Here is a 57671-nt window from a genome sequence, read left to right on the forward strand (position 1 = left end):
CTGTAGCTATTAGTTTTGATAGTGTTTTCAGTTAATAGTGAGTTTAGTAAACAATGAATACTACTATTACTACCACACTCACCAATAGGTTGCCTCGCCTATAATGTTTTCTTTTATTATGTTATTTACAAGCGTATCAAAACCAAAAACATCTGTTAACCCAACACATTTAAACCTAAAATTTTAATTTAAAAATAGCACTAAGGATTTATTAATTTGATAGAACCATCAGCATTATGATACAATTCTGTTACCTTGATATTCCGTAAATGGGTTTTGCCTGACAGCTCGGTGTCATGATAAAATATGTACCACTTGCCCTTGATCTCCACTATAGAATGATGAGTGGTCCAGCCCTGAACCGGCGTCATAAATATGCCTTTATAGGTAAAAGGCCCCAACGGACTGCTGCCTGTGGCATAGCAAAGAAAATGAGTATCGCCGGTTGAATAGGTGAAGTAATATTTGCCATCATACTTATGCATCCATGAACCTTCAAAAAACCGGCGGTTATGGTCTTTTGTTAATAAAGGTTTACCAACACTGTCAACAATAACCACATCTTTTACCTTACCGTCAAAATTTTTCATATCGGGGTTAAGCAAGACTACCTTACAATTAATGGCCGGTGCGTCTTCCTGCTTAGAGTCGGTCTTTGAGCCTGTGGCATCATATTTCCCGGTGATCCAGCGCTGAAGCTGTCCACCCCAAATACCGCCAAAATACATATAGGTTTTGCCATCAGTATCAGTAAACACCGCGGGATCAATACTATAACTCCCTGCTATTGGTTCAGGCTCTGCCTTGAAAGGGCCTTCCGGGTTGCTTGAGGTGGCAACCCCTATCCTGAATACATCTTTTTTATCCTTCACCGGGAAATACAGGTAATAGGTGCCATTTTTATACGCGGCGTCAGGCGCCCACAATTGCCGGCCAGCCCAGGGAATATCCTTTATATCAAAACCCACACCATGATCTGTTACCTTGCCTCCAATGCTATCCATCGAGAGGATATGATAATCTTTCATCGCGAAATGATCGCCGTTATCGTTTTCAGGTATACCGGCATCAATGTCATGAGATGGATAGATGTATATTTTACCGGCAAACACATGTGCCGATGGATCGGCTGTATAAATAGAGCTTATAAGCGGCTCCGAGAGATATTTCACCTTACTGGTTTCCTCTTTTTTACTGCTATCCGCATTACCAGGTTTTTTACCGGTTGAGGTACACGCATTTAAAATACAAACCGGTACAAGGAGAGTTAAAAGTAGTTTGCCTGTTTTTGATTGATTGCTCATTGACATTTGATTTATAGTGATGATTAATTGGTCATATAATTATTGCCGCCTATCCCCGGTACATAATAAAATTTCATATCCTTATAATACGATAGCGGGTGATCTGGCTTTGGATAAATACTTTCTATCGGCATTTTTGAAAAAGTTTGAAAATACAAAACGCAGGCATCCCGCCATCTTAAAGATTCAGATAGTTGAATACCCATCAGTTGATTTACTTCGGCAAAACGTTCAGGATCAACCTTGCCCGACATTTTATCCCAGGTGAGCTGCATTTGTTTTACCGACTCGGCACCGCTATAATAATGGTGCACCAACTCGTTCCATAATGAATTTCCTGAGCGCATTTTATAAGTCCATTTTACATGATGAAACCATAACAGATATTCGTCAGGGCAGGTAGCTAAATTTTCCCAGTGCTCTTTTACCTGCGGCATGTATTGTGCCAGTGCATCGCTTCCGCTGCTTGTTCTGTCAAAACCAATTCCTGCAGAATCAGCCTTATGATAATAAGTAGCGTTCCAGTCAGGTCTGCCTGCATTATCAACCCAGGGGCCTGGTCCGTAATGTGTTGATACGCCCATAATATGATGAAGACCTAATGGGGTCATATAATCAACCGTGTTTTCCCGCGATTGCAGCATGATCTTTTTCACAGGGCTTACAAAGCCGTTATCATTGGTAAATGTCATCCTGAGCCAATCATTGGCAATAATGGACGATGAAAGATCAGGGTTCCATGCAAGGCGACCAAAAGCGTACCAGTTTGCCTGTGCAAAAGGATGCCCGCACCAGTCAACATCCGTACCTATATTGGCTACCCCGGCCATACCCGTAATAAGCTTTTTATTAAAACTGCCTGTTATAACCCGTGATACCGTTGAACCTTTTCCTTGCGTATATGTATCAGACTGAAGACATTCGGTAAACAGGGGCGCTTCATAAACCAAATGTGTTGAAAAGCCCAGGTATTCCTGTGTCAACTGAAACTCCATCATTAACGGCGTGTTGGGCATGGCTCCAAACAAGGGATGAAATGGTTCCCTCGGCTGAAAATCAATCGGACCGTTCTTAACCTGGATGATCACGTTATCTCTGAACTTACCATCAAAAGGTTTAAATTCGTTGTAAGCCTGTTTCGACCGGTCATCCGGCACCTTATTATCATACACAAAAGCGCGCCACATCACTATTCCATGATGCGGGGCTAAAGCATCGGCCAGCATATTGGCGCCATCAACATGGCTGCGGCCATAGGTTTGTGGCCCCGGCTGTCCCTCGGAATTTGCCTTCACCAAAAAACCGCCAAAGTCTGGTATGTAACTGTAAATTTCGTTTACCTTATCTGCCCACCACTTTTTTACAGCAGGATCAAGCGGGTCTGCGGTTTTTAGTCCGCCCAACTCAACAGGGCTGCTAAATTTTACGGAAACGTATATTTTGATACCATAAAGCCTGAAAACATTGGCAAGCGCCTGTATCTTCAGCAGGTATGCAGGCGATAATATCAATGCATCGGCATTTACATTATTGACCACTGATCCATTGATGCCAACCGAAGCATTCGCTCGTGCATAGTCAATATATCGCTGATCAATAAAGCCAGGCAGCTTATGCCAGTTCCAGATGGATGAACCGGCATACCCCCGTTCAACACTCCGGTTAAGATTATCCCAATGATCAAGTATGCGGTAAGTGATACGCGGATGATCTGAAATATTTAAGTCATTTACAGATTGCCGGGTTTGCAACAATTTTAAAAAATTAAAAACACCGTACATAACGCCGATATCTGTTTTTGCAGTTATCAGTATACAACTCCTTTTATTGACCAGCGTTGTTTTTATGAGATAACCTTCATCACCAATACTGTCAGGAACAGTGATTGCCAATGATTTTAATGATTGCGGCGTACCAATTACAAGCGTTTGGTTATTAGTTATCTCTGCACTGTTTTCAGTCTTTAACGACAGCATATCGCTGAGGCCGGTTTGCAGTTCTGTACGGGCTGCGCTGAGCGTAGCCGATGTTGCAGGAAATATCAAATAACGAAGTTTTTGCTGATAAAACACCACCTCCTTTTGATTGGTCAGCCTGCTATATTCCAGCCATAGTTTGTACCCGTTGTCTGCGCGGACATTTGATACCGTTACTAATAAAAGTAAAGCGAGGACATTTGTATTTTTTCGGAGTTTTCTTTTCATTAGTTACCTGTTTATTAAACTTCATTAATTGGTTAAACCACCATGTTGATTATGTTTAATGTATGTTGCCACCTCAACCATTGGCGCTACCCAAATGGTATTCTCGTTCTTTTTAAGATAATGCAAGAGCTTGCTGTGTGCTTCCAGGCTAACGTTTATGTTATGCCCCCCGCCAACACCGTGAAATAAAAAAACCAGCAGTGTGTGTGATTGCTTCGCCTTTTCAACCAATTCAATCATATATTCGGTCGACTGACCATTAATCATAAAACAATCAATATTATCAAGATTAACCTGGTTTGCAGTTTGCAATCCTGCATTTACCCCTCTTGCACCTGCAAACTCATCCTTTAAACCGGTATAAAAATATTTGCCGCCAATTTTAAGATCACCACAGGGATAGGCAAAGGTCCTTGTGCTTTTGCCATCAATGGCCCTGAGCAGCGTATTATTGGTCTTAATTTCTTTAACAGCACGTGCAACAGTATATTTACTTAGATCAGTTTCGGGCGTAACAAAACCACGACCGGGCAAACTACCATCACATGGATGGTATAATGAGTGATTGCCAAGCTCATGACCATGAGCGGCCGCTTTGCGCCACTCTTCCATTCTTCTGGTTACCACCGGCGAAGAACCTATTATATAAAATGTGCCTTTCAGCTTCAGGGAATCCAAAGCGGGCAGCACATTGTCAAGGTCGGCATCAATGGCATCATCGTACGTTAGTACAACGGCGCACTCCTTATGGTTCCACAATGCGGCTTCCTGAGCGTTTACCACAGCTATGTTCATTAAAAAAGTAATGAACATCCAGAATTTAACAATACCCATACTATCTTTTGTTTATATATAATTATTTACCCGCGGCAGTCCGGTCTTTATCATAATGCATCATCTTATTTGCCCAGGCTATAAAGTATTTAACATTGGGCGCATCAGTATGCCCGCCGTCATGCTGACGCCAGGCCAGTTTACCATTAAGCATATCTGTATTTACTGGGGGCATTTTTTCAGTTTTATAATTGTTTGAAACACCAAGATCGCCAGCGCCCAATAATTTAAACACAGTGCCCGCTGCTACGGTAGCCATATAACTCCCCTGCTGGTCCAGCCACCTGGCATCGCCCTGCTCAGGTATGCCATAACTTATAAAAGTGAGGCGGGGAGCGCATAAGGCTATCAGTTCATGCGCATCTACCGGAAGGTCATTAGCTGTTTTAGGGCCGAAGGTTGCGTCAGAAGCGCCATATTTCATAAAATTACCGGCCATCCAGTAGTATTCGCCGCCGGTAAGGCTTTCTACCGCTTCGCCAAAATTGCGCCGGTGCAGCTTAGCTCCGCCCTCGCCCGACGAACCAATTAATCCCATAGCAAAACGCTGCTCAAAGGCCAGTGTCACCAATGCCGCTTTACCATAACGGGATACCCCCTCAATACCAACGTGTTTCGCATCCACCGCCGGTTCGGTTTCAAGATAATCCAATGCCCGCGCTGCACCCCATGACCATGCACGCAAAGCGCCCCAGTCTTCGGGCTTGCGGGGCTGGCCTTTGTTCACTAATCCTATTATACCTTTTGTTAAGCCCTCTGCATTATCTGCCTGTATTGATGAGGGATCAATAAGCACATATCCCCAACCACTGGCTATGAGTTGAGAGGCTGTTGGTGGATCGCCTTTTATCATCGGAAAACCACCTGGGCCAAAAGGCGATTGCTCCGGGATAGGCTTATAGGCAGGATACTGCTCAAATATATTTTTCAACTCTGGATGCTCCTTTACAAGCAGCTCCTTTAAAGCGCTGTTTATTTTCTCCAGATCGGCCGGTGCGGGTTGGACAGGCGCGGGCAACGCGCTCCGGCCAAACATCATCAGCACTGGCACAGGGCCCCTGGCATTGGCCGGTAATACCAATGTCATTTCAATATTTACATTAATAAGCGGATAGGCGGTATTGTCAACATGGCCTATGATCTGTTTGGCAATTACCGGCACAAAACCCACACGCTCCTTGTCCGTAACTTTTACCGTCCAGGTTACTTTAGGAACGTTTGACGGAATCCGGCCATAAACCTCGCGCTCCATGTCCTCCACAATTTCCGGGCGCCGCTGCTTCCACCAGCTATCCGGGGCAGTCACTTTCCTGCCATTTTTAAGGATAAGCGCATCAGGCAGCTCGGGATAAGGATTGGCCAGCGCTTCATCATAATTAGCGTGGTTTGGAGCTGTGGCATCACCGCTTGGCCCTGGTCTCAACGCTTTGATCCCTAATTGTTTCATCATTTGCTGATGATCCTGGTCGGCGGTGAAATTAACCGGTGCTGCGTTTTGAGCGCTGGCCGCTACCGGAAGCGTAAGTAAACTCAGGAAAATGGCGATCTTCATTTTTATCGGGTTAAATATCAGTTACGGATTTGATTATGGATTATCAGTACGGAAAGGCGATGCCGGTAACCCTTCTTTATTATAAAGATTGGCTCCCTCCGGATTATCGGCCCAGGCATACCTTACATAAAGTGGGTTTATCACCTTCTCGTTCCACACAATTACTTTATCACCCTCAATTATAGCTGTTGCCCACACAAACTTTTTATCGGCACCAGCTATCGCGAACTGTTCCAGCTCAGTGCCATCATGAATGACAAGGCCGCTGCCTGTATTTTTAAAGCTGACCGCTATCCGGCTGCCCTTAACAAGAGCGGATTGATAAATTGGGCCCGAAGCAACGATGTTTTTTTCACCATACGCCACATTTTCTGCCGCGATTGCCAAACGCTCGCCTACGTCTTTTTTATTAAGGGGATGAATATCATTCCATTCTCCGGCATCAATAGTAACAGCCATGCCAGTATTGGGTACCGAAAGCGCTTTCAGCTGACCTTCTCTTATCCGGGCCCAATCACTTTGGGCAGGTGAATATTCCACTTCATTAAAATTAGGCAGCTGTGCATAAATAAATGGCACATCACCCCGGTTCCAGCGGCTGCGCCAGTCGGCAATAAGGGCTACCAGTAACCGCCCGTATTCAGAGGCCTTGTCCGCGTTACTTTCCCCCTGATACCAAAGCAGGCCCTTTATAGTGTAATTAATAACCGGTGCAACCATCGTATTATAAAGCCCGGTCGATTCGTTTTGGGCGGTAAAGACCGGCGGCGTATAGGTATCCGCCGGCGAAAAGACCTGGCCTACCTGGTATAACCATTCGCCCCTTAAATCAATAACCTCATTACCGATATTTAAATGATATGGCTTATCAGGCACAAAACCTCCCTTTCCTGATGTATTTAATACCCTTACGACGATGACGTTTTTACCCGGTTTTAGCAAACCAGCAGGCACATTGTATCTGCGTGGCGGATATTTATAGGTGATATTGCCCACAAACTGTCCGTTCACATAGGTTTGGTCGGCATCAACAATTCTGCCTAAAAACAGTTTAGCAGGTTGTCCCTGAACCGATGCCGGCAATATGATCTCCTTACGAAACCATACTACGCCATTTAAGTTTTTTACGCCCTGATCGTCCCAGTAGCCGGGAAGCCAGAAATGGTGCCAATTGCGCGGAACGTAAGCAGTATCATACCATGTTTTTGCACCGTTTAAACCTTTATCATTTTTAACCGGAGATGAGTTATGCTGATTGTTAGCAAGCGCATTCATTTTAGTAACACTATCCATAAAGCTTGTGTTATGAAACTGGGATAACCGGCTATTATATGGAGCAATTTCTTTTAAACCGCCCTCACTTATCCATGCCTGTACGGGGGTGCCTCCCACGCTGGAGTTGATGATACCGATAGGTACGTGGTATTTTTGGTAAAGTTTTTTAGCAAAGAACCAGGATGCAGCACCAAAGCTAAGTATGTTTTCAGAATCGGCTTTTATCCATTTACCGGGTAACAGATCGTCATGTAACCGGGTAACATCCGATTCCGTTTTTACAAAGAAGTTCCTGATCTCGGGATAATTGGCTGACGCAATTTCTTCAGGGTACCTTTCTTTGACCCGCTCCATGGGCAAAACCATATTTGACTGTCCCGAACAAAACCAAACATCCCCAATTAAAATATCATTCAATACAATATGATTGCTTGCCCTGATATCCATTATATAAGGGCCTCCGGGTTTCATTGCAGGTAAAACAATTTTCCACCCGCCATTTTTATCGGCCACCGTATGATAATTACCGCGAAAGGAGATACTGACTTTTTCGCCGGCAGCTGCCCATCCCCATATGTTGATCCGGGCATTGCGCTGAAGCACCATGCCGTTTCCAACTAATTGAGGCAAACGTACAGCTCCATACAATGGAAGACACAAAAAAGCACAGCAAATGACAGGGAACAGCCGTTTAAGTAATTTCATAAATATCATTTAAAATGATGTGGGTTTATATTTACTAAATAACAAAATAAATGACATTTATGCAATCGATTGCATAAATATATTTGTAACAATATAGTTTTAAAATATCAGGCAAGAAAGTAATCAGACATAATATCAACAGCTTGTAAGTATCACCCGGATAAAAACCCTTAAATCACTGTGCAATTGGGCATTTAAGCCTTTATCATGCTGTCAGTGTTCTTTTTATCCCAAGTTCCAGGCCACGTAGTTCAGCCAATCCTTTTAAACGGCCAATTACTGAATATCCGGGATAGGTGTTATAATTAAAGTCATCCAATATTTTATGTCCATGATCGGGCCGCATCGGTATAGCTATATCCGTTCGTCCGGCTTTTTCCCTTTTCAACTGCTCATTAATGACGCTTTTCATTACAGCATACATATCGGTGCTGCCTGTTAAGTGCTCAGCTTCATAAAAACTACCATCAGCTTCACGGCTTACGTTACGCAGATGCAGGAAATGTATATGGCTTCCTAAACGCGATATGATACCGGGGATATCATTTGCCCCGTTGGCGCCCAGTGAACCCGTGCAAAGTGTTAATCCGTTAGCCGGCGACTTGTACATATTTACAATATCATTCAGGTCTTCTTCATTTTTGGCAACCCTTGGCAAACCTAAAATTGGAATCGGCGGATCATCGGGATGGATACACATTTTTATACCCAGCTTTTCTGCGTAGGGAATAATAGCATTTAAAAAATAGCTCAGGTTTTCTTTTAGCTTTAGCTCATCAACCGCACTATATTTTTCAAGGTATACTTTAAATCCTTCAACCGTAAATACCTCATCTGTACCGGGTAAGCCAGCTAAAACAGTATTAGTAAGCAGTTTCTTTTCATCAGCGTTTAAACTATCAAGGTAGATCCTGGCCGCCAGTTGCTGCGCAGCATTAAACTCCAAAAAAGCCCCCTCACGCTGCAGAATATAAAGATCAAATGCCGCCAATGCAGGTGCATGATACCTTAATGCTGAGGCGTTATTGGGTAACCTGTAATCAAGATGTGTACGTGTCCAGTCTAATACCGGCATAAAATTATAACATACCAGGTTGATACCGGCCTGGGCAAGATTCTTCAACGTTTCTGCATAGTTGGAGATGTAATGGTCGCGCTCACCGGTACCAATTTTTATGCTTTCATGAATGTTTACACTCTCGACCACTGACCATCGAAAACCAGCAGCGTTAATGACCGCTTTACGTTTCCGGATCTCTTCTAAACTCCAGATATCCCCGCATGGGATATGATGTAACGCGGTTACAATCCCGGTTGCGCCGGTTTGCTTTATTGCTTGAAGTGTGACAGGATCTGCAGGCCCGAACCATCTGAAAGTTTGTTCTAAATTTGGAATCATAAAAAAGATACTTAACTGTTTATAAGGCATTTAAAATAAGACCCATGATGGGAAATGTCAATGGAAAAACAAATATAAAAAATGTGCAATCGATTGCTCAAATAATCCCCGATTATTTTTATATTTATCACTTCATATATTCAATACATCCTATGGCTGATGGCAAAAAAGAAATAACAATTTATGATATAGCGGCCCGGCTCAAGGTTTCCGCGGCCACGGTGAGCCGGGGCCTGAAAGACCATCCCAGAGTTAGCAAGGCAACAAAAAAACTTATACTTAAAGCTGCCGAAGAAATGGGCTATCGTTCCAATTCTTTTGCCAGTAATTTACGAAAGAAACAAAGTAATGTCATCGGTGTTATTGTTCCCCGGCTCAACAGCAATTTCATGTCTGATGTACTTGCAGGCATTGAGAAGGTGGTTAATGAAAATAATTACACCCTTTTCATCAGCCAGTCTTTAGAAACAATGAAAAAAGAGGTCAGCAATGCGAAAGCTATGTTAAATAACCGTGTGGACGGCTTACTGGTTTCACTGGCGTATGATACTACAAATCTCGATCATTTTGAACCTTTTATAACACGTAAGATCCCGGTTATATTTTTTGACAGGGTATTGGACCATGAATCCTGCCCACAGATCTATATTGATAATTATAAAGCGGGTCAGGATATAACCAATCACCTGATAACCCAGGGATGCAAGCGTATTGTACATATAACCGGCAATCAGTTGCGTAATGTTTACAGCGACCGCTTTCATGGTTACAAGAGGGCTCTCGAAGATAATAACCTGGAGTTTGACAGGGAACTGGTGATTGTAACCGACCTTAGCGCGCAGGCGGGAACCGCTGCCGCTCATCAGATCCTGAAAATGTCGCCGCTGCCGGATGGTGTGTTTGTTGCCAATGATATATGCGCGATAAGCTGTATGCAGACACTTAAAAAAGAAGGTATAAAAATACCTGGCGATATGGCCATTGCCGGATTTAACAATGACCCCACCTCCTGTGTGATAGAACCAAACCTGACAACCGTAAACTATAAAGGCTATGAAATGGGCGAAGTTGCCGCCAGGCTGATGATCAATCATCTGCTTGATAAACCCGGCATTCAGGATTCGCATAGCCTGATATTAAGATCTGAATTAATTATCCGTGAATCATCGCTGCGAAAGGGCTAATTCATTTTCAAACACAACCTGTAATACATTTTAAATGACTTCCAAAACAAAGCTTGCAATAATTACCGGCGGCGCATCCGGCCTGGGGCTGGCAACAACAAAAAAATTTATTGAAAACAATATCCAAACCATTATCATTGGCCGCGACGAGAACAAGCTACAAAAAGCTGCTAACGCATTTGGTAAACTTTGCCATTATAAGGCATTCGACCTGAGTAATATTAAGGGGATACCTGCCCTTATTGACGATATCATCCAGGAATACGGAACGCCTGATATCCTGGTTAATAACGCGGGAATCAATCAAAAAAAGTTTTTCACCGAAGTTACCGATGAGGATTTTCAGCAAATTATACAAACCAATTTGACCGCTGTATTTGTGATAAGCAGGGAAGTGGTAAAACGTATGATCACCGCTGGCAGCGGCAGTATTATTAATATCAGTTCTATGGCTTCCCAATATGGTATCCCCTATGTGATATCGTATACGGCTACTAAAGCTGCTATTGAGGGGATGACCAGAGCCATGGCAACAGAGCTTTCGCCATTGGGTATAAGGGTTAACTGTATAGCTCCTGGATTTATCGCGACAGACATGTCGGCAAAAGCGCTTAATAATGATGCGGAAAGGAAACAAAAAGTAATGTCAAGAACACCTATGGGCAAGTTAGGTGAACCCGAAGATATAGCAGACGCGGTATTTTATTTATCATCAGATGCCGCCAAATATGTTACCGGTGTGATATTACCTGTTGACGGTGGTAACTCAATTGGTTTTTAAAATTACTTATCAATATAAAAGGGGCGGTGGATTAATCCATCGCCCCTTTTTATTTCCTCCATATTAGCTGTTACTCCGGCGGTCCTAAGTAGCTGGGTTTTAACCCGCCGGTGTTAACCACAATTTTCTGCAAAACAACTCCCGGGTCCACCATCCAGTATTTTACGGTGTGAATACCACTTTGTGTGACATAGTGCCTGGTGATCAGTTTTCTGATGTTATCACTTACAGCCTCACCCCAGGCTTTACTATCTGCCGCGGTGCTGATGTTGACCAGTTGCGGCTCCTCATTGTCTATGGAAATTGCATAAAACAAACCTTGCTGATTCTTGAAATCAAGCGTTGGCGACACATAAGTTTCCAGCGCTACAGAACCGGTATCTGACAGGTTGATACGATATTCCAGATGCGGACTGTTCCCTTTGGGTTGCAGCTTATTAGCAGTCACTGGCCAGGGTGTAACACCGGATAATGTCCGGCCATATCCGGGAATAACCTTCCATGATACCAGAGCGCTGTTTATTGCCTTATGATAATGCTGGGCTTCCATCGCGATATAGCCATTGGTTTCATGGAATGTACCATCTTTTAAATTAGTTTTATTGTTGATAGTAAGCTCAACGGTTACTTTGTGACTAAGACCGGAAACGGTTACGGGTACATGGACCGTTTTATGTGGTGCTTTAGCCCAATCAATACTAATCCATATTCGCTCCTGTTCATCGACTTTACCACTTGCGGGTTTGATGATCACATAAGGCTCGGGCGATTGAACCGAATAATTAAACGCTGCTTTACCTTTATTAAAAATTTCGATATAATGTCCATTCTTTTCCCATGGATAAAATCCCGGCAGGCCTGCAGTATCTGATCCATCCGCCAGGGCCTGGTCAGCACCTTCAACATACACACCCATTTGTGCTGCTTCCGGTATGGTAATTTCCTTTACAGCCGGCATTGCATCAACCCGTGGTTGTTGCCAGTACGTATAACCAATATGTGTTTGATCCATCATATGGTTCCATTTGCCATGAGCAAGTACGGTATTATAATAGTGGGATATCTCTTTATCCTTCTCAAAAAGTTGTTTCACTTTTAAAGCGGAGGTATTGGTAGCTGCCCTCCCCTGTTCTGCATACCATTTGTTTTTTGCGGCCTCGAAGTACATTTCGTTTAAATTGGCACAGGCCTGTACCGGATGCAAAACAAGCTGATAATAAGCATCTTTGTATGGAGGTGATAGTTTAGCATAAAGCTTCTCCGCGTCAGCCTTTAACTGATCGTAATCAGCAACCACCGTTTCAAATTCGCGATAATTGGTCAGGCTGTACGTGTTTTGATCTAATAATTCAGGTTTACGCCTGCCATTGAACTTGGTATAGGCAGACAATATGCGGCCTATCTCTTTGGCATAAAGCGGTCCAAACTGTTGTTTTGCCCATAGATCAGTATATTCCTGTAAACTATTGGCCGGCCATTTATCAGGGTTCCAGGCATAATCAAGGAAAAAGCTGATCGGAAACTCCATGGGTTTCAGGTCACCCACATTTACTATCCATACCTGCCTGGCATGATATTCATAGGCAAGGTGCATCTGCTCCCATGTTTTAGAAATAGGGTTTGTATTTAACCATTTATAGTTACGAGGACCGCCAACGTAATCAAAGTGATAATAAATGCCATAACCACCTTTACGTGGTTTCTCAGCAAGATTGGGCAGCTTGCGTATATTGCCCCAATTGTCGTCGCATAACAACAGGGTAACATCATCGGGTACACGCATGCCTTTATCATAATAATCCTGTACTTCTTTATATAAAGCCCACATTTGTGGAGTTTCGGAGGCATCTTTATGGGTAACCTCGCTAATAATGCCGCGCTGATCTTTTACTATATTTTCCAGCAAAGCTATGTTACTCCCCTCGGTCATGGGTTTATCGCCATCACCACGCATACCAACAGTTACAATGGTTTCTTTAGATCCCATATTTTCGATACCTTTTTTCCAGAAATCTTGTAATACAGTCTTGTTGCTATCATAATTCCACTGGCCGCTCCCATAACGTTTCCACTCTTGTTGGGCCCTGTCCATAGGCTCATGATGCGATGTACCCATCACTATGCCGTATTCATCTGCCAATACCGGGTTGAGTTTATCATCATCATTAAAGGCATTACCCCACATGGCCGGCCATAAGTAATTACCCTTGAGGCGTAAAATCAGCTCAAATACCTTTTCGTACATCTGGTGATTAACCCCACCAAATTTCTCTTTTGTCCAGCCCGAAAATGCCGGCGCTTCATCATTAATAAAAATCCCCCTGTACTTTACAGCTGGCTCCCCATTTGTATAGCTGCCAGGCAAAACGTACAGGTTTTTTTGATGCTTTACCGGCACATCGGCCCACCAATACCAGGGTGAAACTCCAATTTGTGCCGACAGGTCATACACGCCAAATATGGTTCCCCGTTTATCACTGCCGGTAATGACCAGCGCGCTTTCAACTCCCGGAAATGGCTTTGGTACAACCTGGATCAGATAAGTTTCCCATTTACCGGTAATGGAAGCCACGTTCAGTTTTTTCTGTTGAATCAACTGATCTATCTTGTCATTTTTCCCTATTGTGCCTATAATTACAAGTTGTTTAGCATTCCCAATGTCCTTTGCTAATAAAACCTGTGATGATTTGGTAACCGATTGAATATCATTTAAAAGGTTTTTTACAGCTCTTTTCACCCCCAGGTATTCCTCATCACCTGTATATACAGGTGCCGATTTCCCCATAACCGAAAGCGGAAAAGAACCTGTGCTGCTCTTAGTGGCAATGTAGCTTCTTTGACCGGGGGCCTGCGCATAATCCTTTAAGGTGGCAATACATAACAGTATTAAGGAAAATATTAATGCATTTAAAAACCTTTTCATATATGCCGATTTATTGATTATCATTTAAAATTAACTACACTCCAGTAAGCCTTTTTAGGTTCGAGATTTCGGTTAAATAATAACGGGTAATTTTTTCTGCCCCGTACCGGATAGGTATCCAGCCAGGTATGCTTGTCAGATATATTCCAAAAGGTAACTCCTGAAATAACACTTTTATAGTTTCTGAAAACCTTAAAAACCATAGCATACTGATCTGCTTGCTTTTGTTCCATTTTGGGCGTAAACGTGCTCAATTCACCATCGCGCAAGCCCCGGGCTTGTTTTTCCCATGGGTATACCGACATATCCAGTTCCGTTATCTGCACTTTTATTCCCAGTGAGGCAAACTTTTCAATAGTAGCGATCAGCTCCCGTTCCTGAGGTTCATAAATTGACCAGTGAGCCTGTAAGCCAACAGCATTGACGGGAATTTTAGCATCAAGCAGTTTTTTTAATAATTTATAAACCCGTTCCCTTTTTTCGGGACGCTCGGTATTATAATCGTTATAGAACAGAACGGCTTTTGGGTCGGCCGCATGCGCGTATTCAAACGCTTTAAAAATAAAGTCTTCGCCGCAGATCCTGTACCATAAAGAGTTTCGCAAAAACCGGGTACTATCATCATCAATGGCTTCGTTCACTACATCCCAGGCATATATTTTACCCTTATACCTGCCAACCACATGATCTATATGGTCTTTTAAGCTTTTAAGTAATACATCTTTGGTAACAAGCTTACCGTCTTTATCATAAAACAGCCACTTTGGGGTTTGCTCATGCCAGCAAAGATTATGACCGCGAACTTTTAAACCATGTGCCTGCGCAAAAGCTACAATACTATCTGCATCTTTCCAGTAATAACGGTCCTCTTCGGGATGTATGGGTCCCATTTTCATAGCATTCTCCGGCGTCAGGCTATTAAACTGTCTCAGGATCAATGCTTCCTGTTTCGGGTCTTTTAGTGATTGCGGCGATACAGCTACGCCCATAGGAAAATACCGGGCATAATAACCCTTTAATCCCTTAGCTACCGGCGAATTAGGTTGAGCAACGGCAATACTATTTATTTTCAAAAACAATAGGATACATACAAATAGTTTTGAAGATTTTAGTTGTGGATACATCGTATTAAATTTTAATAACCTCGTAATCACTTATTCGTTATTTCATCTTGATAAAAACTATAACCCATTTACTTACAGCTAACAAAAAAGGGCTACACTTATGCATAGCCCTTTTTGTCAGGCGGTTAATGATAGCTATCAGAAACCGGGGTTTTGAGGAAATGGTGGTCCTTGCGTAACCAGGTTGATCTGTGTTTGAGGTATCGGCCTCAAAGTCATAAAATCCTGGATATTTGGTCCGGCTTCTGTGTTATATTGTTTTACACGACGTATCAGTGATTGGGTACGGGTTAAATCCCACCATCTTAATGATTCCCCGTATAATTCACGGGTACGCTCATCCAGTATAAAATCAAGTGTAACCTGTCCTGGCGAAATCTGCATTTTGGCAACAGCATCAGCAGGCATATTGGTAGTTCTGAAGGCCGCGCGGGTTCGTAAAACGTTAAGCATATTAGCTGCGGTAGTAAGATCGTTCAGCTTAAAGGCAGCCTCGGCAGCAATCAGGTATATTTCTGAAAAGCGGAACAAAACAACAGGACGGGATGATGGATCATTTACACTTGGCCTGTTAGGATCATCAAACTTTTTAACCGAAGGGAAGAACGTATTGTTACTTGCATTAGCATTGCTTCCGGTAGCGCCGGCAGCAACACTTGGCGGCAAAAAGACAACGCCCTTAAAAGAGGCTCTTTTTGCTTCACCCGGATCAGCAGGCGGCATCCATATTGCAGTATCTGCGCCTACGGTAAGCGCTCCTCTTGGCGTAGTAACATTCGCGGTATTAGCTATCCAGGCTGTCTGGAACGTATTCCAGTAGCGGTAATCATTGGTCCTATCAGCAAAGGCCACATTATTAACGTAATCATAATTAGGGCGAACACGGAAGAAAGGACGGCCGTTGGTTAAATCACGGGTCATTACGCTGGCACCGGTACTTGCCGGATAATTAGCCGTAACCGTAGGATAATTAGGTCTGAAAAAATAAGCCCAGCCATTAATTTTACCTCCGGATGCTCCAGGGGTAAAGTCGCCGTATTTGGTATCGGTACTGTGTTCAATGGCAAACAAATCCTCTTTATTGGTAACATCATTAGCCGGAGTGTAGGAATCCGCATAATTTTGATACAGATCAACCCCATAGGTTCCTTTAGTGTTGATCAATGTTTGAGCCGTTGTTAAAGCATTTTGAAAATCGGTTGGCTGAGCCGCGCTTGACCAGCCCCTGGTTAAATAAGCTTTTGATAACAAGTATAACGCAGTTGCTTTAGTAGCAGCGTGGCCGGCAAAAGGCGATCCGTTATCACCGGGTTTATTTTGCAGTTCTGCTGATGCCTCGGTCAGATCTTTAATCATCTGCGCATAAACAGCTGCAATGGGCGCACGTGAATCTGACAAGGTAGCCGTATTAATAAATGTAGTGTGCAATGGCACCGCACCAAAAGTTTGAACCAGGTGAAAATAATAGAAGGCCCTTAAAAACTTGGCCTGTGCCAAATATGCCGTACGGGTAGGCACATCGGCAAAGGCAGCCGGCCCGTATTGCAATACCCCGTTAAGGGTGTTAATATCCTGATAGGCAATATTAAAAACACCACCGAGTGCATTATATACATCAGCAACGTTGTTGGTATAATTTTTATAAGTGGCAAAAGCAACTCCACCGTTGGATGCACCGCCACCTGCCAGTGTTTCGTCTACACCCAAATTTGTATAGTAAAGGAATCCTTCGGTTCCCCACAGGTTACGCAAATCGGAGTACACACCTGTAATACCGCCTATTACACCTCCCGCAGATGCAAGCACATCTGGCGTAACATTTGATTTAGGGGTTTGATCAAGCACTTTTTTACAGCCAGACACCCCTATTACACCCAGCGCTGTAAGCAAAACAGCTATTTTTTTATATGATTTCATATCTCTATCGAACTTATGTATGTGTGACTAAAATTTTGCATTTACACCCAGTTGAAAAGTGCGGATCATTGGGTTGTTTAACCCTACGGTAACCGCGCGGCCCAAAGCATCTGCTGAAAAGCTGGAAGCACCAGGGATCTGGTTACCATAACCATTACCTTCCGGGTCAACCGCTAAACCGCTTTTAACAAGTGGCGAGTAAACGATAAATGGATTGGTACAGGTAGCGTAAATATGCAGTGACCGGAAACCGGCTTTTTTCATAGACTCACCTGTAAAAGTATATCCTAAATTGATGCTGCGCATTTTAATAAATGAGCCATCCCTGTATTGTAAAGTAGAGGCATAAGTAGCACCACTTAAGTTAGCATCAGGGCGAGGAAAATCATTGGTTGGGTTAGTAGGTGTCCAGTAGTTTACGTTTATTTGGTTCACCCTGCCCTGGTTAAAGAACGGATATCCCTGTGCACCGGAATCAGAACCAAGATAGGTAACCGCTACTTTTTGACCCATGCGGGCAAATGTCACAAACGACAGGTCAAAGCCCTTAAAAGTAAACCTGTTTGTTAAACCAGCTGTATAGTTAGGCTGGTAACTACCTAAAATTTGCAGATCACTGGCGTTGATCTTTCCGTCATTGTTTACATCCTGAACTTTTATTTGACCCGGCCTTTGACCATAGGTAGCAGCCTGGGCCGCTTCACTGGTTTGCCAGATGCCTATTTTTTTGTAATCATAAATTACATTAAAAGGCTGTCCTACAAACCAACCGTTGGTTACATCGGCCTGTAGGTTGTCATGTAATGATACAATAGAGTTTCGGGCAAAAGCAATATTGAAATCAGTGCTCCAATTGAGGCCTCCCGCACTTCTGATGTTGATACTGCTTAATGAAATTTCTAAACCTTTACCTTTGGAATTACCGGCATTAACTGTAGTAGAACCTGCACCGTTACTGGGTGGCAAAGACTGTACTTGCAAAATATCATACGTTTTTTGCTGGTATACATCAATAGCACCGGTAAGCCGGTCATTAAATAAACCAAAATCAATACCGAGGTTATAGTTATTGGTATGCTCAAATTTTAATGTACTTGACAGGTTGGTTACCAGGTAACCATTTTGTCCGTTTGTACCAAAATTGTATGCATTGCTGCTTAAATTACCCAGTATTTGATAGGGGCTCACATTTTGGTCGGCAGTTACACCATAACCCGCCCTCAATTTCAGGGAGTTCACAAAGCCTACATTCTTCATAAAATCTTCCCGGTCAATATTCCACCCCAAGGCAAATGCGGGATAGGTATAATAGCGGTGTTTTGGATCCAATACGGATGAACCATCGGTTCTTACAGTAGCGGTTAACAGGTATTTCTCATTAAAGGCATAGTTTACCCGTGCCATATAAGATATTAACCCCCTGTCGGCAAAATTGGGTTGATTGGTTGATGAAAAGTTTACCTGATTGGCCAGGAACAGGTTATAACTTTGCAGATAATCTGCCGGCATACCTACACCATATACCTGTAAGCCCTGACTGTGGTCTTTTTCTGTACTGTATAAGCCCGTAAAAGTTAAATGATGCTTTTGACCAAAGGTTTTATCGTACGTTAATATGTTTTCAAGCAGCCAGGTATAATTCTCATTATTATTAACACTTTCATTTGTTTGTGATGGTGAGGTGGCTGTGTTATAAGTTGTATTTACAGGCGAATAGTTATTACCCTGATTTTGGCCATAAGTTAAAGCAGCGTTAAACCGGTATTTTAAACCATCAATGATCTTAACTTCTCCATATAACGTATTAAAAGAATATAATTTACGATTAAGATTCTGGATACTTGGATTTCTGATAGTCAATGGATTTACCCGGTTAGGCTGATCAACCGAGCCGGTCATGGGCAGTAAATTAATAGAACCATCTGCATTATATGGGGCAGTTAAGGGGCTTATGGTTGAAGTATTATATAATGGAAACAAATTTGCGCCATTGGTGTGGGTTAACGTTTGAAAGGTAGTTAAACCAACTTTGATACGGCTACTAACGGTATGATCAATAGCTGCACGTAATGAACCACGGTCAAAGTCCTGGCCATATTGTACACCCTTTTCCTTATGATAACCCGTACTGATAGAAAATTGGGTACTTTCGTTCCCGCCAGAGATGTTTAGTTGATGGTCTGTAGCAAACCCTGTCCTGAAAATAAATTTCTGCCAGTCTGTGCTGGTGCCATTATCAATACCTGCCAGCTCGGCCTGGGTAAACGGATAAGCAGTAGAATTAGGAGATGAAGCACTGGAGTTCCCGGCAATTGACTCGCGCTTAAAAGCTGCAAACTGAGCGCCATTCATTAAAGGATATTCGTCTGTAATGCGGCTAATTCCGTAATAACCATCATAACTTATTACTGCCTTACCCGCTCTACCCCTTTTAGTAGTAATGATAATTACACCACCAGATGCCCTGGAACCATAAATAGCTGCTGCCGACGCATCCTTTAATATATCAACACTGGTTATATCATTCTGGTTAATATCATTAAGGCTACCTCCAATTAACGGAATACCGTCAACTACGAACAACGGGCCGTTCTGGTTATTGGCATTGGTATTTGAAGTAGCAAACGAACGCTCACCACGTAAACGGATCTGCCCTACAGCACCCGGCGTTGTACTGGTGCTGGTAATATCCAGCCCGGCAACACGGCCCTTAAGCTGATCAACAACGTTTGGGGCCGGTACTTCCTGAAGGCTTGCGGCACTAATGGAAGCAACAGATCCTGTTACATCCTTTTTCCGCTGCGTACCATAACCTACTACAATAACATCGTTCAGACTGCGTGCATTAGCTGATAACTTTATGGTTATATTATCGCTTAACGCGTTGATGAACACTTCCTGATCTACATAGCCCAGGTAAGTTACTATGATCGCCGTTTCGTTAGCGGGCACGTTAAATGAAAACTTACCATTGGCGTCAGTTGATGTTGCTAAACGAGCAGATTTTAATTTTACAGTTGCACCAATAAGGGCCAGGCCTTTATCATCGGTAACCGTACCTGTTAGCTTTCTGGTTTGTGCATAAAGCGACATGGAAAATGCACTCATGCATAGGAGTAGTGCCAGCATTTTCCAGTTCATAAGGAGTCGTTGTTTTTTCATATTGATTTAAGAATTGGTTTTAGTTTTAAATTTTTGATCACTTTATGCAGGGGTAATAAATTGCATACAACTGGTATATCCTGCAGGTGAGTTTCTTCATAATCTGTAACCTTGGTTCCATAATTTATATAAGCCTTTAATTAAAAAAGATCGCTGCTTAATTATTAGAAAATCAAAGCGCTAACTGGTTAAGGTAAAAATAGAATAAAATACAATCGATTGCACAAAATTTAAAGATTTAAAAAGAATTAAATATTTTAATCAGTTTATTTTCAAAAATTCAACCATTAGCTTAATAAGCTGCAACTATTTAAAAAAAATGAACCTTTTTATTTTTATGAATGATAAAAATGGAAATCATTTTAGCAGTAAAATTTCCTGTAAACACATGATGAGTGGCTATTTATTAACACAATTGCACAATCGATTGCATATAATTCATAAACTTAAACTCGCCGTTGAAGAGACGTCCAATTAAAATGGTAAAGACAGTTCAGGAATGAAGAAAACGTTTTGTGGTTGTTTGGAAGTTTTATTTTGGATGGGTCTGGGGCATGGGGAATCAACTGCCATAGTATAAACCGGCCGGAACAGGCGGTGATCTTGCCAAATGGTAAGAAATGATCCCGGGCATGTGCTTATCTCAAAAAGCGTGACAAATGTCAACGTCAAATTGTGTCATATAGCTTCGTTTCCGCTGGCCTTCCGCGCTCACTTTTGTTCAGGCACTTGATAGTATAAGTGCAGATATTTTAATCGTAAAAACAAAGAATATGAAAAATCAATTGAACAGTAAAACAGACCCCATCTATTACCAGGAGGCAACTACACTCGCCAAACTGATCCGTACTAAAGAGATATCTTCGGTTGAGGTTGTACAGGCCCACCTTGACCGTATTGCCGAAATAAATCCTAAAATAAACGGAATTGTTACCCTAATGGGCGAACAGGCGCTTCAAGCAGCAGCCATTGCAGACAAGGCGGTAAGCAACGGAGATAAATTAGGTGCGCTGCACGGTGTACCATTTTCTATCAAGGATGCGATTGATACAGCCGGTATACCCACAAAGCGCGGCTCTAAAATCTTTGAAAATTTTATTCCCGAAAAAGATGCAACCGTGGTTACCCGCATGAAAAACGCAGGGGCCATCCCATTGATGAAAACTAATCTTCCTGAGTTTTCGGCCCATTGGGAATCGGATAACCTGGTTACTGGCCGCTCCAACAATCCGTGGAACCCGGATCGCACCCCTGGCGGCTCAAGCGGCGGTGAATCAGCAGTAATTGCTGCCGGCCTTTCTCCGATTGGTCTGGGCAGCGATGTGGCCATATCCGTTCGCGGTCCGGCGGCATTCACAGGTATTGCCGCTTTAAAAGCTACTCATGGTCGTGTACCTTATACCGGCCACTTCCCGCAGGCTTTAAGCAGATTCTGGCATATTGGGGCAATGGCCCGTACTGTTCGCGACGTTGCATTGGGGTACTCGATCATTAACGGAGCGGATGGATTTGACGGCTATAGCATCTTCGCCAAAGACGCGGCGCCAGCCACTTTCAGGATACCAGGTCAAAAGATCCGTGTAGGCTGGGTATCAGATACCGCCTTCGGACCAGTAGATCCCGAGATTACAGCCGCTATTGCTGCAACTGCCAAACTACTTCATGAAACCGGTTATGATGTGGAGGAGGTACGCCTTCCTTTCATGGAAAACACCGACTGGCTGACGCCATACTTCAATGTGCTTTATGGAGAACTGGTTCCTTATATGCAGCAGTTCACCAAAGGACGCGAATCGGAGCTGCATTTTATTGGGAAGGCTACGATGGATTACCCGCTGCTTGCAGCAAATGATTATGTGAAAGCCGAAGCGAAGATAGAAGAGCTTAGAAGTCATTTTGCGGGTTACTTTTTAAAATACGATGTATTATTGTGCCCTGTTAACCCGATGACCGCGACGGGGCATAACCTGCAGGAATATATGGTTAACGGAATAGCCGTTTCTCCATACCATGTGATGGCCGCCACAGCTCCTTTTAATATGACCGGTTTGCCTGCTCTTTCTGTGCCAGTTCGCATCAGTTCTGAGCGATTGCCAATCAACGTGCAACTTGTTTCGAGGTGGTTTGATGAAGCAACGATACTTGCACTTGGCGAGCAGATACAGACCGGTAGCGAAGCTTATGGTATGCATCCTATCGATTAAATCAAAAAGTCCTGATTAAATAATACAGCCTCCCGGAATTGCTCCGAGAGGCTGTATTTTAATGATGCTTCGTGAAATCTTTCCTTATCCGGCTCAATGTTTCCCGCGATATACCCAGGTAGGAAGCTACCATATGCAAAGGGACTTTGTTAAAAACGCTTGGATAGGTTTTCTGAAAATCCAGGTACTTCTCTTCCGCAGAGTAACTGATCAGGGAAAAGATCCTTCGCTGGCTGGTTTCATACCCCCTGGCCAACAGCTGTTCATTAAACAGCTTCAGTGCGGGGATCGTTTTCATCAATTCTTCCCATTTATCCTTCGTCCAGATGAGTACCGTACTTGCGGCTAATGCTTCAATATTATATTCAGAAGGTTTTTCGTGATTATAGCTTTCCTGGTCACTGATCCACCAGTTTTCTACTCCAAATCGCAGCGTATGGTCAGTACCATCCTCTCCAAACCGGTACAGCCTGAAACAGCCACTCGCAATAAAACAAGTGATACGCCACACCTCCCCTTCATGCAGTATTGACTGCCATTTGCGCAATTTCCTTTCCACGCTTACTGCACGGATCAACTCCAGCTCTTCATCTGAAATTGTTACTTTTTGACGCAAATACGCTTCGAATACCTTAAACATATATAAACAAAGCTAAAGAAATGCAACAGATATAGCTAACGGCTCTAACACCTAATATGAATAGTCTATCAATCTGGCAGGTATTCCTTACTTGCCCGGGATCCCCGGTCCGTCATACGGATGCTCCAGCGCATTGATGATCTGCAATAACCGGTGCCTTGCCCCGGTATTCTTAGGATTGCTCAGTATCAGTTCGATATTTCTGGGAACATATTCTTTAACATCATGCTGTGTACTCGCCCTGTCTAACCGAAGTATATCTGGTAATATTGCTGTCTTAAAATACTCGACAATCTCCTCATCTGTCATGCCGCAAAGATAGAAAAGCCTGCTACAAAATATTCCCGATTCACAAAATACCTCCAGACAAATTTGAACGACGGCAGGAGTTCCGGTTTGTTAATAGGCGTTCCGCTGTGGGTCAATTGCCAGTACAGGTTTATTACTTTTCATTAATTGCCTTATTGTAGTTAGATGCGCAAACAATACGATAGGAACCACATACCCGGGAAGCCATACAAAAGGAAAATAGAGTAATGCGAAATCTGACTGATTAAAAGCAAACTTTTGAAAGGCAAAAGGTCCTGATAACACGGCCGTAACCACAATATTTGCCAGCAGTAATAAACAGATGACATTCCACGCTATCAATATTTTGGGGCTCAGTATATTTTTGATGTAGCCAAAGTAATAAACAAACGGAGCGCTTAATCCACAAAGTATATCAAAGTTCCTTCCCTCAAATGTCATTACTTCGGGTATCACTTTGTGAAGGTATAAGCCAAATAAGGTGAGTTCCACCGGTATTCTAACAATATGGAGCGGCGTTAAGGTTTTAGCATCGAAACTATCTATTGCAACCCTTCCCCTTTTTATTAAAAAAACCAATACGATAAAAATAGTTGACGGCATTAACAACAGCATAAATCTTGGTGGCACTCCGGTAGTTACAGTATAAAACCCCGTTAAACTGATTGCAGCCTGTGCGGCCAGCCATAATAAACTGATGACAATTACAGTTTTTGAATAGTGGGCGGCTCTGAATAGCAGCCCCAAGGTAATAATCGTAGTTATAATAAATACGATGCTAATATAATGTGGTAAATGTTCCATTACTTATTTATTTATAAAGCAAAGGAAATCAGAAAAAGGTGACCAACTCTTGCCAAATGACAAGAAATGAGCAGCTTATTATTTTTTAGAGAACTCCTTACGTATCCGGCTGAGCGATGTATCTGTGACCCCCAGGTAAGAAGCGATAGTTTTTAAAGGTGCATGCTGAAAAATCTCCGGGTTCGACCGCAGCAAATGTGCATAGCGCTCCTCTGCTGTTTCCGTGATTGTGGCCAGCATCCGGCTTTTCAGTTCCGTAAACCCTCTGACCAGCATGGCCCTGCCAAACTCCCTGAATTCAGGCAAAGCATGAAAAAGTTCATTTAACTGCGCATAAGTGATCAGCAAGCCATCACAATCTGTCAGCGCCTCTATATTTTCCTTTGACCGTACACGGCTGAAAAACGAAGAGACCTCGAACACTACCCGTCCCGGATAATAAAACCCTGATGTCACCTCATTGCCTTCTGTATCGTGTGCGAACGCTCGCATATAACCCTTTTCCAGGAAAAAGTATTAATCCGCGATCCTTCCCTCTGAAAGCAAAAACTGTTTTTTAGTAATCGTCTTAGCGGTAAACTGTTCAGCTATCTCCCTGGCAATGGATAAAGATACCAGGTTGGTACTATGAAAAAAATGGATAAGCGTTTCTTTACTCATCAAATAACCGGCTTTGTTCCTGTCTCCGGGAAACAAGATAGGTATTCTAAAATCATTCTTCTTCCGGTTATCTGAAGCAGTATCTTTTTTTGGATTCGACATCATCACCCTTTCAATCGCATCCGATGCATTGCTCCTTAATAAGGTCACATAAACGATCATTGCAGGGCGGCAGAAATCAAATGATTCAGCCGCTCCGCAATGTTAACAATTGTTACGAATGACGCTTTTATTTGACGACCACCGTTTTACTGACAAATATGTTGTCTGCCGAATTTCCGATTTGAACCTCGAATTCCCCAGGCTCTACGACATATTGCATGCGTTCATTGTAAAGACCAAGTTCCGATACAGGAACCTTTAGCGTAATTTTCACTTGATCATTCGTTTTGATCAACACCTTTTTGAATGCTTTGAGCTGTTGCACAGGTGTTGCCACCGAACTTACTTTATCTTTAATGTAAAGTTGAATTACCTCTTTTCCATCCCGGTTCCCGGTATTTGCTATATTGACATCAACAGAAATCGTGTCCTTTGCAGAAAGAACGCTGTCAGCCACATGGCAGTTGATATATTTAAAAGTAGAATAACTTAATCCAAACCCAAAATCCCATAATGGATCAGGTCTGTCAAAAATATAATGCCCGCCCGGTTCCTCCGGAGTGCCTGGCCGGTCGAACGGCTCATTTCTATCTGTAGCATAGTGATTATAATAAGATGGACTGTTCCCGGTGCTTCTTGGAAAAGACACATTTAATTTTCCGGATGGATTGACAACTCCTGTTAAAATGTCTGCAATTGTCCTGCCCTGCATTTCCCCGCCATACCATTGTACAAGTACTGCATCTGCATTTTTTTTAACCCAGGGCATTGCAAGTGGCTTACCCGATATAAATACTACGATCATCGGTTTTCCTGTTGCCTTAATCGCTTTGAGGAGATCTTCCTGAACACCAGGCAATTCCAGAGAGGACAGATCAAACCCTTCGCCGGCGGTGGAATTTTTGGGACCCCGACCAAGATACGTACTACGTGTTCCGATAGCTACAATGGCTATATCACTTGATTCTGCCGCCTTTACTGCTGCTGCTATGCCAGATCTGTCCTGGCTCCACCAATCACAACCTTGTGCGTAGTTTATCTGCAGCTTATCACCAACCACCGCTTTTAATCCCTGTAAAAGCGTTATGCCTTCTTTACTATCCCTTTGTGTCCATGAATAATCGCCGAAAACCGTTTGATCGCTGTTTGGACCTACCAAAGCGATTGATTTATATTTGGATAAATTCAGGGGTAGGATGTGATTATCATTCTTCAAAAGCACCGCGCTTTCATCCGCTACCTCTTTTGAAATGCCTATATTTTTTGCGCTCCGTACTACCTTTTGCACTTTCGCAGGACTTCCAAACGGATTATCAAATAAACCCAGCCTGAACTTAACGGATAAAACCCTGCGAACTGCCTGATCAATGTATTTCAGATCCAATTTGCCGTTATTAACCATACGTTCTAACGTTTCATATGCGCCATAGACATCCAGATCTACTCCGGCGATCAAAGACTTTTTAGCGGCATCTTCCTGGCTACCAACTTCATGATGAAAGGTTTCCAGGCGTTCAACCGATCCCCAGTCTGAATAAACATATCCTTTAAAACCCAACTCCCCCCTTAACATATCAGTCATATAATAAGTTGAGCCACTGACTGCTACACCATCGTATGAACTATAGCAGGACATTAAAGACAATGGATTCGTTTCAGCTATTACCCGTTTGAAAGGGTACATATACAGGCTTCTCAATTCTCTTTCGCCGCCACTAACACTTGCACAATTCAATCCACCTGAAGGTGAACCATGAGCCAGGAAATGCTTGGGGGTACAGGTGATGTGATATTGCTGATAGCCGTTGATAAATGCTGTTCCCATTTCCGCGATCAGGTATGGATCTTCACCATAGGTTTCCTCTACCCTCCCCCAGCGAAGTTCCCTTGCTATATCCAGGTCTGGGGAAAGGATCTGGTGTATACCGATAACGTCCGCTTCGGATCCCGCCGCCGCCGTCATTTTACGAATCAGCGCTGGATTGAAAGTACTTCCCTGTGCCAGAGCCTGGGGAAAAATCGTACAATTATTCTGCAATATCCCTTCTATGCCCTCCGCTGCAGTTAGAATAGGTATGCCCAAACGGGTTTTGGTCAGCATATACGTTTGCAATTTCTGGTACATATCGGCGCAGTCGGCGGCACTCATACTCATTTCATGGGTGCAGCCATAACTCTCACCTTTAAAGATCTTTTCAATTTCGTCGGCTTTTCCTGCCGGCTTGTTCTGCAGTTGCTGGATTTTTTCTTTTAAGGTCATTCGTGCCAACAAATCGTCAACCCGCTTTTCAATGGGTTGCTTTTTATCTTTGTACAATAGCGTATCAGGTTTCTTTTGTATTACCGCGTTTACCACCGAACTACTTAAAAGGAGCAAGATTATTAATATCAGTTTTTGTTTTTTCATCACACTCAATTGTTATCTTTTTTGTTTTTTGTTAAAGCGATTGATCAATTATTCAGGATCATTAGGGCCATCATGAACATAGTGGAACCAATTAAACAAAGCTGTGCCGGAGTTACCTGTTATATTGTAAGAAAAGAGTGCGGGTCGCGCGCCTTTCCAGTAATTGTTACCTGATAATTCGCATTCAAGTCCCAGCTTATAAAATTTATTATTATCGAAACTGTATTCCAAAAAATTATGATTGGCCGGCAGATCCAGTCTTAATCTCAGGAATACCCGGTTACCGTTTACTTTTTCCCCGGTAACCTGTTCACCATTATTATCGGCATACAGATACAAACCGCTATCTGTCTTCATCACCCCAATCTCGTGGATATTTTGTCCGAAAAGGCACAATCCGGCCCTTTGTCCAACATTCATTTGACTCGTGTTGAGCATCGTTGTAACGGTTCCGGAATTTCCCATTAGTTTTTGGGTAAGCGTGTTTTTCGCCTCCTTGTTTTTCAGCGCCTGCATTGCTTTCAAAGAAAGATACCCGGCGTTTCGGGTTAACGACCAGTTACTATCCACAGGGTTATGATTCCACTGCCATTGCAAGCCAAGATCTTTCTTATTGAATTCATCAGATGTCTGGATATGTAAGATTGGCCCCGATGTTTTAATATTGGGTTTCTGTAATATGCTAACCGGCTCTCCTATTCCATTTTTATCGATATCTATCCCCATCAGTGGCCAGTCATCAATCCATGACACAGGCTCCAGATGGCAGACCCGGCCCAAAGCCCCAACGCCTTGAAAATGCATAAACCATGACTCTCCCGACGGTAATTCTACAAAACCGCCCTGATGTGGCCCGTTCACGGAAGTAGTACCTTGTTCAAGCACAATTTTTCGTTCGTACGGCCCATATATATTTTTTGAGCGAAGGGCCGTTTCATACCCGGTACCAACTCCACCCTCAGGTATAATGATATAATAGAACCCTTTTCGCTTATAGATCTTTGTTCCTTCGGATGTAGGGCCTTCATATACAACTTTACCCGAATCCAGGAGATGTTTACCATCTTTACTCATTTTATGAATAATGATCGGGCCTGCCCCTAACCGGCTGTGACCCAGGTAGGCTTGTCCATTATCATCCCAGAAAGGGCACGGGTCTTCCCAGCCACCTATTCTTTTGATTTCAGTAAGCGCAGACCACTTGCCAGAAGGATCTGCCGTGGTGCTCATGTAAAGCCCCTCATCCGGCGTGCAGAAATAAACAAAGAACCTGCCGTCATGAAAACGGATAGATGGCGCCCAGCTGCCTCCGCCATATCGTTCCATGGTATTATATTTACTGTTGATATCAAGACGGTTATAGATCTTCCCAATGATCGTCCAGTTTACCAGGTCTTTCGATTTCAATACCGGCATACCCATGTAATGAAAATCAGAACAAACCATATAAAAATCGTCACCAACTTTAATTACATCGGGATCAGAGTAATCAGCATTGATAACAGGGTTTTTAAAGGTACCATTCCCCTGATCTCCCCACGCTGGCGGCGAATTTGTTTGCGCGATACCGGCACACGGGCAGCTTAATAAAATACACATAAGTAAAAACGCCGGCCTTAAATGATACCAGATATTGTAAAGACAATTGGTTTCGGCCTTTAATATTCCAGCCACTGTAATTGATTTCATAGGCGTATTAATATATCGTTCCTGTTTCCCTATTAAGGGTGTGTGTTGCTATTGAAGGCTTCTGCCGACAACCTGATGTTGCCCTGATTTATCAAGCCGGCATCAAATTCAAGCCTTACGGTCCTTGTTTCCCCTTTCAGCAGACTGAAATAGTTTTCATTAATAATTGCAGGGAGGATCTGTTCGCCACTTAGTGCATTGATAGCCTGCACCCTTATGCCGAATGCCACCGCTGCCGATGATGATGGATTGGTGATTTGCGCGGTCATGAAATACTTGCTATTGCTTTTAACCGTTTTGTAACTCACTTTCAGATCAACCTTTGGCAAAGTGCTCAGTGCCGAATAATCTTTGCGCTTGTTGCCTCTCCAGTAAAAGTTATCGGATACCAGCTTCCCTGCTTTATCGGTTAGTTTAAGCTTGATAAAATGCACATCTGACAGGCCTTCGCTGGCTACATCGCCCTGATAAACTTCAAAGTTCCATAAGGAATACCCCCAATAAGTTCCACGTTCCACCCCCTGCACCCTCACGTAGTGTGCGGTATTTTCAACAAAACCGATTTGCTGTTCGCCGGGGCGGCCTTCGTTAGTTACATACACATCACGCCATTTTTTGGCATCATTTGACACCTGTACCTTGAAGGTTTTAGGATAAGCATCTTCCCAGTTAAGGCCCACGCCGTTCACCACCTCCTCTTTACCCAGGTCAACATAAATCCACTCATCGTCGTTTGATCTGCTGGCCCAGCGCGTGCCATTGTTGCCATCATTAACTGCGCCCGGGTCGCCATTGGTTGATGACGAGGCGTACACCGGTTTATTGAGCGCCAGGTTGGCTTTAGATTCGCTTAACTTCAGTTTAAAACATTCCGTAGCGCTGTTTGATGGCGCATCTATTGTTTTCGAATCGCTGTAATGGCTTACCAACTTTCCGTCCATATTATAAATTTCTGCTGTAGCGGTTAAACTTTCGGCATCAGCGCGGGTGGTGTTGATAACCTTGATGGCGTTATCAACCGGGTTCCATTGTATATGTAATGGTTCACAGGCTTTTTTTGCACCGAAGTAAGCACCTGTTAAATCGTAGTAATAATCATACGTTTGCCATACCATTGAAGGGTAAGCAGACTGACTCATCCAGGTCATGAGGCCCGAGGCATCTTCGCCAATATGGTCTTGCCATCCCTCAAACATCGCCTTATTTGATTCCAGGTTTACAAACTGGGCTTTTCTGCAATAATCTTCTATACCCTTCGGCGCACCATAACCTATCGCGATACTTTGATCATAACTGTCCGGGCCGGCATTAAAGGCAAGTGGGCCAAAGAAATGCTGGTTCCACATGTCGTTACGGGGCCACCAGTTTTCTTTTGGCATAAACTTTTTGAAACTCTCAAAATTCACGAACACCGCGGTACCCAGTTCCGTACGTAGACCCCAGCCTTTATTGCCACCAGAACCGCTTGGATACGCGGTAAAATAATACCGGGGGTCTTTCGCGTCCCAGGGGCCACTGCCACTGAGGTTCTCGGCATGAGAATTAGGCTGGTAATACCGGTCGCCGCCATCGAAAGTGTCCAGATCTTCCTTGAGCCAGGCACTTAACGGACGTTCGGGCCAGCCCTCATTGTCTGCGCACCACACCGCTATTGACGGGTGGTTCCTGAACCGTTTAATCTTTTCTATCGCATTGGCATTAAATACATTGATATCTGCCGGCAGGTTAGGGTTCGCGTTCAGCCAGAAATCATCCCATACCATGATGCCATATTTATCGCAGGCATCATAAAACTCCTCATCCGTAGTAGAGCCTATCCAATTCCGGATCATGTCAAAATTCATTTCTTTATGTAACCTCACTTTGGTATCGTATTCTTTTCCACGGCACCGCAGCATATATTCAGACATACCCCAGTCGCCCCCTTTAATAAATACCGGGGTACCGTTGATGGCCAGGTGCAGTACCCTGCCCAGTGTATCATAACTATATCTTTTAATACCGAAACTTATATTCCTGACATCAGATGTCTCATTGCCCACACGCACACTTAATTTACAGTTGTACAGGTTAGGCTCGCCATAGCCATTGGGCCACCAGAGTTTGGGGCTGTTGATCATGAGCTGCCTAAATTCCTGTTTAGTAAGTTTAACTTCCGTGGTTCCTTTGGCATCGATATTGATCTTTTTGATAAACTCAATATTACCCGGTGTAATTACGCCTACTACCATGGCTGTTTGCGGGGTTGGGGCATTGTTTTTAACGTCAAGTGCAATAGATATATCCGCCCTGGCATTGGTGGGCAGGCTGGCCCTGATCCATGGGTCTTTAATTGTTACCGCTCCAGTGTTGCTTAGGTAAACATTGTCTGTGATCCCAGAGTTTAGCCCTGGCACATAAGGCATCCAGTCCCATCCTGCGCTCGACACATRGTTTGGACTTCCCACATTGGCTAACGGTTGTACCGGAACCGAAACAAGCACTGTTAATACGTTTTTTGCAGTCCGGCTGGCAATCTCGGTAATATCAAACCGCCCCTGCTGCATAAAGCCATCCAAACTGCCCAGCAGTGTTCCGTTCAGGTAAATATCCGCCTTGCGGTTCACCCCCCTAAAATTCAACCAAATGTGTTTTTGGGTATAGGATGAGGGGATCATAAATGCTGTCCGGTACCAGAAATTCCGGTCATATTTTGTCTTATCTACTTTGTAAATATTATCCCCAAAATTGGGGTCTTTCTCCAACCCTGCTGCCACGTAAGATGCGAATACCGTACCTGGTACGATGGCTTGGACCCAATTTTCCGCTTTGCAATCGATTGTATGTATATTGTCAGCTTTATTTACTTCAGTCTCTGCGCGTAACCGCCATACTTGTTCTCTGGAACTATTTAGCGAAACCTCATTCGACTGTGCAAATGAGCTGGAAATAAACATGGCATTGACAGCAATAACTATAATTAGCCGGATCTTTCTTTTGTAGTGATTAAACATTTTTAAATTTAAAGTATGAGAACCTTTGGGATTAATATGGTAGTAAATGCTGCCCTGTTTCTTTCCAGGGCAGCATGTATTATTATAAACTTTTAAGAACAACTTGTTTAAACTGAAGATAAGTTGTTGACTGTGTGCTGACCACCCAACCGAAAGTAATTGTGGTTTTCTGTGTAAGCGTGAATGACAGGGTATGGGTTCCGTCGATATGATCCTGATCGGCATGATATAGGGCCAGCGTATTGCCACTGTTCAAATTATCAATATCCGGAAGGCTTGTTCCCGCAGCTACAACTTCATTGGCATTCAGCGTACCGCCGTGTCCCTGGGTTATAATATCAAGGGCGTATGTACCGGCTGATAAAGTGATGGTTTGATAAACTTTCCCGTTTGTAACACCATCACCGCTCCAGTCTTTTGATTCGAAATGGATTACGCCACCCCAATCGGTTGACCAGCCTCCTCCTTTACCCCCATCCTGGTTTAACACATTGGTGTTATATTGCCAGTCTTTAGGCAGTCCCCATTTGCCGGTGCCGCTATCGCTCCTGTAAAATGGATTTCCGGCATTTTTAATGAAAAAGCTGGTAATGTCGCCTACCCGGCTGATATGCGGGAATGCACTTACACTGGCTACCGTAAACGTATCAATTGCCCCTCTAAGCGGAATATAACTCGACTGATAAGTCACCTCCGTATCAAACTTATAATTAATCAGTGTGATGGTGTTGCTATCGGGTCTTAGAATTGCGGTATTAGTTTTACCGGTATTATCAATATACCTAACGACTGTCTTAAGGTTAATAGAGTCAGGAGCATTGAATTTTAACTGTACATTACCCGTAGCGAAATTAACAACGAAAGGTGTATCGGCATTATAGCCCCGGTTAAATAATCCGCTCAGGTATACAGGACCATACACCCTTACGCTATTAATGGTTGTCATAATAGACCGGTTGCCGTCGGTATCAATAGAATAAATGTTAAAATTATACGTCCCTTCCTTTAGTCCAGGCACTAAAACCTTTACAGTATCCAGGGGATCATGACTTACTGCGGCCAGGGACAGAGAGTCCTGCTTGTTATTCCAGTAAATCACATATTTGGCTATTTTAGGATCGGGACCAGGATTAAACTTCACCATTGTACGCAAATTTCCTGCGAGATAGCCAGGGTTGCTGATCACACCCGGGTAATGGATTTCACCACCTTTTATAAGTGCTTTATAATTATCATTCTTTTTTGAACAACCCGCCATACCTGCCAATAAGAACAGCCATAGCATATTTTTTATAATGATTTTCATTTCCTTCATGTTTATTTATTGTGGAACCCCATAAAGTGTCAATTCTTCCAAATAGGTGTAATGGAGCCCAAACCAGGTTTCATCTACCACAATCCTTACATATTTTACATTGGGGCTACTAAATGGCACATCAAAACTCACTCCTTTATTGATAAAGGCCTGATCGGCGTTATTCGTTGATCCCTGGGCGAGGCCAGAAGGCGGATCCGGGAAGCGGTAAACACCCAGTACTGTCCAGTCTCCGATTACTGCACCAGGCTTATTGCCGGCAACTGTTTCGGCATCCTGTGGCTTATCTTTGTTGGAACCCCAGATGGTAAATACTTTTGGATTGGCATAGCCGTAGCCCCTGCAATACATTACAAAATGGCTCAATTTATAGCTGCGGCCCAGTCCGAATGTCCCCTGCGCCCTTCTGTAAGTATTACCAACGGTAGTTTGCCACGGCGATCCCGGTGGCTCCAGTGTTTCACCATCCCATAAATAGTTCATCACCCCACCATAACCAATAAAGCCATCGCTGGGCTGAGCATAAACAAAAAATGCTTTTTTGTCAAGTACCTGTTCAAACAAGGGGGTTAGTGTAACTATCGAAGTATCAGAAACATTACCGAACTGATCTGTGATATATACGCCGAATTTGGTCGGATTAGTTGCAAACCCCCTTACCGCATAATCAATTGTATCTATATTCGTATAGTGCTGGTCATTGATAACAAATTTATTGTCCACCGGATCGATGGTTAACAAATTGATACCAACGGATTTCTTATCCTTATTTAATGTCGAAATATTGATACCACCAAAATCTGCCGCAAGTTTCAATGACTTTCGGATTGACTGGTAATAAGGCGTATCTGGGTGAACGGTCACCGTTACGGGGTCTGACTGGATATTCGATCTGGTTACAGCGTGAAGCGTAACGGTATAATCCTTACTAAACTGAAAACCTTCAACGGTAATCGTATCCAGGAAGAAACTGGATTTTGTTTGCCGGGCAGTTTTGCCGTTGATCTTATAATCTGCTACCACGTATAACAGATTTTCATCTGCCGGTAATGCATATGTTAAAACCGCACCGCCTTTAAAATTCCTGACCTTGACATTTGAAACCGGCCCTGGTTTGGTCTTGTCGTTTGATTCGGGTTCCCTGTAACCATCGTTCTTTTTACACGATGGCATACAAGCTACCAGGAGCGCAAGCATAAAACCTACCAGGAAGATATGCTTTAATATATATTTACTCATCATATTTTATTTAAGATTTATTTTGAAATCATTAGCAATCAATTCTACCAGTAAGGGTTTTGGACCAGGTTGTCGTTTACTACAATTGCAGTATTTGATAATGGCCATAAATAGTCCCTCGTATTGAAAACCGGGATTTCAACGTTTCTCGCGCGGTAATAATTTACGGCCTGACCCTCATTGATACTCCATCCCCTCAAAGGCGTACTCAGCACATCCTGCAGTTCCTTCCAGCGCCTCAAATCCCAGCCACTTTGACCTTCGAAGCATAATTCTATGCGGCGTTCTCTGTGGATGATAGTTCTCAGGCCTTCTTTTGAGGCGGGCTTCGATGGGTTTTTGGAATAATTTAACCAGGAATTTACCACACCGTCAAGGCCTGCCCTTGCCCTTACGCGGTCGATATAGGAAATTGCTTCAGCGGTAGGGCCGTTCACTTCATTGATCGCTTCGGCATACAGCAGGTAAAGGTTACCCATACGCATTACCGGCATGGTATAGGTTACCCAGTTAAAACCATCATCATATACGGTAAGGTAATTAGCCAGTTTTTTAGGCCAATAGCCGGTAATATTGCTTTTCTGCGGATTTTTTGGACCAGCGACCGCGGTAACTCCTCTGGCGGCTACGAAGTGTGCGTTATTGCCATCTAAAATTCCGTCACCAAACCAAATACCCCCATCAAATCCAATGCTGCCATAAAATCTGGGCTCCCGGTCAAAATGTGCTTTGATTGTCTGATATCCTTGTTCGATGTAGTAGAAATTTGCTTTATCTCCTGTTCTCAACTGGTTCCTATCAGCATAATCCCATGTTTTATCCTCATCAATAGGAACTCCTTTATTGGTATAGAAAAGCTCAGTGGTCGAAATTGGCACCGCAAAATAAGCCGGGTTCTGCCCGTCGTTCTGGTTGGCTTTTTCTGTTAGTCTCGGAATACAATACTCCTGACCATGCCAGTCATTATTAAGCCCATAGATCAGCTCCGGGTTGGTATCCCACTTTTCAGTTATCGCGTTTTGAAAAGTTAAGACCTGTTTAAGGGAATCAGAAAGGTTGGTCACGCCTGGAGCCGGTACAAAATTCGTGTTTAAGTGAAGTCCGGCCGATTCACATGTTTCCACCGCGGCTTTACATGCATCAAGCGCTTTTTGCCATTTGTTCGGGTCGTAAGCTGCAGGAAAAAGAGCTTTCCCTGTTTTGTCTTTAAAGTTTGTGTAATCACTGTTTCCATTAAATAGCGGACTTGCTGCAGTCATTAAAAATTCTGCTTTGATAGACATTGCCGCGGGCTTCGTTAATCTTCCGAGTTCCTTTGCCGGATTTTCGATAGTTAACGGAAGATCCGGTATGGCCTGATCCATCAAGCCGGTAATATAGCTAACAACCTCATCTACAGATGCCCGTTTAACCTTAACATCGGCAGTTGAGGCTTCAACCGGCAGGTTCTTGTCAATTATTGGAATCGGACCGTACATCCGGAACAGGTAATAATTATAGTAGGCCTTCAGGAACTTGGTTTCAGCGATCCAGCGTTTTTTTTCCGGAGCGGTGAGATCGAGCGGCTTATCTATATTTTCCAACATGGTATTACATTTCCTGATCGCCTGAAACAACGCGATCCCATTTCCTGTGCCATCCCAAAAATCCAGACCCGGATTTCCGGTATTTTGTGTACCGGTGATCAGGCTATAGCCTGTAATATCGATAGGATTGCTCTGTAGGTTGAGCGGAAAAATAAGTTCTGAGGATGTGGTGTTACCCGGGCTTCTATTCAGGTCGGTTAGTTGTTGCTGGAGCACAGAGTAGCAGGTGAACAGGTAATTTTCTGCTTCGTTCCTGCTTCTGAATGCATAATCTATTGTTCCTACGTTGGGAGGTACCACGTCCAGGTATTTCTTACAGGAGCTGCCGACAAACATTACCGCCAGCAGGCATAAAATTCTATATTTAAATTTCATAGTAATTCAGTTTAAAAATTAGCGTTCAGACCAATGTTGTATACTTTTTGAATTGGATAATTGAACCCATTTCCGCCAAGCTCGGGGTCCCAAAGCTTAAATGAGCTCCAGGTGATCAGATTTAAACCATTCAAGTAGAGCCGGATACTTTTTACACCTATTTTTTTTGATACCGAAGAGGGTAATGTGAAGCCTAATTCAGCTGACTTTAATCGCATAAAAGAACCGTCACGAAGCCACCAGGTACTTGGCTGCAGGTTATTCTCGATATCACTCGCGGTTGTTCCTAAACGAGGATAAAGCGCATAAAGGTTTTGGTTCCCTACAGACCAATGATCATCGGCAAATTGCTTAAGCACCTGGGTATTGCCGTAAACATAAGCTTCTGTGCTGGGGACAAACGGGCTGACCTGGGTAGGGTCGATAAAAAAAGATACCCTGGCCTGGCCCTGGAAGAATGCGGACAAATCAAAATTTTTGTATTGCATGGATACACCGTAACCATAAACGATCTCTGGTACCTGCGGATAGCCGATAAACGTTTCGTCGCGGGAATCTATGATGCCATCCCCGTTAAGGTCATGGTATTTGATGTCACCACCCTTAGGGACTTTACCGCCTGTAGAAAATACCTGTGCAGGAGAACTCGCTGCCTCCGCATCATCAACAAACAGGCGGTCTGCAATATACCCGTATCCGGCACGTATAGGCTGGCCGACGTTTCTTCGCCATGGTTCAGGATAGTTTGGTTCTTCGTAATAAGTATATTTATCGGTAGCAAGTGTGAAATTTCCACGTCCTGTAATGGAGAAAGATTTATTGATGACCGTTTTGTAATCAAAGGAAAGATCCATACCCCTTGAATTGGCCTTGCCCAGATTAGCATAAATAGGAGCTTCAAGACCCGAGGTTGTGGGAATGTAAGATCGCTGTTGCAAAATATTATACCGGTTATAATTATAGAATTCCGCGGTAATATTAAGAGCCTTGAACATGGTGAGTTCCAATGCCACATTGGCTTGTCTTGATGTTTCCCAGGTAACATTGGGGTCAGCATAATTCTGAATACTCACTCCACCATGGGAATATGCTGCATTCGCCCCAAAAACGGCATAACCACCTGCATCCAGGTTAACGCTTGAAGCGTAGAAGAAGCGACGGTCACTTATAGCGTCATTACCTACCAGGCCATAGCTTCCACGTAATTTCACCCGATCGAAAATATTGGCCAATGGCTCAAAGAACTTCTCGGCAGAAACCAGCCATCCGGCTCCAATAGTTGGAAAGAATCCATAGCGGTGCTCGGCAGAAAATCTTTCGGAACCATTGTACCCAAAATTAAACTCCAGAAAATATCTGCTGCCATAGTTATAACCAGCTCTTCCCGCAAGACCGAGGTTACGATGAGGAAGACCGTCAATAAGCGTGCTTACATTAGAATAAACCGTTTGTTGCCGGGTTCCGACCAACGTGGCTGATATATTGTGTTTCCCAAGTTGCTTCGTATAATCAAGATTACCTTGTAAATAAACCTGGCTGCTCAACACAGGTGTTCCACCATAGTATAAAAGGTATTCACGGGCATCGCCAGGATTTGGATTCAGCCAGTTCAGCGTATAGGTATTTGATGCTTTATCATATGTCCCGATGTTGTAGTAAAATGGGTTATAAACAAAACTGGCATCGAAGTAAGAATACCGGTTGGTGCTGAAGATACCGTGAAAGTTCAGACCTTCTGTAATAAAGGACAGATTCTGATTCAATTCGATCTGTGCCAATACCCGTGACTCCGATGAAGTTTTGTGTCCTCTTAACAATTCGGCGTAAGGATTCGTAGCGGGAACGCCGGGATTATCGGGTTTTCCGAACAGGATATGCTGCGTGCCTAAATTAGCTGAGTCGGGCGCAAAATAGGCAGGAAACGCAACCGGACTGGCGTGCAGTGCCAATTTATATTCATCAGTACTGAACGCCCCGCTTGTTGTCTGCGGTCCGGAATAATCGCTGAAGTTTCCGGAAAATCTAAGTATGGCCTCCGTTGTCTTGGTTAGGTTGAGATTGACATTGGAACGTAACTGGTAATTCTGAAATTTGATATTAGTCTCATTATTGTTGGCAATATCATCCTTTAAATTCCCGTGGTCAAGATTGTAGGATCCCCCAACGTAATACCTGGCAAAAGGTGTTCCGCCACTCACACTCAGGTTGCCTCTTTGCGTATGTGCAGTAGGTCTTATCAATAGTTTCAACCAGTCTACCGCCGGATATACATATTGGTTGTAGCCAGGGCCTTTGTTTATGGTATTGATCGTGTTATTGATTTTATCGGGGTTGAAGGGAGTTGGTAACAATGGATTCCTGTCGAGCGTGGCCTCGTTATAAAGATTCATGTAGGAAATAGGGTCGGCAATTTCAATCGACTGGGTATTTTTCGATATCGAATTTTCAGCGCGAAAGCTGATTACCGGCGCGCCAATTTTACCTTGCTTGGTACTTACCAAAATTACCCCATTCGCGCCGCGGGCACCATATAACGCAGTTGCACTGGCATCTTTAAGAATGGAAAAGCTGGCGATATCATCAACCTGCAACCTGGCCAGATCATTAGTTGTGAGCTCGATGTTATCGATCAGGATCAGTGGGTCAACTTTATAGCCAAAAGTTGTTACCCCTCTGATAAAAAACTGTGCATTATCCTGACCTGGCTGTCCCGATCCCTGGAAGGCAATAATACCTGCGGCCTGCCCGGCAAGTGCATTGGTTAAATTACTGGCCGGGATTTTCAGTTCCCCGGGTTTGATGGTCGTCACCGAACCAACTATTGCTTCTTTTCTTTCCTTCTTTCCATAAGCAGTTACTACAACTTCCTCTGCCTGCTTGATGTCTTCTGTAAGAACGACATCGAAAACTTTATGATCAGGAGTAACCGTAAATGTCTGCGAAATGAACCCAACAAAAGAAATTTTGATGACTGTTCCGCTGGGTACATCAAGGACAAATTTTCCGTTATTATCAGTCACCGTCCCTATTTTCAGATTCGCCGGAACAGTAACGCTTACACCTGGCAGGGTCACTCCTTTTACGTCTCTTACCGTACCTGTAATGGTTATAACCGCCGGAATGGATACCACTTTGTCTGTGGCCTTTAATGCCGACCTGCTTTTAATAATAACAGAGTTACCTTCGATAACAAAAGTAAGTTGTGTGTCCTTAAGACAGGTTTGGAGTACATCTTCCAATGATGTATTCTGGAAGTTAACGTTTAACTTATTTTCATTTTTGATACTTTTTGGAGACCAGAAGATATTGTATCCGGTCTGTTTATTTATTTCCGTAAACACCTGCTTCAGGGAGACATCATTGTCTTTATAGGTGATCTTTTGAGAAAAAACCGTAGCACTTGCCTGCATCAAAGTGAGGAAAAGTACAAACGTGGTTAGTTTCATAATGCGCAGAAATTTCTTGGCGTAGCCCGAAGGCGTACAAATGTTTGCTGTAAAAATTTTATACATTTGTTAAGGCTGTTTTAAATTAAAATTGTGTTGAAACCGCATCGAGATTTAATCAAAGCCGACTAATCAGGAGCATCGCAAGTGCTCCTGATTTACTTCATAAATCCCGGTATTCGAACTTCGCTTAGGTGGGTTTAGCTTTCTCTTTCATAATTGTTTCTTGGTTTTATTGGTATGGTATAATCAGTTAGTTCTTCTTTTTGCTTATCGTAATCGTTGCGCCATCAATCTTAAAATTGGCATTTCCAGTTTGCTCCATCAGTTTTAAAAGCGGTGAAATATTGGCAAACCGGGTAACCACCGCGCCGAAGGTTTCTTTTTTCAGGCTCTCGTCCTGGTATATCACCCGGATATTGTACCAGCGCGCGATCGTTTTCATGATATCCTCAAGGTTATCATCGTAAAATTTAAAATAACCGCTTTTCCAGGCTATAACTTCTTCGATGTTAGCTGCAGACACCTTCATATCGATACCACTAAAGCCTGCCTGCTGGCCAGGCTTCAAAAAAGCTTCATGATTACCGGCCGTCACTTTAACCGCTCCTTTAATAAGTGTTGTTTGGGCTACGGCATCGTCTGGATAAGCATTAATATTGAATTCGGTTCCAATATCCTCTATAGTTTGCCCGCCGGTAATAACTTTAAATGGAGAAGCCTCATTATGCTGAACCACAAAAAAAGCCTCACCTCTCAGTTCTACCCGGCGTTCCTTCGCTTTGGCAAAGCTCACCGGAAATTTGATAGCAGAAAGCGCGTTCAGCCAAACCCTGGAGCCATCAGGTAGCAAAACCTGAAACTGACCACCTACGGGTGTTTCTATAGTATTATATGTAATGACGTCAGGATCTTTATCCTGCTGCATAGACGCGTCTGGCTCATTCGGTGTTGTTACCGTATATATCAGCTGGCCCTGGGCCGTTTTACTGATCTGAATACCCCCCTGGCTGGCAACTTTTCCATCGCCCGCATCTGTCAGTGATATCTTAGAACCGTTGGCTAAAGTCAGGATGGCTTTATTTCCACCAGGCATAATATCATTTTTATGGGCTGCAATACTATCCTTAGGAGCAGTTTCATTATTCCGGATAAATAAATAAACACCTATCCCCAAAATCACAGTCACCGAAGCCGCCAGTGTCCAAAACCGGTAACCGTACCTTCTTTTTGGTGGTATAATGACATCATTAATGCGGTCAAGTATGGAATGATAGGTTGCCTCATCATCATCAGGAAAAGTAGCGTCCCGATAGGCTTTCTCCCGGTACCACTCACTTAATTGTTTCTTTTCAGCTTCCGTGGCAGTACCGTCCGTGTACTTCCGCGTTAATTCATTTATTTTCTGCAGGTCCATAGGTTTATTGGATTGTACCTATATGTACCCTGAGAATCGGTTACCCCCACACGGGAAATGAAAAAAAAATAAAAAAAAACGAGTTTTGGTAAAAAGGATTACTTTTTCAAGGAGAAGAAGGTGTGCAGGATGAATACCAGAGATATCCCATGGTTTTTCATTTCACCGCGAATAATTTTCAGGGCGCGGGTAAGCGTATTTTCAACGCCCTTTTCAGTGATATTGATTTTATCTGCGATCTCAATGTTCCTGAGTCCTTCTGTACGGCTGTACTTAAATATCAAGCGGCATTTTTCGGGCATTTCTTCAACAATGCCATCAATAAAGTCCTGTAGGAACTTGGCATCCAGTTTTTCTTCATCCAGTACGAGATCTTCAAATTTATAATGTTGTTTGGCCAGTTCCTGGCGTCGCTGCTCCAACCGGTAATACTTGAAAACCTTAAATTTGACCGCGGTGGCCAGGAATGCAGGAAGGTTTTGAATATCCAGGCTCTGGTATTTTTCCCACAGGTTGAGAAATACCTCCTGTACGATATCTTTGGCCACAACTTTATCATCACAGTGATTCCATGCAATGAGGAGCATCTTCTGCCAATATCGGTTATAAATCTCATTAAAAGCGCCATGATCGTTCTGGTTTAACAAAACCGTCAGTTCATGGTCGGTGTAATGAGTATAAATAGCCATGCGTTGATCGTTATTAATAAATGGAGAGCTGTTTAGCTGCTAAAATAACGGCGACCGAACTCCACATTCCAATTTTTTTTTCATTACGTGTACCTGTACGTAATAAATATTGCAAAAACATTTTCATTCTTTGTTTAGTAATTGGCAAAAGGAGAACCTGAACAGTTATTCCATCAGGCCACAAGAATACAAAATTACAATCAAACTATTTATACCCTATAAACAATTATTGTACAAGCACTAACTTTTACACGCCTTTTAAAGCTGCATTGATGGCAGCCGGAAGGTTTGTGCCGATATCTGGCCCACCGGTTTGAACAAAGGAGACAATTCCCCTGGCATCGATCACGATAGATACGGGATAGGCATTTAAATGGTATTTTTTATGCACAGCCACCACACCCGGAAGCTGAATATAATTAAATTGGTGTTGTTGTAAAAAAGTATTGACGGCATTTTTACTATCCAATGATAGCGCAAGGAAAATAACTTTTGCGGGATCATATTTATTTTTAATGCTGTTTAATACAGGCATTTCGTTAACACAGGGCTTACAAGCGATAAACCAAAAATTCAGTACCACTATTTTCCCCCTTAAATCCTTTAGGGAATAAAGCTGACCATTCAATCCCCGCAGTTCAAATGCTGGCGCCGGCTTATTTAACAGCCCGCTGTCGTTTTGATCCGCATAGGTTTCGCGAAAACCAGGATATTCCGGCTGTGATTTTACTTTATTAAAGGACGGGACAGCTGCCCCTGCGGATAAATATCCGGCTGTGTTTGCCATAATACTGATCAGGGAAATAAGGAAATACTTTTTCATTTGTCTACATATTGATGAGGCCACAAAGTTATTTCGGCCGCGCTGCCGTAGTGTTAACACCCTGATGTTTAGTGTTAACTAATGTTAACGAAAGCACAGGCACCTGATCATCCCTGATCATATTTAATGATTAACATTAGTTAACACTATTTAATGCTCCTTTAACAAAGTGAAGGTTGTTACGAAATAGCTTTGCCTGATGAAAAGCGTACAAAAATTTAAAAAAAATCAGATGAAGACCTACTTATTTATCGCAGCCTTAAGCATCTGCAACATGAGTGTCAAAGCCCAAACCAAGCCCGGTTCAGCGCCCGTGCCTACTTACATGATGCCTGAGGGCACCCTTATCTCCAAAGACAAGATCGACAGTGTAAGGAAAGTCACTTTCGCTACCAGTATCAGTCCGGATATTAAGCATGACCTGTCCACAGCCATCAATGCAGATCTGTAAGCGTTAACAAATAACTTATCTTTGAGCAACATGATATCACGTCACCGGTATGAAAAAAAGACTGACCTTTTTATTTCTTATCGCCGCCCTTACAGCCGGTGGCATTATCCTGTTCCAATGCTATTGGGTATATAATACGTATAAAACCGGCGAACAAAATCTCAACAAACAACTATCAGATGCACTTCAAAAAAGCATTGATAACTATCATGTGCAAAAAAGCGAGCTTCCGCTTTCCTTAAAATCGCCATCGCCTTTTTTATCGGTATTAAAAGTGATTGAAAAGGACACATCAGCACATTTGAAAGTATTTACTAAGGATGCTAAACATGACCCTTATACAGCTAAAATTGAAGAAGTTCCGGTAAACCCGGCTAATTTATATCGTTTAAAAGTAATGCTAGCTGAAACCCAGTTCATGTCGGCGACATTGATGAATGCCATTAAGCTTGATACATTGAAAGCCCTGTTTAAAGACGAATTAAAAAGGAACAATATCGATTTACCGTTCAACCTTTTATTGTTAAAAAACCGGCAAAACCTTCCATCCGGTAAAATAACCGCTTATATTAATTATTCGAAAAGCAGTCCTATCGTAGAAGCAGTTTTTAGTAACACAGGCCGGCTTCTTCTTGCTCAGAATATCATCCCCGCCATCATTTCACTCGTTTTGATCATGCTTTCTGCGGGTAGCCTTTGGTATATGTCGATCATCATCAGGCGGCAGATGCAACTGGATCATATTAAAAATGATTTTATAAGCAATATCACGCATGAACTTCGGACCCCGATCTCCATTTTAAAATCAACACACGAAGCCTTATTCAGGTATGGTGGTATCGCAGAACCTGAAAAAGCCGAACGCTACCTGAAAATCAACATGGAGATCCTGGACAGACTGGATCATAATGTAGACCGTATCCTGGATATTACGAGGTATGAAAGTGGTGATAAACTGGCCAAACCAGACCAGGTGGATATTGAAGAATTAATTAATATGGTGTTGAAAAGGTTTACCCCGGATGCGGGTTATCATATTGAACTTTTGAATCCTTCAGGCTTACAGGAAGTTTTTACCGACAGCTATATTGTAGATACTATCATTTCTAATGTGGTGGAAAACGCTATTAAATACGGAGGTGAAGATGTAAAAGTTACCATAAAGATTAACCCTTTTGAAAAAGGCTGGCAGTTGATCATCCAGGATGACGGCACTGGTATTGACCATCTGCATTTACCATTTATATTTGACAAATTTTATAGAGTGCCGCAAGGCGATTTGCACGAAGTTAAAGGTTACGGACTTGGTTTGAGTTATGTTAAACAACTGGTTACCAGTTTAAACGGCATCATTTCCGTTAAAAGTAAATTAAATTCTGGCACTACTTTTACCATTCAATTCCCACAAAAATGAATAAGATCAAAGTGCTGTTAGTGGAAGACGAAGCTGTTTTAGCCGCGATAGTTAAAGAAACTTTAGACGCCAGGGGTTTTGAACTGATTATTGCTGCAAATGGCGTGGAAGGCTGGAGTTTTTTTAATAAAAGCAAACCTGATGTATGCGTCATAGATGTGATGATGCCACGCAAGGATGGATTTTCACTGGTAGCGGACATTCGCAAAGTGGATCAGTTAGTTCCTATTATTTTTCTGACTGCCAAAACACAAATTGCGGATGTCATCAAGGGCTTCGAAACAGGTGCAGATGACTATATGAAAAAACCCTTCAGCATGGAGGAATTAATATTAAGGCTGAAAAGTCTTCATCGCAGAAAGGGTTTTCAGGCACCTGCTGATAGTTCTTCTATGCCGGTTATGGTGAATATGGTAGGCAATTTTCAGTTTGATCATCACCGACTGGAACTGGTGGACAACGAAAAGGCCGTTAGTCTCTCACAGCGGGAGGCCGACCTGCTTCAATTACTAATTGACCATAAAAACAAGTTGCTTGACCGTAAAACGGCATTACTGAAAATCTGGGGAGATGATAACCCGTTTAATGCCCGCAGCATGGATGTTTATATTACCAGGCTCCGCAAGTATTTGCTCACGGATACCTCCGTTCAGATCCTCAATATTCGTGGTTTTGGCTACAAATTGATTGATTAGCTAATGACTTTTGAACAAAAAAATCCTTTGTCAATGCTGCAGATCATAACGTCTTTCGGTTAAGCCTCTAACCATTTGCCCAAACTGCCTATAACCTGGATTTCGACTGCTCACAATGAATAGTTTACTGCCGCAGGTTTCAAAAGGCTTGACCTAAAGGATTAATCCTGGGGAAAAACATTTAAAAAAAGAAAATATCTATTGCATTCAGCTATTTTTTATACCTTCGCCGCCCTTGAAATTTTTACTGTTTTATCTCCCCCTGATATGAAGAAGCTTTTATACGGAATTGATTTTGGGACAACCAACTCAGCCTTGGCAATTTACGACGAGGAAACGAAAGAAATACAGAACACGATTATTATTCCTTCGCTTATTTATTTCTATCATCAGCCTAATGCGGCAAAGGGCCCAAATTATGTTGTAGGGGAAGATGCAATTACGGCCTACCTTAACGATAATATGAAAGGGCGTTTTATTAAGTCTATTAAACAAGTATTATCAAGGAGCAGTTTCACGGAAACCCGTATTCATAGTAAGAAGTATAATGCATCTGATCTTGTAGCAATCATTTTAAAAGATCTGAAAGATCGTGCAGATCAATTAATTGGGCAGGATTGCCGAAAAGCAGTAATTGGGAGGCCTGTTTTTTTTGATGACGATGATGTAAAGAAAGATACGTTAGCACAGACACGACTAAATAAAGCGGCAGAAATTGCCGGTTTTGTAGACGTCAGGTTTCAATTTGAACCCATCGGAGCGGCCTTTGCCTATGAAAGAAGCCTCTTAAAAAAGGAAAATGTATTGGTGGCTGACCTTGGCGGAGGTACTACAGATTTTACCTACTTGATGCTTGATCCTGAAAAGGTTGGGAACAAAGACAGGAAGAATGATATGATGGCCAGTGGAGGGATTTATGTGGGAGGAGATAGCTTCGATTCCGCCTTTATGTGGGAGAAAGGCACGCCGTACTTCGGCAAAAACACCCAATACGAAGCCACTCCGGGTAAAGTATTAAGCGTGCCAAAATCGCTTTTTGCAAACATTTGCTCATGGGAACAAATGAATTTCTTTAATGGGCTTCGCATTAAAAAAGATATTGAAGATTACTACTATTTTTCGGGCAAAGATCCGCAGTTTAAAAATCTGATCACGCTTATTGAAAATAACCTGGGGTATTCAGTATTTCAATCCATCGAAAAAACAAAGATCACGCTTTCAAAGGCGGATACTGCTTTGTTTCGCTATCAAAAAATGGATATCAAAATTAACGAGAAAATACCCCTGCCTGATTATGAACAAATTATCGCGAAAGACGTGGACCGGATTGCAAACTACCTGGATGAGTTTATGGTGCAAAACGGTATCAAGCCCCAAAATATCGACAGCCTCTTTTTAACTGGCGGTACTTCTATGGTTAATAGCATTCAAAAACTCTTCAAAAAAAGATTTCCTCATGTTAGCCTAAATTCGGGAGATAACTTTAAAAGCGTGGCCAGGGGTTTGGCTTACAGTGGTTACCTATTTGAGGGATGATCTCTGCGATCTGCAAGATCACAGGATCGGTTAATGAGCCAGGGAGTAGCAATACGGTCAATTTTTAGCCGTTCACGAGTGATCTATTTCACAATTATGTTACTGTTTTATTTGAACAACTATACCTTCTTTTAATTCCTCGTTAGCCTGCGCTACCAGCTGGTCGCCGGGTTTCAGGTCGCCCGCGATCTCGGTCTTTTCCTTGCCGGTAAACCCTGTTTTAACATCTACCCATTTCGTCTTTCCGTTTTCTACCTTGATCACAAACTTGCGTTCCTGCGTGGTCACTACGGCTTTGAAAGGCACAAGGAAACCCTCTTTAGGGCGGCTGACAGGTAATACGATCTGCGCGAACATACCGGGTTTCAACAAGCCGTTCGCATTCGGAAAAGTAAGCTCCCAGGTTTCGCTCCGGGTTTGCGGATCAATGGCATCTGATTTTCGGGCCAGTTTAGCTTTGAAAACCTGTCCGGGATTGGCGGATACGGTAAAGGTTGCTTCGTTATCTTTTAAGGAAGTTGAATTAAAGGCTTCGGGTACGGCTACATCAACTCTTAAAGACGAGTTATCTTCTACACGGAATAACAGTGTTTTGCCGGTATTATCTACAAAATCGCCTTTAAATATATTTCTTGCGGTCACCACGCCATTAAAAGGCGAACGGATCAGCAGGTAGTCCTCTATTGCTTTGTTGGCTTGTGTAGCTGAACGGGAGGCCTGGTAAACCGAGCTGTCTGTAAGCATCTGGTTGCGTGCAATTTCCAGTTCGTTATCTGCCACAGCACCGGGCGTTTGTGCCGCCTTCAACAACCTTAAATAAGTCGACTTGCTGGATTCATATTTAGACTTAGCACCCATGCTGTTACTTTGACTTTGGGCTTGTGCCGCCTTTAATTCAGGAGCATCCAGGATACACAGCACCTGCCCTTTACTTATTTTTGAACCGATATCTACTTTCACTTCTTTTACATAGCCTGGTGTACGGGCATAAATGTTAGCACGGTCAAAGGGAATAATTTCTCCGGTTAAATTCAGTTTATTGGAAACCGGCTCCAGCTTCAGTGTGATCAGTTTAACCGCGGGTTTTTCTGGCAGACCCTGCGGGGCGGCTTTTTCAGTTTGATTGCCACCACAAGCTGCCAGCAGGCAAACAGGAACTAAGAGTATATAATATATAGCTTTCATGATTGATTTTCGGTTAAAAGGTGATACTTACTTGCAGGATCATCAGGGTCTAAGGAGATAACAGGTACAGGACGGTTCCCGATGGACGACTGGTAAATTAAAGGCAATATGATCAGGCTGGAGAACATGGAAAAGATCAGGCCACCGATCACTGCTGTGCCTAATGGCGATGTCTGGTCGCCACCCTCGCCAAAGCCCAAAGCCATCGGGATCATCCCGGCGATCATCGCCAAACTGGTCATTAAGATAGGTCTGATCCGGTCTTTGATCCCCTGTAAATAGGGTTCACTTAGTTTTTCGCTTCTATGCTTTTCTGCCTGGGTGACAAACAGGATGGCATTGGCTACCGCCACACCAACCGCCATGATACAGCCCATATAGGATTGTATATTCAACGTTTTGCCACAGATCCATAACAGCAGCAGGCTACCCGCTAAAATGCCAGGAATAACTGAGATGATCACCAACGACAACCGGAACGACTGGAAGTTTACCGCCAGCAACAGAAAGATGACCACAATAGCGAGCAGGATACCGTTTTGCAATTCCTGAAAAGTTTGTAAAAACACTTCTGCTTGTCCCGGCTGCTGGATCTTCATACCTTCCGGAAGTTTGCCTGTTTCACCAATGATCTTATCGATATCATGGATGGCTGTGCCCAGCGCTTTACCTTGCAGGTTGGCTGTAATAGTGATAAAACGCTTTTGGTTTAAACGGTCAAACTCGCCCTCCGTATTGCCCATTTTCCAGGTAGCTACATCCCGCATATACACCTGTTTACCATTGTTGGAACTCAACAGGATATTATCCACCTGTCCCGGATCGTTCATAATCAGTTCCGGTACCTGCACCTGTACCTGGTAGGCTGTCCCAGCTGCTTTATCAACCCAGTAATTAGGTTGCGTAAAACGACTGGAAGAAGTAGCAGCAGCCAGTGACTTTCCGGCATCTTCTACGGTTAATCCTAACTGACCCAGTTTCACCCGGTCAAATTCAATTTTCATGGCTGGGTAACCCTGTGGCGCGCTATAGGCAACATCCCGCAGGTATGGTAATGTTTTCAGCCGTTCAACGATCTTCTTTCCAAAGTCCCGGTCCTGTGCCAGGCTTTTACCCAATACCTGTACCTGCACCGGTGTTCCTGTTCCCTGGCTCATGACCTGCTCCACGAGGTCAGCCGGTTCAAAAGAAATATGTGATCCGGGCATTTGTTTATTGACGGCCTGACGTACGCGTTCCTTAAAATCATCCAGATGAATGCCGGCACCTGAAATGAATTTAACTTTTAACAAAGCTTCTTCCGGCCCGCTGGTCCATAGATGGATCACACTGACCGGATAGCTTGAACCCACCAGGCCAACATAGGCAGAGGAAATGGCGATCTTGTTGCCGCCGGAGAGGCTGTCGATCAGATGCAGTAATTGTTTGGTGCTTTGTTCTGTCCGCTCGATGCGTGAGCCTTCCTTTAACCTTAATCTTACCTGAAACTGTCCTGCATCCACTTTGGGAAACAACTCTTTACCGACCGTAAAGAATAGCAATCCGGCTAAGGCAATGGAAAGTATGATATAAACAGGTATCAAAATATTTCTGCCCGGTGAAAGGCGATGAATCAGCCGTTCATGTCTTTCTTTAAAACGTGTCATGCGTTTGCCTTCTCCCACGTTTTCGGTCGGTTTATCTTTAAACAGCCAGTTGGCAATCACCGGCACAAATGACTGCGATAACAAGAAGGAAGCGATCATCGCAAAACCAACCGAAAGGGAAAGCGGCAGGAACATCGCCTTAGGGATACCCGACATAAAGAAGGCCGGAAAAAACACAGCCAGGATACACAACAGGATCAATAGTTTTGGTAAAGCGATCTCCTTACAGGCATCCAGGATCGCCCGGCCTTTCTGCTCCCCTTTTTCCTGGTGGTGATGGATATTTTCGATAGTAACCGTCGCCTCATCCACTAATATGCCGATAGCCAAAGCCAGGCCACCCAGCGTCATGATATTGATGCTTTGACCAAACAGCTTCAGGCAGATCACTGCGGAAAGCAAGGCGAGCGGAATGGTTAAAACTACAATGAGCGAACCGCGCCAATCGCGCAGGAACAGCAGCACCATTAAACCAGTTAATAATGCCCCTAAAATACCTTCTGTCATCAGGCTTTTTATGGAATTGATCACATAACCCGATTGGTCAAACTCATAACTGACTTTAATATCCGCCGGTATGGCAGCCTGCATATCCGGTATAGCGGCTTTTACTTTCTGTACCACATCCCAGGTAGAAGCATCGGCCCTTTTAGTTACCGGGATATAAACCGAACGCTTGCCATTGATCAAGGCATAACCTGCGGTAATATCAGCACCATTATCCACCTGCGCCAGGTCATGCACGTAAATGGCAGGGCCACTGCCTGTTTTTACAGGAATATTGCCCAGGTCCTGAATATTATCCACGACCGTATTTTGAGGCGCGATGAGCATCTGGTCGCCCACCCGCAGGTTACCCGCCGGGAGGATGGTATTTCCTTTCGCGATAGCAGTAACCAGTTCCTCGGGACTGATACCATAACTGCGTAATTTATTGGGATCCGCTTTAATCAGCACAGAGCGCTGGTTACCGCCAAATGGCGGCGGCGCGGAAACGCCAGGCAATGTGGAGAACATGGGCCTAACCTTAAACAGGGCCAGATCCGACACTTCGGCTAAAGACCGGGTTGGACTGCTGAAAACCAGTTGGCCAACAGCCACGCTGCCGCCATCGAAACGGGTGACAAAGGGCGACACGGTTCCAGGCGGCATAAAGGCCCTTGCCCGGTTCACCATAGATACTACCTCACCGGTGGCTTGCCCCATATCGGTGCCCTCGTAAAAGTTGAGCTTTAATAAAGTAACACCCTGTATGGTTTTGCTTTCCACGGATTTAATACCGGTTACATATAGAAAGTGGTATTCATAATAAGAAGTCACGAAACCTTCAATCTGTTCGGCTGATAAACCACCATAAGTTTGGGCAACGTAAATGGTCGGTGTCCCCAGCTTCGGAAAAATGTCTACCGGCATCGTTTTGATGGAAACAACCGAAAAGAAAATCAGGGCAATGACGGCCACGATGATCGTGACCGGCTTTCTTAGTGAGGCGTATAAAAATTGAATAATATTCATTTGCCGTATGGATTTAAAAACAGGTTGAGACTACCGCTATAGGCCGCCTCATTGAGCAGGGCCCGCCAGGCACCATAATAAGCGATCTTCACCGTAGCCGCAGACTGAAATAAGAGCTGCTGCGCCTGGATCACATCGTAATAATTGATCAGGCCGGATTTATACCTCGACTGGATGGCTTTGTAGGAATATTCGGCGGAGTGGAATTGCTGCGGTGCCAGCCTGGCTGTTTGTAAGGCCTTTTGAAAGTTGGATGCTGCGATCTCCTTTTGTGTGTTCAGGTGCAGTTCGGTTTGCGCCAGCTGTTCACGGCTGGATGCGGTAATGAGTTCCTGTTGTTTCCACAGTGGCTTTTGTCTGAAAACTTCCAGTATCGGGAAAGCGATCTGGGCGCCCACGCCGTAGTTATACCGTTGGAAACGCCAGCCATCATTGGAATTGACCGAACCATCAGCACCGATACCCGAACCCCGGCCGTATCCAGTGCTCCAAAGGGTTAAGCGGGGCAGGATGCTTTTCTTTAATGATTTTAAGGTCAGCTCATTCGCGCTGACATTCGCCTTTCCTAATTGTACCTCCGGGTGGTCGGCTGTTGAAGTATCAGCCAAAGCAATGGCCGGAAGATGGCTGAAGAGCGAAGAATCAACTGGCAAACCATCCGGTAATTTACCGCCGACCAGTTCTTTAAGCGCAATTAGTGTAGAATCTCTTTGCCTTTCAAAAGCGATCAGCTGCATTTCTGCCCTGGTGTATTCGGAATGAAAGGAGGAAGAGTCTGTTCCGGGCCTTAAGCCACTGACCACTAAGGTTTGAGCCTGTTTTAAGTTGAAGGCCGATTTAGCGATATTGGACTGATAAACCTTGATCAGGTCATTGACCAGTAAATAATTTAGCCAGGCACTGATCACGTAGACCTGGTGCTGAAATAAGGTTAAATTCTCATCCGCCTGGCCATATTGCAGCCTACCTTTAGCGAGATCAATTTCGGCACCACGCTGACCAAAAGTGATGGGTTCCCATTGCAGGTTAAGTGCTGCGGCGCTGCCGGGCACGCCACTGTAATCATTTCCCTTGCTGGGTGGGCCGCTGATCGGTGTGATATACTGTGGGTAGATCATCCCCGTAATATTATTGGCGGTGGCATAATCAACCTGGTAAGAGGCATTCAGCGAAGGGATCAAACCATTTTGCTTATACTTCACCGCATATTGTAAGGCTTGTGTTTGCAGTTTCTTGGCTTTGATCAGGGGATAATTGGCCGCTGCGGTCCGGAGCAGGGAATCAAGGTATGGCTTACCTTGCTGTGCAGCGGCTCGTTCAGGCAGTAAAAAACAAAGGAGTATACCTGCAAGCAGGCTGATCTTTGAATAAATGGGTAAAACGGGATATTTCATATCTGGAAATCCAGTACTGGTATTTGTAGGCACAATGCTATGATAATTTCCGGCCTCAAAATAGAACGGTTTTTACCTGGGTAGAACTCGTTTTACTTTTTGGCCAGATTTTTTTTGTATTCGGATGCTTTCATGCTCATTTGTTTCTTAAAGATCCGGTTGAAGTGGCTTTGATCGGAAAAGCCGGTCAGATAGGCGATCTCCGCAAGGGAATAATCGGTAGTTTCCATCAGGTTCATGGCCTTTTCAATCCGCATTTTTCGTATGTAATCTCCAAAGGAAAGGTTCTCAAAATATTTGGAAAACTCCCGGGATAAGTAGGCGGGGTTGATCTCCAGTTCCTCAGATACCTGTTGCAAACTTAAGCTCATATTGGTATCGATCTGATCCTGGATCATTGCTTTGATTTCCTTTGCCCATTTAGGCGTCTTTTTAGAACCCTTTTGCACCAGAAATTTATTGAATAATTCCAGCCACAGCTGCCCCACAGGCTCCTGAGTATGCTTTTGCTGATATAAATACTTTGCCCAGGTATACAAACCATCATATATTTTCATACCGAGTTCCAGCAATTCATGATCGTTCTGAATATTTTGTGCCAATCCTAAGAATATGGCGGATAAACCTGCAGCCTGAGGAGCAAAATCAAAGCGGTCGGTATCTGCACCACGAACGATAGCTGCAATTCGAAACAAAGCATCGTCTTTTAAGCGATGCTTTTTCAGAAAATAATCAAATGAACACTGGTCTTCGTAGTGGCTATATTCTACATCAGGCACATCAAAAGGAATCGCATCCAACTCTTTCGATTTAACCAGCACCTGATCTAATGGTACATAGATGATCTCGCCTTCAGGATCAATGAAGCGTTTGATCAGCCAGGGACAGGCGATACGGTCAATCTTGGGATGTTCTCGGGTGATCCATTTCATAATGATCAAAGTTAAAAATCTAACCCTTTTAATTGCAAGGCATGTTACCCGGCGATTATACCCTATAAATCTGTAGCAAATTTGAATTACGTTATTACTTATTGAATTATTTTTAAACAACCAATACCACCTATAAGTCAATCGCCCATAATTAAAACCCGAAGTGGTGTACAGACATCGTTATGGGTTCCTGAATTAATCATCCCGCCGACCTTATTTATGCAGAAACAGGCGTTTACAGATACCTTATTTTACGAAGAGGTTCTTTACTCCATTTTTTCAAAACCGATATTAGGGCATTCAGGTTGATCGGTTTGCTCAGGTAATCGTCCATTCCGGCCTTCAGGCATATGGCCCGGTCTCCCGGCATTGCATTTGCCGTCATGGCAATAATAACCGGCTGGAATACACTTTCCTTTCTAATCCTTCTCGTTGCTTCATAACCATCCATTTCCGGCATCTGAACATCCATCAGTATGAGGCCGTAATCCTTCCTTTGTAACATACACAAAACCTCGGCACCGTTTAAAGCAACATCAGGTTCATAGCCCATCTTTTTTAACAAGTGAACAGCCAGTTTTTGATTGATCAGATTATCCTCGGCGATCAGGATGTCGATCGGATACTTTTGAGCAAATTCAACGGAAAAAATCACTTTTTGATCAAGATCAGGTTCTGCTTCAGGCAAAGCAAAGCCCATAAATTGATTCCCAATAACCTTATACAAGGCATCGTATTTTATGGGCTTGTTTAAAACAGCATCAATAAAGTGGTAATTAGCTCCCTGATGTTCATTACCCACTAAACTAAGCAAAATAATGCGCAGCGAAGGGTTAGTCGCCCGGGCCATTTTCGCCAGGTCAAGTCCACTCATTCCGGGCATATTTAAGTCCGTTATCAGCAATTCCACCTCAGGATTCTCCGATAACAATTTTATTGCCTGTTTACCCGATTCTGCAACCAAGGTTATCAATCCATATTTCTCCAGTCGCATTTGTATCATGCCACGACTGATCGCATTATCGTCTACAATCAAAGTCCGTTTATCCTTCCAAACCGGCAAATGGGTAGCCCGATCAGCGGATATTGCACCCTCTTGTTTCAAAGGGATACTAAAGCAAAAGGTTGTTCCAGAACCAGGCGTGCTCATTACGTCAATCTCTCCCCCCATTAATTCAATCAGTCTTTTACTAATTGCAAGTCCAAGACCGCTTCCGCCGTACTTTCTTGTCGTAGTGGAATCACCTTGCGAAAATGCTTTGAACAACCGGCCTAATTTGTCTGGAGCAATCCCAATACCGGTATCCTGTACACGGAATAACAATTTAGTTTTGTTTATACCGGGATCACCTATTTTAATTTCCAGTAATATATCACCCGTGTCTGTAAACTTTACTGCATTACCAATTAAATTGATGAGTATTTGCCTCAACCGCAATTCATCACCGCATATAACGTCTGGCACTTCTTCGCTTATACAATAAACTAAATCGAGGTTTTTTCGGGATATACTATCTGCAAAAACATCCATTACACCTTCAACACAATTCTGTAAATTAAAATCCTGTTCATCGAGGTCCATGTGTCCCGCTTCAATTTTGGAAAAATCCAAAATATCATTAATCACACTTAATAATGCGTCACCGCAATTCTTGATGGTTTCTGTATATTCCTGCTGCTCTGTGGTAAGCGATGTACCAGACAACAGGGTGGCCATGCCTAACACGCCGTTCATCGGTGTACGTATCTCATGACTCATGGTAGCCAAAAAAAGGCTTTTAGCTACGTTGGCCTGTTCTGCTTCCTCCCGGGCCTGTTCTGCCTGTTCCCGGGCGCGGTGCTCATCGATGGTTTTTCGGTCCAACAGTTCCGTGCGCTCTCTTACCTGCCGCTCCAGCACCTGTTGCCGCAATTTGTTGACACGCATCCGGTATCTATTGCTACTAAACAGCGCTACGGCTATACCGAGCAATACTAATAATTTAAACCACCATGTGAGCCAAAATGGTGGCACAATGGTAATCTGCAGCGCCGTCTTTACCGGCGACCAAAGCCCCGAATTGTTCCGGTATTTGATTTTAAACAGGTATTTTCCAGCAGGTATATTGGTATAAAATGCGGTATTACGGGCGCCAACAAAGTTCCAGTCCTTATCAAATCCATCTAGTTTAAAAGCATATTGCTTTTTATCAGCAGCACCATAATCTAACGCGGCGTATTCAAGCGAGAAGAAAGATTGCTTATAGGTCAGGGCTATTGTTTTGGTGTCGGCAATATCTTGTTTTAAAGGAGAAGGATCTTTTTTATCCCTTGCAGGAGCAAGCGGCCTGTTAAAAACCTGTATGGAAGTAACTGTTAAAGGCAAAAAGCTTGCCGGTTTTAATATTCGGGACGGATAAAAAGCGTTGAAGCCATTTGTGCCGCCAAAAAACAATTGGCCATCACTACTTTTCAACGCGGCATGTGGTTTAAACTCATCACCCTGCAAACCATCTTCAGTTGTATAGTTGGTAAAAGTTTTTTGTGCACGGTCGTATTTTGATATGCCATTGTTCGTGCTTATCCACAGATTGCCGCTGTTATCCTCTTTGATAGCGTATATCACATCACTTGGTAAGCCATTTTTAGTAGTAAAGACTGTAAAATGACGACTTGCCACATCTAATAAATTTAATCCGCCAATGGTACACAGCCATAAACCTCCCTTGCTATCTTCAAAAATATCGGTTACGGTATTATTGCTTAAGCTGTTATTATTATCATTGTGTTTAAAATGGCTGAATTTACCGGTTTTACGATCTAACAGGTCAAGGCCGGCATCATTTGTTCCTATCCATAAGTTACCAAAATGATCCTCACATAAATCGTAAATCCGGTCGCTGCTTAAACTATGTGGATCAAGCGCATTGTACCTGAAATGTTTAAACTGCCTGGTCGTGGGATTATAACAGTCCAGGCCATCGTTAAAAGTACCCAACCAGGTATTCTTATCCTTGGTTTGAAGAATGCTATAAACATTGTTTCCACCGATACTGTGCGGATTAGCCGGATCTTTTTTTAAGTTTTCGAATAAATGGGTGGTGGGATCATATATGCTCAGCCCGTCGCCCCATGTCCCTATCCATAAGCGGCCGTCAGCAGCCTGCCTGGTAACTAAAATATAATTGCCCGCTATGCCATTTTTACCCGCAGGTTGTTGCTGATGGTGAATAAAAGACCCGTTCCGGCGGTCAAATTGATCAAGTCCTCCGCCATCCGTCCCAATCCAGATTTGCCTGTCCCTGTCCTCAAAGATATCCAGTACAAAATTACTGGATAAACTCCCGGCAGATGAATTATGCCGGTACATTGGAAAACTGGCCGTTGCTTTTTTATATAGATTAATTCCTCCGCCAAAAGCGCCCACCCACATATTGCCTGCTTTATCTTTACAAAGCGCGTTAATATTGGTACCCCTGATGCTGTTATCATCTATTTCGTCGTGCTGATACTTATAAAACTCACCGTTGGTTCTATTCAACACGGTTATCCCTCCATGCTCCATGCCAACCCACAAATTACCCGAATCATCTTTGTTTAAACTGTTAATGGTATTTACAGAGGCTCCTCTACGGGGGGGTACTATGTTTTTAAAATGACTGAATGATTTATTATCCATGTCAAAACGAAAAATACCTTCAGATTCTGTACCCAAAAACAAAAAACGCGTTTTGTCTTCATACATGCAGGTAATACTATGTCCGGTACCAGCTAGGGTTACCGGAGATGTAGTTCCAAATTTTAAAAAGGTATTATCAGCGGGATGATAAAGCTCTAACCCTCCTGATGCGGTCCCAACCCA

At 43.4% G+C, this 57671-nt stretch carries 38 protein-coding genes (1 of these 38 running past the window's edge); 7 read left to right on the plus strand and 31 right to left on the minus strand.

Annotation, left to right across the window (positions count from 1 at the left end; genetic code table 11):
* Positions 1 to 200: 200 nt before the first annotated feature.
* From AC1DRQ_RS04090 to uxuA, 6 genes are all read right to left on the minus strand, one after another.
* Positions 201 to 1304, minus strand: a complete 1104-nt coding sequence (locus AC1DRQ_RS04090; protein ID WP_477422325.1) for a glycoside hydrolase family 43 protein — start codon at positions 1302 to 1304, stop codon at positions 201 to 203.
* A 23-nt stretch (positions 1305 to 1327) separates the two neighbouring features.
* Positions 1328 to 3508: an alpha-glucuronidase family glycosyl hydrolase gene (locus AC1DRQ_RS04095; protein WP_477422327.1), complete on the minus strand. Its 2181-nt coding sequence runs from the start codon at positions 3506 to 3508 to the stop codon at positions 1328 to 1330.
* A 24-nt stretch (positions 3509 to 3532) separates the two neighbouring features.
* Positions 3533 to 4342: a polysaccharide deacetylase family protein gene (locus tag AC1DRQ_RS04100; protein WP_477422329.1), complete on the minus strand. Its 810-nt coding sequence runs from the start codon at positions 4340 to 4342 to the stop codon at positions 3533 to 3535.
* Positions 4343 to 4364: 22 nt separating this feature from the next.
* Positions 4365 to 5894 (minus strand): glucuronyl esterase domain-containing protein, encoded by a 1530-nt coding sequence (locus AC1DRQ_RS04105; RefSeq protein WP_477422331.1) that lies wholly within the window; start codon positions 5892 to 5894, stop codon positions 4365 to 4367.
* A 33-nt stretch (positions 5895 to 5927) separates the two neighbouring features.
* On the minus strand, positions 5928 to 7874 hold the full coding sequence (locus AC1DRQ_RS04110; protein ID WP_477422332.1) for a sialate O-acetylesterase: 1947 nt from the start codon (positions 7872 to 7874) through the stop codon (positions 5928 to 5930).
* Between the two features lie 205 nt (positions 7875 to 8079).
* Positions 8080 to 9273 (minus strand): mannonate dehydratase, encoded by a 1194-nt coding sequence (uxuA, locus tag AC1DRQ_RS04115; protein WP_477422333.1) that lies wholly within the window; start codon positions 9271 to 9273, stop codon positions 8080 to 8082.
* 152 nt (positions 9274 to 9425) lie between these two features.
* On the opposite strand from uxuA, the gene AC1DRQ_RS04120 reads away from it, so the two are divergent.
* Positions 9426 to 10457, plus strand: a complete 1032-nt coding sequence (locus AC1DRQ_RS04120; RefSeq protein ID WP_477422334.1) for a LacI family DNA-binding transcriptional regulator — start codon at positions 9426 to 9428, stop codon at positions 10455 to 10457.
* A 34-nt stretch (positions 10458 to 10491) separates the two neighbouring features.
* On the plus strand, positions 10492 to 11238 hold the full coding sequence (locus AC1DRQ_RS04125) for an SDR family NAD(P)-dependent oxidoreductase (protein ID WP_477422335.1): 747 nt from the start codon (positions 10492 to 10494) through the stop codon (positions 11236 to 11238).
* A 70-nt stretch (positions 11239 to 11308) separates the two neighbouring features.
* On the opposite strand, the gene AC1DRQ_RS04130 is transcribed toward AC1DRQ_RS04125, so the two are convergent.
* The 4 genes from AC1DRQ_RS04130 to AC1DRQ_RS04145 form a co-directional block, all read right to left on the minus strand.
* Complete coding sequence (locus tag AC1DRQ_RS04130; RefSeq protein WP_477422337.1) at positions 11309 to 14161, minus strand: glycosyl hydrolase 115 family protein; 2853 nt, start codon at positions 14159 to 14161, stop codon at positions 11309 to 11311.
* 20 nt (positions 14162 to 14181) lie between these two features.
* A complete protein-coding gene (locus AC1DRQ_RS04135) occupies positions 14182 to 15285 on the minus strand; it encodes an endo-1,4-beta-xylanase (protein WP_477422338.1) in 1104 nt (367 codons plus the stop codon).
* Between the two features lie 138 nt (positions 15286 to 15423).
* Entirely contained in the window at positions 15424 to 17202 is a 1779-nt protein-coding gene (locus AC1DRQ_RS04140) for a RagB/SusD family nutrient uptake outer membrane protein (protein WP_477422340.1), read from the minus strand.
* A gap of 27 nt (positions 17203 to 17229) precedes the next feature.
* Positions 17230 to 20364 (minus strand): SusC/RagA family TonB-linked outer membrane protein, encoded by a 3135-nt coding sequence (locus AC1DRQ_RS04145; RefSeq protein ID WP_477422342.1) that lies wholly within the window; start codon positions 20362 to 20364, stop codon positions 17230 to 17232.
* Between the two features lie 773 nt (positions 20365 to 21137).
* Here AC1DRQ_RS04145 and AC1DRQ_RS04150 point away from each other — a divergent pair.
* The gene (locus AC1DRQ_RS04150; RefSeq protein WP_429395514.1) at positions 21138 to 22568 is read left to right on the plus strand and encodes an amidase; all 1431 of its coding nucleotides are present in this window, start codon (positions 21138 to 21140) and stop codon (positions 22566 to 22568) included.
* A 58-nt stretch (positions 22569 to 22626) separates the two neighbouring features.
* On the opposite strand, the gene AC1DRQ_RS04155 is transcribed toward AC1DRQ_RS04150, so the two are convergent.
* From AC1DRQ_RS04155 to AC1DRQ_RS04225, 15 genes are all read right to left on the minus strand, one after another.
* Positions 22627 to 23208: a Crp/Fnr family transcriptional regulator gene (locus tag AC1DRQ_RS04155; RefSeq protein WP_429395511.1), complete on the minus strand. Its 582-nt coding sequence runs from the start codon at positions 23206 to 23208 to the stop codon at positions 22627 to 22629.
* An 87-nt stretch (positions 23209 to 23295) separates the two neighbouring features.
* A complete protein-coding gene (locus tag AC1DRQ_RS04160; RefSeq protein ID WP_477422345.1) occupies positions 23296 to 23517 on the minus strand; it encodes a DUF6965 family protein in 222 nt (73 codons plus the stop codon).
* A gap of 90 nt (positions 23518 to 23607) precedes the next feature.
* Positions 23608 to 24321, minus strand: a complete 714-nt coding sequence (locus AC1DRQ_RS04165; protein ID WP_477422347.1) for a hypothetical protein — start codon at positions 24319 to 24321, stop codon at positions 23608 to 23610.
* Positions 24322 to 24399: 78 nt separating this feature from the next.
* Positions 24400 to 24813, minus strand: coding sequence for a Crp/Fnr family transcriptional regulator (locus AC1DRQ_RS04170; protein WP_477422349.1), 414 nt, complete (start codon positions 24811 to 24813; stop codon positions 24400 to 24402).
* 24 nt (positions 24814 to 24837) lie between these two features.
* Positions 24838 to 25143: a hypothetical protein gene (locus AC1DRQ_RS04175; RefSeq protein WP_477422351.1), complete on the minus strand. Its 306-nt coding sequence runs from the start codon at positions 25141 to 25143 to the stop codon at positions 24838 to 24840.
* A 67-nt stretch (positions 25144 to 25210) separates the two neighbouring features.
* Positions 25211 to 27490 carry a glycoside hydrolase family 3 N-terminal domain-containing protein gene (locus tag AC1DRQ_RS04180; protein ID WP_477422353.1) on the minus strand — a complete coding sequence of 760 codons (2280 nt, stop codon included), beginning with the start codon at positions 27488 to 27490 and terminating at the stop codon, positions 25211 to 25213.
* A gap of 48 nt (positions 27491 to 27538) precedes the next feature.
* Positions 27539 to 29179, minus strand: coding sequence for a glycoside hydrolase family 43 protein (locus AC1DRQ_RS04185; protein WP_477422356.1), 1641 nt, complete (start codon positions 29177 to 29179; stop codon positions 27539 to 27541).
* A 32-nt stretch (positions 29180 to 29211) separates the two neighbouring features.
* Entirely contained in the window at positions 29212 to 32172 is a 2961-nt protein-coding gene (locus AC1DRQ_RS04190; RefSeq protein ID WP_477422358.1) for a glycosyl hydrolase 2 galactose-binding domain-containing protein, read from the minus strand.
* An 82-nt stretch (positions 32173 to 32254) separates the two neighbouring features.
* Entirely contained in the window at positions 32255 to 33478 is a 1224-nt protein-coding gene (locus AC1DRQ_RS04195; RefSeq protein WP_477422360.1) for a DUF4998 domain-containing protein, read from the minus strand.
* A gap of 15 nt (positions 33479 to 33493) precedes the next feature.
* A complete protein-coding gene (locus AC1DRQ_RS04200) occupies positions 33494 to 34729 on the minus strand; it encodes a DUF4959 domain-containing protein (RefSeq protein WP_477422362.1) in 1236 nt (411 codons plus the stop codon).
* A 41-nt stretch (positions 34730 to 34770) separates the two neighbouring features.
* Entirely contained in the window at positions 34771 to 36687 is a 1917-nt protein-coding gene (locus tag AC1DRQ_RS04205; RefSeq protein ID WP_477422364.1) for a RagB/SusD family nutrient uptake outer membrane protein, read from the minus strand.
* 11 nt (positions 36688 to 36698) lie between these two features.
* Positions 36699 to 40199 carry a TonB-dependent receptor gene (locus tag AC1DRQ_RS04210; RefSeq protein ID WP_477422366.1) on the minus strand — a complete coding sequence of 1167 codons (3501 nt, stop codon included), beginning with the start codon at positions 40197 to 40199 and terminating at the stop codon, positions 36699 to 36701.
* 187 nt (positions 40200 to 40386) lie between these two features.
* Positions 40387 to 41550 carry a FecR family protein gene (locus AC1DRQ_RS04215; RefSeq protein WP_477422368.1) on the minus strand — a complete coding sequence of 388 codons (1164 nt, stop codon included), beginning with the start codon at positions 41548 to 41550 and terminating at the stop codon, positions 40387 to 40389.
* A 98-nt stretch (positions 41551 to 41648) separates the two neighbouring features.
* A complete protein-coding gene (locus AC1DRQ_RS04220) occupies positions 41649 to 42239 on the minus strand; it encodes an RNA polymerase sigma-70 factor (RefSeq protein ID WP_477422370.1) in 591 nt (196 codons plus the stop codon).
* 247 nt (positions 42240 to 42486) lie between these two features.
* Positions 42487 to 43062, minus strand: coding sequence for a peroxiredoxin family protein (locus tag AC1DRQ_RS04225; protein ID WP_477422373.1), 576 nt, complete (start codon positions 43060 to 43062; stop codon positions 42487 to 42489).
* A 232-nt stretch (positions 43063 to 43294) separates the two neighbouring features.
* On the opposite strand from AC1DRQ_RS04225, the gene AC1DRQ_RS04230 reads away from it, so the two are divergent.
* The 4 genes from AC1DRQ_RS04230 to AC1DRQ_RS04245 all read left to right on the plus strand — a co-directional run bounded on the left by AC1DRQ_RS04230 (position 43295) and on the right by AC1DRQ_RS04245 (position 47158).
* A complete protein-coding gene (locus AC1DRQ_RS04230) occupies positions 43295 to 43513 on the plus strand; it encodes a hypothetical protein (protein WP_477422375.1) in 219 nt (72 codons plus the stop codon).
* Between the two features lie 49 nt (positions 43514 to 43562).
* Entirely contained in the window at positions 43563 to 44927 is a 1365-nt protein-coding gene (locus AC1DRQ_RS04235) for a sensor histidine kinase (RefSeq protein ID WP_429395465.1), read from the plus strand.
* On the plus strand, positions 44924 to 45622 hold the full coding sequence (locus AC1DRQ_RS04240; RefSeq protein ID WP_429395462.1) for a response regulator transcription factor: 699 nt from the start codon (positions 44924 to 44926) through the stop codon (positions 45620 to 45622). The genes AC1DRQ_RS04235 and AC1DRQ_RS04240 overlap by 4 nt, the downstream gene beginning before the upstream one ends.
* Positions 45623 to 45889: 267 nt before the next feature.
* On the plus strand, positions 45890 to 47158 hold the full coding sequence (locus AC1DRQ_RS04245; protein WP_477422378.1) for an Hsp70 family protein: 1269 nt from the start codon (positions 45890 to 45892) through the stop codon (positions 47156 to 47158).
* Here AC1DRQ_RS04245 and AC1DRQ_RS04250 read toward each other — a convergent pair.
* The 6 genes from AC1DRQ_RS04250 to AC1DRQ_RS04275 all read right to left on the minus strand — a co-directional run.
* Positions 47140 to 47241 (minus strand): chromate resistance protein ChrB domain-containing protein, encoded by a 102-nt coding sequence (locus AC1DRQ_RS04250; protein WP_477422506.1) that lies wholly within the window; start codon positions 47239 to 47241, stop codon positions 47140 to 47142. The genes AC1DRQ_RS04245 and AC1DRQ_RS04250 overlap by 19 nt on opposite strands.
* A 16-nt stretch (positions 47242 to 47257) precedes the next feature.
* A complete protein-coding gene (locus tag AC1DRQ_RS04255; RefSeq protein ID WP_477422380.1) occupies positions 47258 to 48343 on the minus strand; it encodes an efflux RND transporter periplasmic adaptor subunit in 1086 nt (361 codons plus the stop codon).
* Positions 48340 to 51504 (minus strand): efflux RND transporter permease subunit, encoded by a 3165-nt coding sequence (locus AC1DRQ_RS04260; protein WP_477422382.1) that lies wholly within the window; start codon positions 51502 to 51504, stop codon positions 48340 to 48342. The genes AC1DRQ_RS04255 and AC1DRQ_RS04260 overlap by 4 nt, the downstream gene beginning before the upstream one ends.
* On the minus strand, positions 51501 to 52898 hold the full coding sequence (locus AC1DRQ_RS04265) for a TolC family protein (protein WP_477422384.1): 1398 nt from the start codon (positions 52896 to 52898) through the stop codon (positions 51501 to 51503). Before AC1DRQ_RS04265 ends, AC1DRQ_RS04260 begins: the two co-directional genes overlap by 4 nt.
* Positions 52899 to 52990: 92 nt before the next feature.
* Positions 52991 to 53830, minus strand: coding sequence for a chromate resistance protein ChrB domain-containing protein (locus tag AC1DRQ_RS04270; RefSeq protein WP_477422386.1), 840 nt, complete (start codon positions 53828 to 53830; stop codon positions 52991 to 52993).
* A gap of 235 nt (positions 53831 to 54065) precedes the next feature.
* Positions 54066 to 57671, minus strand: the 3' portion of a protein-coding gene (locus AC1DRQ_RS04275) for a hybrid sensor histidine kinase/response regulator (RefSeq protein WP_477422508.1). Its footprint extends 600 nt past the window's final position; 3606 of the gene's 4206 nt are visible here — the last part of the coding sequence; its start codon lies beyond the right edge, outside the window — the gene reads right to left on this strand; it ends in the stop codon at positions 54066 to 54068.

Source organism: Mucilaginibacter sp. P4_E8, assembly GCF_056401495.1.

Excerpts from the sequence above, each read along its gene's own strand:
- AC1DRQ_RS04230 (WP_477422375.1), top strand. The coding sequence starts at position 43,295 with ATGAAGACCTACTTATTTATCGCAGCCTTAAGCATCTGCAACATGAGT.
- AC1DRQ_RS04090 (WP_477422325.1), bottom strand. The coding sequence starts at position 1,304 with ATGAGCAATCAATCAAAAACAGGCAAACTACTTTTAACTCTCCTTGTA.
- AC1DRQ_RS04135 (WP_477422338.1), bottom strand. The coding sequence starts at position 15,285 with ATGTATCCACAACTAAAATCTTCAAAACTATTTGTATGTATCCTATTG.
- AC1DRQ_RS04215 (WP_477422368.1), bottom strand. The coding sequence starts at position 41,550 with ATGGACCTGCAGAAAATAAATGAATTAACGCGGAAGTACACGGACGGT.
- AC1DRQ_RS04270 (WP_477422386.1), bottom strand. The coding sequence starts at position 53,830 with ATGAAATGGATCACCCGAGAACATCCCAAGATTGACCGTATCGCCTGT.
- AC1DRQ_RS04170 (WP_477422349.1), bottom strand. The coding sequence starts at position 24,813 with ATGCGAGCGTTCGCACACGATACAGAAGGCAATGAGGTGACATCAGGG.
- AC1DRQ_RS04220 (WP_477422370.1), bottom strand. The coding sequence starts at position 42,239 with ATGGCTATTTATACTCATTACACCGACCATGAACTGACGGTTTTGTTA.
- AC1DRQ_RS04255 (WP_477422380.1), bottom strand. The coding sequence starts at position 48,343 with ATGAAAGCTATATATTATATACTCTTAGTTCCTGTTTGCCTGCTGGCA.
- AC1DRQ_RS04225 (WP_477422373.1), bottom strand. The coding sequence starts at position 43,062 with ATGAAAAAGTATTTCCTTATTTCCCTGATCAGTATTATGGCAAACACA.
- AC1DRQ_RS04245 (WP_477422378.1), top strand. The coding sequence starts at position 45,890 with ATGAAGAAGCTTTTATACGGAATTGATTTTGGGACAACCAACTCAGCC.
- AC1DRQ_RS04200 (WP_477422362.1), bottom strand. The coding sequence starts at position 34,729 with ATGATGAGTAAATATATATTAAAGCATATCTTCCTGGTAGGTTTTATG.
- AC1DRQ_RS04240 (WP_429395462.1), top strand. The coding sequence starts at position 44,924 with ATGAATAAGATCAAAGTGCTGTTAGTGGAAGACGAAGCTGTTTTAGCC.
- AC1DRQ_RS04140 (WP_477422340.1), bottom strand. The coding sequence starts at position 17,202 with ATGAAATCATATAAAAAAATAGCTGTTTTGCTTACAGCGCTGGGTGTA.
- AC1DRQ_RS04100 (WP_477422329.1), bottom strand. The coding sequence starts at position 4,342 with ATGGGTATTGTTAAATTCTGGATGTTCATTACTTTTTTAATGAACATA.
- AC1DRQ_RS04095 (WP_477422327.1), bottom strand. The coding sequence starts at position 3,508 with ATGAAAAGAAAACTCCGAAAAAATACAAATGTCCTCGCTTTACTTTTA.
- AC1DRQ_RS04235 (WP_429395465.1), top strand. The coding sequence starts at position 43,563 with ATGAAAAAAAGACTGACCTTTTTATTTCTTATCGCCGCCCTTACAGCC.
- AC1DRQ_RS04155 (WP_429395511.1), bottom strand. The coding sequence starts at position 23,208 with ATGTTTAAGGTATTCGAAGCGTATTTGCGTCAAAAAGTAACAATTTCA.
- AC1DRQ_RS04205 (WP_477422364.1), bottom strand. The coding sequence starts at position 36,687 with ATGAAATTTAAATATAGAATTTTATGCCTGCTGGCGGTAATGTTTGTC.
- AC1DRQ_RS04185 (WP_477422356.1), bottom strand. The coding sequence starts at position 29,179 with ATGAAATCAATTACAGTGGCTGGAATATTAAAGGCCGAAACCAATTGT.
- AC1DRQ_RS04175 (WP_477422351.1), bottom strand. The coding sequence starts at position 25,143 with ATGATCGTTTATGTGACCTTATTAAGGAGCAATGCATCGGATGCGATT.
- AC1DRQ_RS04105 (WP_477422331.1), bottom strand. The coding sequence starts at position 5,894 with ATGAAGATCGCCATTTTCCTGAGTTTACTTACGCTTCCGGTAGCGGCC.
- AC1DRQ_RS04130 (WP_477422337.1), bottom strand. The coding sequence starts at position 14,161 with ATGAAAAGGTTTTTAAATGCATTAATATTTTCCTTAATACTGTTATGT.
- AC1DRQ_RS04150 (WP_429395514.1), top strand. The coding sequence starts at position 21,138 with ATGAAAAATCAATTGAACAGTAAAACAGACCCCATCTATTACCAGGAG.
- uxuA (WP_477422333.1), bottom strand. The coding sequence starts at position 9,273 with ATGATTCCAAATTTAGAACAAACTTTCAGATGGTTCGGGCCTGCAGAT.
- AC1DRQ_RS04145 (WP_477422342.1), bottom strand. The coding sequence starts at position 20,364 with ATGAAAAAACAACGACTCCTTATGAACTGGAAAATGCTGGCACTACTC.
- AC1DRQ_RS04125 (WP_477422335.1), top strand. The coding sequence starts at position 10,492 with ATGACTTCCAAAACAAAGCTTGCAATAATTACCGGCGGCGCATCCGGC.
- AC1DRQ_RS04210 (WP_477422366.1), bottom strand. The coding sequence starts at position 40,199 with ATGTATAAAATTTTTACAGCAAACATTTGTACGCCTTCGGGCTACGCC.
- AC1DRQ_RS04195 (WP_477422360.1), bottom strand. The coding sequence starts at position 33,478 with ATGAAAATCATTATAAAAAATATGCTATGGCTGTTCTTATTGGCAGGT.
- AC1DRQ_RS04260 (WP_477422382.1), bottom strand. The coding sequence starts at position 51,504 with ATGAATATTATTCAATTTTTATACGCCTCACTAAGAAAGCCGGTCACG.
- AC1DRQ_RS04160 (WP_477422345.1), bottom strand. The coding sequence starts at position 23,517 with ATGACAGATGAGGAGATTGTCGAGTATTTTAAGACAGCAATATTACCA.
- AC1DRQ_RS04165 (WP_477422347.1), bottom strand. The coding sequence starts at position 24,321 with ATGGAACATTTACCACATTATATTAGCATCGTATTTATTATAACTACG.
- AC1DRQ_RS04110 (WP_477422332.1), bottom strand. The coding sequence starts at position 7,874 with ATGAAATTACTTAAACGGCTGTTCCCTGTCATTTGCTGTGCTTTTTTG.
- AC1DRQ_RS04265 (WP_477422384.1), bottom strand. The coding sequence starts at position 52,898 with ATGAAATATCCCGTTTTACCCATTTATTCAAAGATCAGCCTGCTTGCA.
- AC1DRQ_RS04120 (WP_477422334.1), top strand. The coding sequence starts at position 9,426 with ATGGCTGATGGCAAAAAAGAAATAACAATTTATGATATAGCGGCCCGG.
- AC1DRQ_RS04180 (WP_477422353.1), bottom strand. The coding sequence starts at position 27,490 with ATGAAAAAACAAAAACTGATATTAATAATCTTGCTCCTTTTAAGTAGT.